The following is a 57,671-nucleotide window of genomic DNA, read 5'->3' as shown; positions in this document are numbered from 1 at the left end:
AGTTCGCTCCCGTTAGGAGTACCAAACTCTGTAATGATAGCTCTAAACGCTGTACTTGAACAGGTTTTACAGTAACGGTACAAACTGAACTCTTCTCGGTATTCGGTGCAGTCACTTTAATCAATGCCTGTCCAGGTTTCAGTCCTTTAACTTTTCCATGAGTAACAGTGGCGACAGCCTCATCACTGGACGACCAAAGCAGATTCTGGTGGTCTGCATTGACAGGTAACACTCTTGCAGTTAGCAGCAGTTCCGTACCAGCTTGGATCTCGGCCTGAATCTTATTCAACTCAATAGATGCAACCGGGACTGGCTGTATTTGTATAGTGATTTCTCCTTTTATTACCGTCCCCCGAATCACTGCGCTCACCTGGGCTGTTCCAGATCCGACCGCCTTCACTTTCCCATTGTCTACGGTAAGGATACCTGTATCGGAACTATTCCATTCAATAACTGGATTCGTATCAGAGACATCTTCAGGCGCTATTGTATGGTTGATCTGTACTTCCTCCCCGACGAACAATGTTGTCTTGGCGGCACTTAACTTCAGTGTAGCCGGCAATATGGGTAGTACGCGTACTATTGTGCTCGCTTTTAAAGTTTGTCCCTTTACTGACACCGTTACCTTGGTCTCGCCGGCCTGATGACCATAGACGATACCATCTGCTACAGTCGCTATCTGGGGATCCGTTGTTGACCATATGTAATCTAAATCTTTAATTTCCACAGGTGTATACTTCACGGATAACTTTATCGATTTTCCCACCCCAAGAGAAACCAGTTTCTGTTCTAGTTTTATACTGCTTAGTCTGGCCGGGGAAATATCGTCTCGGCCACAGGCTGCGGCAAGTATTAAAATATGTAATACAAATAGATGCAGGCTCACACTGTGCCAATTGCTTTTTGTTTTTAGCGATTTGATATTCATAAATTATGAGAATGCATTTAGTTTTCAAAGATTTTGGCTCGAAACCGTCCATTTGCGGTAGTAAGACTCGACAAGAATGGTCCATAACCTGCATTTGTGACATGAAAAGATCCTTCAACCCAACCCTTATCTATTTTTGTAACACTGATCTGACCACCGCTGGGAACAATATTCTTAATGATCTTATCCAGATACCGGCTCATATAAGTCGTTTCTGCTGTCTGAAAATGGAAATGATTACCTCCATTTGCGATGTCATAAGTGTATTCACCCACCCCACCGTTCCAACTCAAAAGGAAATATCCTCCGCCCTCATTTTCAGGATTCGACAGCAGATACTTATTGCCCGACTTTGCAGCTGAAGAGGCTGGAAAGCGCACAGGAGAACTGCCAGCGATACTTAGTTCGATCCAGCCATTACCCGAAATATGAAGATTGGAAAGCAACAGGTAGGTCCCTGCTCGAGGTGCCTTTAACTTGAGTTTTACCGTAGCGGTAGCACTGCCATTAACACTGGCCGGTGCCTGGTAGGTCACTGTACTTATATCCTCTTTGACAATTTTACCCGGGCCTATCAGCTCCCATGAATCGATAAATTTGCTGGGTAACGATGCTGGCATCCCCACAGGATACCCCGGTTCGGACGCCTGCACCTGACCTGTCAGGGGTGTCAAGAGATCATCCCAGGTCGTCTGTGTATAAATAAGCGCCCGCACGGACTGGCTATTTCCTGGTTCGACAGTCGCTTCGTAAGGCTCTAGTGTCAATCGATTCATCAACGACCAATCGCTAAAATGTAGCGTTTCATAACTCACTGTCTTTTGAGTCATATCCATTTTACTGGCCCCGACGTATTTCCAGACACCGTCTTCCTGTTGATAAGCAAATCCAAGGGTCTGCGGTAGACCTATTTCGGCGGCGATCTTATTCCAGTCAAAAGTAAGTGTGACAGCCTTTTTAAAAATCACATTATGGGGCATCAGTCGATAAGACAGGCCAATTCCCGCAATGTTGGTCTGCACAATTGGCTGGATTGAAATTTCCCTATCTTCGGTCAAAGCGCCTGCTGGAACATCAATTTTCAATTGCCCATCAGCAGATGTCAATACGCCTCCAGCGGCACCGATAACTTTACTTGAAATCTCGCCTTCGGAAGCTCCAACGGGCCTAACTAAGGGAGTAATTTCGATTTCAGTATCGTTTTCTGGCTCAACCGGATCCCTTTTGCAGGAAGAAATCAACCCTATACCAAAGAGGTGGAGACAGATAATAATATAAAAACAGAAATTGTATTTTCTTTTCATTTCTTAATAATTTTAATGATCAACAAAAGCAAAAGTACAGCGACCATCGTGCTATTTTTCTAGAGGCAATTGCTTATATTCATGGGTAATACTACCTAGACCACTGGGCTATATTTTCACAAATTCGACTCTTCTATTTTTTGCTTTATTCTGTTCACTGGATTCATCAGCTACCGGTACCGTGTCCCCTTTACCATCTGTTTCTATCTGAGCCATGTTTATCTGATAATCATTTATTAACATATCACGGACCGCATCAGCGCGCTTTTTGGACAACAGCAAATTGGTGTTTGTATTTCCAACAGCATCAGTATGACCTATAATGCGGATCTTCATCGTCGGGTCCCCACGAAGTACGTTGGCGACTTCTTTGATGATTTCCTCTCTATCTGACTTTATTTCGGCCGAGTTTGTCGCAAAAAGTATACTGCTTGTTTCAAGCTTTCCACCGCTCAGCAGCTTGGAGCGACCATCTTCGCTCCCCTCTGCAAACCTGAAGTTTGACACGTAAAATCCCAACTGATCATTGGTATAATTAGAACTCCCCATATCGAGCTTGAGCTGATTAAAATTGCTATTGACCGGGACAGCATTGGGTAGATCAAATACTTTTTCCTTGTCGAGCCAGATACGGATACGTTCTTTTTGGATACTAATTGCCACATGGACAACATCGCCGACTTTCTTATCAAAATTAGCCACCCGATACTTATCTGTTTCTAGCTTTTTGGCAACATTCTCATAGGATGTCAATTGGACCGCAGCCTCCGAACGATAAGGTGCAATACTTACTTTGAGACAATTTTTTAATCGGTAATCGTAGGACATAATATCCCCTTTGTTTCCCCGATCATAAAAAGCAAAATTGAAAGCTGGTACCATATACCCCCCAGCAAGCGGCCAATCCATGATCAGGTCAAACTCAATTGTGGCATTCTCGCCGATATTGACAACAGGGCTGACGAAACTCCCGGGATAAAGCCGAAGCCACCGACCTTTGGTATTATTCAAGGCTACCACTTCACCCCTACTCCGTGTGTACCATTTTAGCGGGAACTGCCCTATGGCATCTTGCGAAAAATCATCCGCCAGCAAAACTTTGCTTCCGGATACAAAGTCGTATACCGTTGTACTGTTTAATCCAGTTTTTTGAACAGTTGAACTTGCCTCTTGGTCTGAAATACTTGGATTTGTAGTTGTGCCCTTTGAAGACTGCGGCTGCTCATCTTTCTTAACTTTGCCATCAATTACATTTTCGATGGCAGAACCGGCTATTTTTTCAGCTTTCTGTTTGAGCTTATTAAAAAGTCCTTGGGCCATCACATTGCTTCCAGTCAATATGATAGCTAGCATAAATAAACCTTTCATTGCTATCCCAATTGTTGATTTTCATTAGTATGTTCGACCAAAACCTTGCTGATTTTCCATCCTGACTGTGTAGCGCGTAGATAGATGTAATCCGTGCGTATAAAGTTTTCAAACTGCATCGTCATCTTGGCGATACAAGCGGAAGCATTTTCATCCAGGACAGTATAATCGGTCTTGCAGTCGTAACTGTAACCTGACATCGATTTTAAAAATTTCACAAAATGCCTTTTGGAATACTTTTCATTTGTAGCGTGGAGGTAATATTCAAAGTCATCCATAAAGAGGTGCTCCACCCATTCGGGCTCTCCCTGACTGACTGTTTTTACATAGGCTTCCATAACTTCGCCGGCGTTCCATGACCGCATGGGATTGTGTTTAAACGTTGCATATCCTGCCTTGCTTAGTGCACACACAAGGAGCAACAAAATTGTTATCTTATTCATAATAATTATTATTTAATAAATGATCTATTTTTGTGGTTCGTTAGATTTCACATAACGTTGTACTTCGCCTCCTGCCAGCGGGACTTCGAGTACTTTTTTTCCGTTACTTTCTTTGATTGTCCAATCTTTTAGCAGCATTTTTTTATTAGGATACAACTCTGCTGAGGTATATTTTTTGGTTTCTCCAAAACCTGGTGGGTTGCTCGATCCGCAAGTGTTAAAGGATCGATAGTTTCCGCTTGCATAAAACATCTCCAGGCTTTTATTTACCGGATCGATTTTTACCGTTCCCTCTTTATAACCTAATACCTGGGTGCGGCAATAGGTAGATGTACTGGTATAATAAAAATATTCCTTCGCCCGGCCATCTTTATAAAACATGTATCCAACGGCAATTTCATTGGCAGGTCCTTTATAGACGCCATCATATCCCCAAAAATTGCTGATTGAACTGACTCCAGCAATCCAGTAACCGACCAGATCGTCCGGCACCGCTGTTCTGGGATGATCACCAAACTCGCCTTCGATCAGCTCAGGAGGGGCTCCTGTCTCTTTGCAACTATACAATGTACAGCATAGTACAACAATTACTGCCATAAATCCAATGGAAAATAAGCAGGCTGATTTCTTTGATTTTTTCATTAATGTTTTCATTTTGATTATCTTATTGATTTGAATTTTGATACCAGCGCGCTATGCCGGTGTCTGATACTTATCTCTCTAAAAAAAGCTTACATCGATACAGGTCTTCCAAACAGCAATGTCTCTCTTTTCAGATAAGATGATTCAAAGTTAGTTCCTCCAGAAACTCAGATAAATAAGGAAAAAGCACTATATTTATAGGCAGTACTACCCATGTTATACCGTAATACCTTATCTATATTTGAATATGTTTTTAAGATTTCTTTTTTACATATTACTATGCTTATATATGATCAATGGCGTCAATGCTAAAGAGCTCGTTGTGACCAATACGGAAGCGCTGTATAAAACGAGCCTGAGAAAGAAAAGTGCGTCGTCTTTTCATTTGGATATTGATATAAAAAATCAATCTGGAGCTGATGACTGGTATATTCATATTCCCCCGCCAATTGAAGCCGTTAGTCTTTATATAAAAGATAACGAGGGCCATCTCTCTGAAATATCAATGGATGAAAGCACTTTGCATGCAGAAAAAAATGTGCGGATAAATGGCTTTATGCATCCTATGGATCTTCGCAATGATGAAAAAAAGAACTACCTCCTTCGCATCAAAAGCAGCTACCAATTTGCAATACCGATCTATATCGGAACAATGGAAGCTATTTATGAGGAAGATCATTTCAGAAATATCGTTAACGGGTTTATGTTCGGTATATTGGCGGCCCTGATGATTTATAATCTTTATCTTTTTATCGCAATCAAAGACAGCAGTCATTTATATTATTTAGGCTATGTTGTCTGCAGTATTATTTTCTTAATGACCTGGAATGAATATTTTACATACGAGATGCCGTCCTGGAGACTCCGTCTGCTCAGTACCTCTTCTATCTTTATCTTATGGTTTAGTATTTTGTTTGCCAATCAATATCTGCAGCTAGCTCAATGCGCGCCGGGACTGTACAACCTGCGAAAATGGATTTATCCACTTATCGTGCTTCCATTTATAGTTGATCTCATCGGAGTGCACGCAATCGCATTTTATTTACTTTGTTGCGTACTAGCCATTGTTGCTGCTTATTGGTTTGTAGCAGGGATCTATAGCTTTCGGCGCAAAACAAAATCGGCCGTGTATTATTTAATTGGAGTGATCCTACTTCTCTGGAGTTACATTTTTTACGAGGGCTTTCATACATCCATGAATATTCAGATGGGAATTTGCCTACAGGCCATAGTACTTACTTTTTATCAGGCGACTCGTTTTAATTCCCTAAAAAAGGAATCGATACAATTGAAAAAAGCACTGATGGATCAGACAGTAAATTTTTCGAAACGTATCATAATAGCACAGGAACACGAGAAAAAAACAATAGCAAAGGAACTCAACACATCCATTGGTCAACAGCTGGTCCTTCTTAAAAATGAAATTTTTGTGTTAAAAAAGCGGAGTACGGATAAAGACAGTACGGTATTCAATGGAATAACCCAAGACATTGGAAAAGCGATCGAAGAGGTAGGGCTCGTGTCATCTTCACTCCATCCATACCAGCTGGAGACTCTTGGATTCAAGAGGTCTATCTTGTTTATTGTAGAAGAAGTAAATGCCAGTTCTGAGGTTAATATTCGAGTAGCCATTGACGATTTGGATCAGCAGTTGAATCGTGAAACACAAATCAACCTTTACAGGATCATACAGGAACTATTAAACAACCTCATCAAACATGCTCATGCTAGTCAATGTACAATCTGTATAAAACGAACTAAAGGAAATCTCGTATTTTATTATCATGACAACGGAAGAGGATTTGATGACCAGGTGGTCTCAATGGGATTAGGTCTTGTGAGCGTTCACGAAAGATGCATGCTTTTGCGAGGGAAAGCCAATCTGAGGAGCCGCCCAACTTATGGAACAAAACTACTCATCAAAATTCCATTGTATTCATTGGATAAACAGTTGTCTTAAAAAGATGAAAAAATTATCAACTTTATAATAGATCGTATGAAAACTACAATATTAATTGCCGACGATCATCCCATTTTCCTAAAGGGATTGAAGGAAGTCATTGAAAGCGAGCCAGCATATGAAGTCATCTATGCAGCGAAAAATGGCATGGAAGCATTGGCGATAGCACGTACACAACTTCCGATGGTGACGATACTGGACATTGATATGCCAGAAATGAACGGTTTGGCAGCTGCCGAAGAGCTTATTAAATTTGTACCTGATGCCAATGTTATTCTCTTAACCATGCATAAGGCTAAGGATACCTTTCTTAGAGCGCTTGAGATCGGTGTAGCTGGTTATGTACTTAAGGAAAATGCCGTCGTCGATATCATCCAGGCTATTGAGGCCGTGATAAGTGGCAACTCCTATATAAGCCCAGAAATGAGCTCATTTCTGCTTAACCAACGTCGAACAAATCGAAACCCTACGACTGAGGATCTTCTACGCACGTTAACGCCATCGGAACTTAAAATCCTCAGGTTAGTTGGTAGTTACAAAAGTACGAAAGCCATAGCCGAAGAGCTTTTTATAAGTGAAAAAACGGTATCCAATCATCGGATGAATATCTTAAGAAAGCTCAATTTAACCGGTAAAAATAGTTTATTGCGGTTTGCTATTGAACAACGATAATGAAGATTAAAGCTGCATTACATATTTTTACGCTCTTCCTGTTTCTCTTATTAAAGAAACAGGGCATGGCAGCCGCTCCTTTTATTATTTCGCTTGGTTCCCAGGAAAACTACGTGATCCATCATCCCATGTACTTGGTGGATCCGACACAGCAGCTGTGTCCGGAACAGGTCTTGGAATCAAGTTTCCATCGCAGCGAATTACCAATACTCTCGTTAGGGGCTACCGCGGCAGCTGTATGGGTAAATATCAAGCTGACTAACCATAGTAAACGGACAGCATGGCATCTTCAGATCGACTGCCCTCCCGTTCTCCAATCTGTAAAAGTATTCCGTAAGGAACATGGAAGGCTCGTCGAAGTATTTTCAGTTGATGCTGACAGACCTCGGGTAAAAGAACAAATTAGGGTAAATAACCTACTGATCCCCTTAAATATACCAGAAGACACAGAAAGTGAATACTTTATCCGCGCGACAAGCAATAATATATTGCGTTTATCGATGGAGGTTATTACCTTACAGTATGCATTCGAAAAGAACTATCTAAATGACCTGCTGAATGGTATTACTTTCGGCATATTAATGGCCTTTGCCATTTATAACCTTTTTGTCTATTTGCTTACTCGAGAAAATACCTATATCTTTTATCTCTTTTACATTTTCTTTTGGAGCTTGAATGTTTTTTTTTACCACGGATATCTACCAGATTTTTTCTCCTCAATGAGTTGGCTGAATAGTGCTGGAACAATTATCGGGTTAGCTAGCTTATTCAGTGTATTTTTTACCAATTCATTTTTAAAAACAAAAATATACTCTCCTTTCTTTTATAGCGCTGGCAGATTGATGTGTTTATTGTCTTTAATGGTTATTCTCACCGATATCATCTATAAAGGTGCTTATGCCTTTTTAATGATTCAATATCTGATGTATCCTTTCTTTATTTACTGGTTCGGCGCCGGATTTGCTTGCCTACGAAAAGGATATAAACCTTCCATCTATTTTATTATTGGTTTTGGTAGTCTGATGATGGGCAATGCAATTTACAATCTTAAGGATATCGATATCCTTCCAGAAAATATATTTACAAGTACCAGTATGCACTGGGGAACGTTACTGGAATCTTTAATTCTATCTTTCGCGCTGGCAGATAGGCTTAACTTCTATCAGCGAGAGAAAGAGCAGACCCAGCTGAAATCCATCGCTAAAAAAAAATCTTTTCTGCGCGAGTTGTTGCAAAAACAGGAAAACGAGAAGAAAAGGGTCGCCATGGAACTACACGACAACATCGGCCAGCAATTGATCTTAATTAAAAATAAAGCATGGCGATTGCAACAGTTGAGCGATAAAACTTCACAGGAAGCAATAGGCAGGACAATCAATCATATCGCAGATATTATAACACGAGTAAGAAGTTTGTTGCATCGCCTGAGACCTTATCAAATGGATCTGTTAGGGCTTACGGAAAGTATTAATGGTATGTTAACGGAAGTATTTTCAAGTCATCAATTTGCAAGCCAACAGATCGATAATATCAATAAATTTTTCGATTCTCATGAATCCATACATATTTTTAGAATTATCCAAATGCTTGCTGATGCAATTATCGTTGCTATTCCTGAAAGGCAGATAAATTACTGTATTATCCAATCCAACGGTGGAATAAGGATTAATTTTAGCATAGAAAAAACTAAAAATCACATTGCCATCGTACAGGATATTTACAATAGATTGAATTTACTTGAAGGCCATATCGAACTAAAAACGCAAGAAACAGACACGCTAATATCCGTTTGGATACCTTGTAGAAATTTGGGATAGATTATACGTTTTTCAGTATTTTCAAAAAACCTTATATATATGGTAAAAAAGAATCAATATCTTTAAGATCAAATAATAACATCTGCACGGGTTGCCTCTGCACGCTGCCTGAGCGTTTCGGTAATACGCTTGTACATTTACTTGATCTTCTTCTCATAGCTGGTAGAGCGACCACCAAAAAAATCGAAATAGCTCGCTCCTATATCGCTAAAGACAATGGTACCGATGACTACATTGGCTGCTATCGGATCATTATATCGTGAAATCTCCCTCCCTTCGATGGAATTGGTCGTGGTTACTATCATGGCATGCTACTTTTCAATCGGGCAAGGTTAATACCCAAGCCTAATATACATTATTTATGCTGAATTAATATATTTACAGATATTAACTTTCAAGATTATTACAAACTGTAAGGCTAAGGTATGGATTTGGAAGAGTGGTAAGATACGGGAAACCGTAGCTGATTTATTCAACTGTTTTAAGAAGACAATAAAAAAAAAAAGCCTCCCTCATTAACCGTCAAGGGAGGCAATTTTGGCTAGATGTCCGCTTGGGCTAGATGTTAACCGGCTTGGGGCGTTCATCTATTGTAAAGATCGTTAGATTATTTGAAATATTAGTTGTTCATTTTATTCAAAAACTTGCTAAAATTCGAACTTTTATACTTTTTTATGAGGAAATAAGATTTGTACTGCAAATGCTGGAGATAGGTGCTGAGTCTACCAACGCAGAAAGGTTTCAAAACTGCATAAGCGGCTAATATCCTGAAAAAATGGATAGTTTTACCCGCACCCGACTATTTTTAGAGACTTCTAAAATCGTCAAAATATCTCTTGAAAACCTTGGGACATTTAGGGGCAATTAAGTAAATTACTTGGATAATAAACTATACTGATTGAAAGTCACAGACAGGCAGGGCTTCATCAAATTTCTAGATTTGTTGCACCAGGATTTGCTCCAAAAGCCTGAAACTTGTGAAAACAAGACATTATACCATACCGAGAAATGAAGTATAAAGAACTTACAATAAAATCGCTAGGACTCACTCGTGATCTATTATTACAAAAATTATTTAATGAGCATATTCATTTAAATGAATATGCCCATCAGCTATTTGAAACAGATCCATTTAACAACCCGCACAAAAAAGGAGATACAATAAAGATTGTAGAAGTAGCATTGGAGGATATAGGTTTAAGAACCGGAGGCACTTTTGCTGAAATAGAGTTTGCGATGAGTAAACTAAATCTTACCCATTGTCCTTTAGAATTTGCTCCTTATATTCGGTTAACCTATACTGATCAAAAAAGCTTTATAATAAAATCTATAAACAGACACCCTCCTGGTGCTATAAAAATTTTTTCTAAACCTGTTTTGGAAAATGAGGATTTTCCAAGAGGGTTTTATATAAGAAATATTGACGGACTACTGTGGTTACGTGGATATAGATGTTCTATGGATTATCAATGGGATTCAAAAGACAGAATGATTTTCCAAATAAAAAACAGTTTGTAACATAAACTGCCGGCACCTTTGAGCCGAAAGTAGCGCCTAAAAGACAATTAATCATCAATGAACAGCTGGAGGAGAAAGATAAAAAGCTTGTAATGGAGGATCTAAAACAGGTCTATAAAGCCATAAACAAAAAATGGGATATGAAAACCTGCTGTCTTTCGAGGAAAAATGCATCGCATATAGGGAATTCTAAATCTTACTCAACCATTTAGCCATGCTTTAGCAGAGGATATCGGTAAAAACTCAATGTAAACGGGTCAAAAATACTTAATCTCCTGTCTCTCCAGGTATTACTAAAACTGAAAGTTTTCATGAATATAGAAAGGATAAACGGAATTCGATCAAAGAATAAAATGAAAGATCTCAGCATAAATGAGCTTGATTTTTCTTTCATAGATATTTCAACGTCGAATTCTTTCTTTGAAAAAATCCTTTCAAAAGCCATTGAATTATAAATAAGATTTCGTTTTCATTTTTAATGTATTCTCACCGATATTATAAGCATAGATCGAGGCAGGAATGAATGTGAAATTTATATCCCCAATTTGTTTCACACCTAACTTATCTATCGATGTAACCATGGAAGATTTAAAGCTATTGCTATTACAAAACTGGATTAAGCTAGATAATTCCTGAGGTTTCTCAAAATAACGATTACTCCATTTAATTTCTACTCCCCAACGTGGTTTAAACTTTTGCTGGTCGACCAGGACTAAATCTACTTCACCGTCTTTCCATCGCGAATATGTTAAATCTAAGTTTTCCCGGTGCATCCATTGAGACAAAATAGCGGTTTCTACCATATTTCCCATTTCATCATCTGTAGCCTTCACCGGAGAAAAAAGGGCTGTCCTTAAAGATGGATTAGTAAGATATACTTTGAAACTGGTCACTCTCTTTAATCTTTTCGCATTAATATCAACTTTATTTAAAACCTTGATCAAAAAGGCAGCCTCCAAATACTCCAGATACTTTTTTAACGTATCTTTTTGTATCCCACTGTCTCTTGACATCACTTCGTATGAGAATTCATTTCCAGTATTATAGGCTATATAAGTAAAAAAACGATTGAGCTCCTGAACGTCCTTAATTCCGTATAAGCTGGGCAGATCTCTCAATAAGACCTTATCAACAATATCGCTTTTCACATAACGTCCCATATCACTTTGAATTTTTTCAGATAACACAACCTCTGGATAACCACCATAATTAAGATACTTTTGAAATTCTGTATTTAATTCATCAATACTTAATGGCAACCAATACGGAATAGGATTACGGTCATATTCTATTTGACCTTGCGCAATCAAATGATTTTTATCTTTCAAATGAATAAACTCCTGAAAAGTAAGTGGTGGTAACATGAAATCCGTAAATCTTCCTGCACCACTTTCGGTGCTATGCCATTTCAATGCTGCCGCAGCAGAACCTGAAACGATAAATTTAGTATCTGGATACGTGTCTACTAAAACCTTTAAATGTCTCTCCCAATCTTTTAAATATTGGATTTCGTCAAAAAAAATATAAGTACCGCTTAGATCTTTCAATTGAAGAGACTCCAAACATAAATCTAATATGTCCTGTAAACTCAATTGAACGTATATCGGATTATCTATCCCAACAAAAAATATACGTTGAGGATTAACACCGTCATTAATCAACTGGTCTATGGTATGAAACATCATCACTGTTTTTCCAACCCTTCTTGGCCCCATTAATACAACAGCACGCCTAATATCCGTTTCCTTAACAAAGGGATAAAATAAATCAAAATACAGCCGTTTGGACATTTCTTTATAAACCAAAGGAATCTCCTTAGTCACCCACCAAGGGTTCTCAAACTGAAGGCGCTCAATTATTTTATGAACAGGAATAACACTAGATTTGCTCATTATATATCTTATTTAAACAAATATAATAAAAATAAGCAGTTTTAAATCTATCTATTTTAACAAATAACAATTAAATAAATAAAATTTGAATATTAATTACCTTAAGTCGGAGACAAACCGTAGCTGATTTATTCAGCAGTTTTAATAAGACAAAAGTGAATATTAAAAAAAAAGAAGCCCCCCTCGTTAACCGTCAACGGAGGCCATGTTGGCTAGATGCTCGCTTTACAATCCCGCTAGGAACCGAATGATAAACTACATTGCTGGAGAATTTCATTGACTGGCATATACTGGAACAACTTATCCCCCTTGGACTGATTCCTTTCGAGTGAGGGTAATGATACTACATGTTGCGGAATTAAGGAACGACTGTTTCTATCCATTCCTCTTCCATGTATTCTACAACTTCATTATAATTGCCCTCTTTCGGGGAGACCATTGTAAAATTTTGGTGCCAGGTCCCTTCCAAATCCATATGCTGATAAATATAAAATACATCGCTATTTGAAAGCTTGACGAAGTAACTTGTCAATTCATCTTCTTTAATTTCTGTAACGTGCAATGAATCTTTTTCAAGTTCTTTATAAATTAGTTTATTCCAATTTCTCCATCCATCAAATTCAGGAGCATCAGTATATATAAAATTCGTCGAATCGAACAGCAGGTATAAACCGTCCAAATCAAACACAACCTTAAGCCCATAATTTCCTTCTTCAAAATTGTAAAAGATATTTTTCAGATTTCTTGTCATATTATTTATTTTCTAATTCGACACGGTAATGTTGGCTAAATGCTCACTTTGTCGTCTAATTTAAACCAGCGTTGGGCATTCATCTATTGTAAAGATCGTTTGAATATTTGAGACAACAGTTGTTCATTTTATTGAACAACCTGCTAAAATTCGAGCTTCTATTCTTTTTTCCAAAAAAAGGAATAACATTTGTACTGCGAATACTGGAAATAGTTGGTCAATCCACCAAAGCAGGATGTATTCAAAACTACATGAAGATTAATTATCCTTGGCACCATTTTCATAATGATAATGATCTTGACTTGCGGAGGTAAATTGTTGGATAAAACGGGGTTCCATTTGAGCTTGTTTTTTCACATTGAAAAAATCATTAAATAATGCCCAGTCGTACACCCCTTCATCAATTGGATATGCTGTTAAAACTCTTAATAACTTATGTCTATTTATCCATATTTCTGCCTTTTCAATTGAAGTAAAAACTCCACTTGAAAACCGCCCTCCTTCTCCATGAAAAACCCAAATTGTATCTGACATATTGTTTATTTTTTTTAATTACCCTGGGAATCTAGTATGCAGGACAGTCCGATTTGGACTCTTTTCTATCTGTTCTAAATCATCTATTTTTCTACAATTATTGAAAATAACCATTTCGATGTGATCACATTCGTTTATGCCATTGACAGATTGTAAGTTTCTACCGTAGTCGATACGAAGTGTTCTTAGATTTTTGAGCTTCTCGATACCTTCCAAACTTTGCACATTAGTATGATAGATCAATATTTCTTCCACATATGGAAAAGCATCCACGATCGATTCAATCGATTTGTTTGTCGGGTTGAAAAACCATAATGTAATATGCTTTACAGAATTACTGTAATTTTCGAATTTAATACTTTTATTAAAATCCAAAATATGGATTTCTTCAAGCCTAGTAAATTTACTTAAATCGATGATTCCCTTTGTCGATTTACCATTGCAATAGAGTTGTCTTACCTCAAGCACATTCTTAGGCAACTCAATATCCAATAAGGATTCTGAAAAGCTAATTTTTTGAATCTTAAAATGCTGTAATTGTTCAAACAAAACAGTTTCAAGAACTTTACGCTTATAACGATCTATTGTTAAAGTTTTTAATTTTCTCTTATCGAAGGGCAAGCTTACATCATACAATTCAGCAAGATACTCATTATAGCCTGGAGGATCATTACGTCGCAGGTACTTTTCGAATTCGTTCTGGTTTGCAGGTTTATAACGCTCCACGATAGCCATCACATCTTCTAACCTACTGATTGATAAATACTCTTCTCCTTTAAATTGACAAAGTAATAACTGGTGCATCTTATAATGTTGTATTGGCTCTAAACTTACCAAATTTCCATTAAAATACATGTCATGGCTTGTACATTTCCTGCATCTTATTCTCACAGCTGGTAGAGCGACCTCCAAAGAAATCTACATAGCTCGCTCCTATATATTACTAATAATATTAGTAATATTGATTACAAAGACGGCGATCCCTCTTGATTTACTTTAAAAACATTGGATAATTGGATATAAATAATCTTATTGTAATCATGCAGATGGTCGTTTAGTTTCTTTTTTAATTTTACCCTTACCCCAAGTCATACTTGAAAAAATTCCATCTTTCATTACCAATGCATGCAACAATGCAATAGAAAGGTGCCCCACAACAATGAAAAAAAGAGACCAGGCTAAACCTCTATGAATGTCATGCAGCCAAGCATATAAAACAGGATTCTGATCTATAAGGGATGGAAGAATAATATTTTGGGATAGCTTGGCTTGGAAACCGCCCGCGGAGAGCTGTCCCCAACCCGTTATAGGTAAAGCAAACATGAAGGCATACATAACCCAATGCATAAAGTGAGCCATCTTTTTTTCGATCTTTGGCATATCACTTGGCAACGCCGGAATCGGATTCATGATTCTATTCACAAAACGCAATATACAAAGAAACAGGATTGCTACACCGATTGGAATATGAAGATCGATCAACCAGGGACGACTACTAAGAGAAGTCATCATTCCTAAGCCAATAAACATTGTCGATAAAATCAATGTTGCCATCAACCAATGTAGAATTCTTCCTGTAAGATTAAAGTTTAAAGGAAGTGAACGATTAATATGACGACGTCTTAGCTTGAAAATCTTTACAGATTTGAACCATTCACGAATTCTTGAGCCAGACTTTAGATTCTTCTGCTGTGACATATTATTTATCTTTAGAAGTTTCCTTTTTTCCAATGGCGTCAGTAGCCTTTCCATAGCCGATCTCCCGGACACGTGCATTATACGAATGGGCATAAATACCTGCTCTAGCTGTCAGAACAGGATCTTTGGATACCTCTATTCCTGCCGGTACTTTTGTGGGATCAAAGTTAATATCGCGGCATCCACCCTCAGTTTGGTCAAAAACTCTCTTAATTTCCAATACACCTGCGACGATCTGACGACGATTTGCCGGCCAGGCCTTCGAAGGGTTTTCAATTTCGTCACCAGGTTCAGCAAAGGTCATGACCAAATCCCAATAGAGCGCCCCTTTATCTAGGCGTTGTTTTAGATCGTCAAAAAGGAAGTCGTGACTCGCGTGCTCACGTTCCTCCTTAGACCAGGCACTGAAAGGCGCATGCGGCCGCATCGACCAGCGAACGGCATGTTTATTCCCTTTAGAATCAATTAAATAGAATGCATTGATAACATTGTACTCTGCTACTGCAAAGCTATTTACCCATGGCGCTTTATCAGCCCAATCGATAAAGTTTTGGGCTTCTGGATAGTCTTTAAGAAAAGCGGATACTAATGCCGGGTTTGGCTTACCCGTAGTGCTGTCGATTTTGTACGCATCGGATCTTCTAATTACGCCTAAAGCATCATGTGTAACGAAAAATGGATGATTGTTCAGTTTCATTCTCCATTGCTGGTTATTTTCTGACGATATCATCATTGCCATGCTAACTGTTCGTGTTGAATTGTCAGCAGTGAAAGGATCTACAGTTCCGATTGAAAAGCGACCTAATACAGCAGATGAATCCTGTGAAAATACGGTTGCTTTCGAAAAGGGAGCTAATTTGCCTGTCGAACGAAAAGTGCCTTCGAAACAAATTCCTTTCGAATGTGCCCGTCTATAACCTGCAGGAAATGAGTCCGGGATATCTTTAAGGAAGCTTGCTGTCGTTGTTCTATTTCCAAGCCATCCTGCAGACCAAGCAAAGATCAAAACCAGACCGGCTGCTAGCACTCCGATACATACCAAAGGGATGATTGCTTTTTTCGATTTAATTTTCTGTTTATCCATTTATTATTAAAACTAGATTTATTCAACAATGTTTTAGCTAAATCTTGCTGAGTTTAAAAATTTGTAATTCACCAAAGTTATTAGTAAAGACAGTAATTTGGGTTACATATTACCTTTAGGTAATTAGTTACTTTTAGGTAATCAGGTGTATTATTTGAAAGTAATTTTTATATTTATGTCTATAAAGTAATGTAAGTAAGTGAAGAAGTCAAAACTGGAACTCGGAGAAAAGTGTTTGCGCCAGATTCGAGGGATTAAAGATACAAATCAGCTGTTGAGTGGTAAATGGAAAAGTTTGATCATCAGTCATCTGTACTATGAAAAAACTATGCGGTTTATGGATTTAATTAGACAACTTGAAGAAATAGCTCCTAAGGTACTTTCAAAAGAACTTAAAGAACTGGAATTAAATAAACTTATAAAACGTACAGTAAAAGATACAATGCCTATCACGGTCGAGTATGAGCTTTCTGAATCTGGAAAAAGTCTTCATTCGGTAATTAAAGTGATGAGTGAGTGGGGAATAAATTATAGGGAACGATTGTACAGTACTGAATAAACTTACTTTTTATTAATAATTGGGGGCATATCCTAAAACAGTTCTTAACTATATATGCTCGTTTTTTCACCTAATTTAAACCGGCTTTGGGCATTCATCTATTGTAATGATCGTAAGATTAATTGAGATAATTTTGCTCATTTTTTTATTCCTGATAGCCCAACTCATCAAGGATAATAACAAGTTCATCGCTTGTCAACCAGCTCTTATTGTTACATAGCATCACCCAATTGCCATTGCGAAAATCTACATCCATTATAAAAAACCGATCAATCATAATTTGCAAGGTTCCACCGCCATGCAAAACAGAAACCTCCACCACTTGCTTTTGACCACACACGTCACATTTGAACTTTATATCGTTTTTCATCGAATATCGTCCTTTATCCACTTTAATTCCCCACGTTGTATCAGGACTATATATTTTTGCACTTGATCATCGGTCAATATGCCATTGTCTTCAAGGTGGTAATTGAACTCTTAGTGAAGGTGTAATATTGGATACTTCCTACATAAGCATTATTGAGATAAATATGCCAAAGGCTGTATTTCTTGGCCCGAAATTCCACTACCTGGCGTTTTTCATGATGATAAAACAACTCAGGCACATCCGTATCAAAGCGAAGTATAAGGGCGTCAATGCACGCTTCCTTGATGTCATCGGCGAGTACACCGAATGCCAATTGCCACTCTCCCTGAGATTTCCTGAAAACATAAAAAGCAAGACCATTTTTGTTGTAAAGATGATAATCTTTCATGCCCATGCTTTTATCATGCACGGTAATTTGAGCGTACATTACCCGATTTCAGCAAAAGATTTCCAAAGGTTTCATTTTACAATATTACTAATAATATTAGCAACATTGTAGACAGTAAAGATATTTAGGGTTTCTCATTTTTTATATGCAATTGGATGGATTAAGCCTCTCATAGCCGATAATAGCATCGCACAAATTGTCTGGACGTGTTACTTGGGAGTTGCTATGACACAATTGTACATGGCTTGCATAAGTTATTGGTTTGGAAGTCGGAATAGCTGCGGGAAACTGTAAGTTTAGTCAATTCCATTCTCTTTGACTGACTTTCTTGCATACTAGTTTTCTAAAATAAAATATCCACCATTTTTTGGTGTACCACGAAATTCACAAAGCATATTTTCTTGTAGTATCTTAGGATCGAGTTCGACAGTGAAATGACACTTACTGCTCAAATCGTATATTTCTGCCTTTCATCGCATTTTAATTCTTAAATATAGCTAGCAATAACACAAAAAGAGTCATTTTCTACTGGTCGAACAATTGCTTTTCTCCTTAAAAATTTACTATTTTTGAATAGTATTAATGTGGTATTATGAGAAATTTAGAGCACTTAAAAGAAGTTAGCAACAGCATTGTTCTCAAGTTGCGCAAACAAAAGCTTGATAAAGGGCAACCATTTTTAATAAGATCTAGCAAATTACCCAAAAATCAAAGCTACATCGAATACCCAAATCATTTAGTTAAAATTGTGATTGTTTCTTCTGATAAACGATCTTTTGATGTAGTACAGGAATTTAATATTCGTCAATCAAAAGATATCTTGAGAGAACTCAATATTTACTAATGCCTGATCTTTACATAATAACGGGTTCTAACGGTGCCGGGAAATCTACATTAGGTGCAGAATATCTTCCATAGCATATAAAGAGTAATAATATTATTTTTGATGGTGATTTACTCTATACGAAGGAACTATCTCGGATATTCCCAAAAATTGTTCCTTCAGCAAAATACGCTCGAAAAGAGGCTTTGGATTATGTAGTACAACAATTATCCGACGGTAAAATAGAGTATTCGGTGGAAAAAGACGAATTGCCTGAATGGTTCACAACTTATATGCCGGTAATTGCTGCTTTGATCTAACTTCGGACTTATTTCATCGAGTAAATCAACCTTCCCTACCCTATTGCAAGTCATCTATCTATTGAATTCTTCGTTTGATATTGTCTTCGTGTCAAAATTGTCTTTAAGCGAGTGATCTCGACTTCGGACAGCCAGTCGTAGACTATAAGATGGTACGCTTTGTACTTCATATCTTTTTCCATCTATTGTTTCAATGCGTTTCGGTCCCATATTAAAATCTAATATTTCCTCTCCAATTTCGTAATGAGCACTTTGATTAAAAACCATAATACATTGCCCGTCTTTAATCCCCTGTCTAAAATCCCGGCCGCTGGCAACCTTTAAATAATAAGTATTCTGGGGTATATCTTTTACTTTATAGATTCACCAGACTTTATATAAAATGCTCTTATACATAAGCCTGTGTTTCTTTCCATAACTTTTACAGCAAAATCTGCTCCCGCCCCAACTGTTATTTCAAGAGATCCTTGGGCACCATAGTCATATCGCCAAGCCATATTATCACACTCGGGCGAGTCTCCAGTATTTAGATTCATCCTAGTATATAAATTCTCGGGCTTCGCTATTACATAGGAGCTTTTTAACCAACCTTCATATTGACCGACAGAAACTTTAAACCAGTCATACGCTATATCAATGACAAGCACCTGACTTAGTTCCTTCGATATATTATTCCTTTTTTTTCATTGTCTTAAAAATAAACAGCAATTTGTCCAGATCTTTAGTTGATTTTGCATTGCCAAACATGTGAATCATTTCATTCCACCCCTCGCCGCTTTTACTATAGATTATGCTTTGAATTGAATAGTCTCCATTACAGTTATAGATGGTCCAGCTTACATCTTGATCAAATATTTCATTTTTCAGATGCTCCGTTTTGCAACTTTTGCTTTTAGCTGGAAATTGGCTAGGATGATTACCGAAATATAGGCCTCCCGAAAAACCAGTATGATTTGTAGTGTCAGCAGGATTAAAATAGTAAACAGAAAAATCTTCTCCATTGGTTTCACCTATAGCATAATCTGTGGGTAAATAAATAGAATACTTACTTTCCCCTAATTGCCTTTCTTCCAATGATTTTATAAAAGTGATGTCTACCGAGTTATGTACAGCTTTATGATCATTATTTTGTCCGCAGCTGGGCAATGTTAATGTCGTTAGTAGTACAATCATTGTCAATTGTATCTTCATATCTTGGTTACATTTTTAATAATGCTTTTATATAATTTTTGTTCTTTCCACTTCAAACACCATTGAACAGGGGCCTTATTGCTTTAATATCAAATCAATACCTGCCTGTAGTACCTCATCTTGATGCTTCCGGATTCCCTCAATTGTGGGATATACAATATTGTCGGGTACAATACCTATCCCCTGTGTTTCGCTTTTATCAGGATAATACACTCCTATACCCGAAAAAGCAGTTGAATAGCCCAGTGGAAGTGGGAGCCAACTGATATTGCCGTCTGCTCCTGCTGTCTGAGAACCAACAACTATAGATCCGGGTATGGTTCGAAATGCCATCACCTGAAATTCAGATGCGCTCTGCGCTCTCTCGTTAACCAAAATAACGACTTTACCAGTAAAAGCTTTCGGATTTGCCGTTCCTGCCTTGACCGGATCAGTGTATTTAAACAGTCCGGGACGAATGCCTTTACTAGTCGAAAATATGACAAACTCTTTTTCTGATGGAAAGATCATATCACGCAATTCATCATGCATGCTCGCCGAAGGATAATTACGATAGTCCAAAATAAGGCCACGTTGTCCTTGCAGGCTATCTTTTAGCCGTTGGGTATCTGAATCCTTAAACACACCGATATCCACTACCAAAATGCTGTCTTTCATTTTCCGAATCGCGGGCCTTGGTTTTGCATCCGTATATTTTATTGACTCGATAGCACGCGTGGGTATATAAAAAACCGATTCCCTACCCTCACGGCGAACCTTCAAACACAACACGGAATCCGCAGTTTTTAACATCCGACTCGGAAGGTCACGCATTAGAGCACTTTCATTGGAAGCAGCGACGTATTGTTTCAATGAATCAATCATACCGGAAACGGGCTTTCCAGCAATCTCAATAATAATATCGCCGACCTGTAACTCTTGCCCAGTTTTGAACTGATCATCTGAAAGCCCTGTGACCACCAGCTGATTCTGAATAAAATTGCTCGTAAATCCTACGCCACGTGGGCCAAATATATCTTTATGATAATAGTCTGAAAGGTAAGAAAATGCGTGGGTATCATTGATTTTCGAAAAAAGCTTGAGATAGGTTCCATCCAGCGATGCTTTGGTTGTCGCTCCGACAAATAGCGGTATGAAATCCGTCAGTACCTGGTCCCATGGCTGTGCTGAAAGCTTTTGGTTGGGGTTAAAATAATGCACGGCATTCCAATATCGGAATAAGCCTAAAAGCCGAAAACCTACATCGGAAAGTGGAACGGTTTTGTAACTGTATTCATAAAACTGGGGGTTGCCAGCACCTTCAAAGTAGTTTATATATCGATTTGGCGCTACTGGTAGCACATGGGACAGTGCTGTAAGTTTTTCTTTGAGCTTGTTGGAATAGGGTAATTTATCTATCCATGCATCATTGGCTGCAGCGGCAATTTTCTCTTCAGCAATGGTAGACGGCTCCACAGTTGGTTGAAAGGGCCCGAAATGCTGAATCCATTCTTGCAAAAGATGTTCGGTAGTAGATTGATCCTTGCTGGCCAGCAGGCTTGGAATGAATTTGAAAAGCTCTGTGTCCATATCCCATTTCCCCGAAGTAACGGCTGGATGAAAATATTTTAAAATCCCCCAAATCTGAGCTGTATGGGCTAACTTAGCAATATTATCAGTCGTTAATGAAATTTCTTTCAACTGTGAATTGAAATTATAAATAGTATCTGCTTTGTTTATGCTCGGGTATTGCAAAGCCTTGGTATAATCTTTACCATCTATTTTAAGGCTAAGATCTGCGAACCAAGCTGTCCCCTTACCAACGATATAGGTCCCAATAGCAATACTCCTTGTTTCTTTTGGTTTTAGCTTGAGCTTAATACCAAAGGTTTCCCAATCATGCGTTCCATTCAATTTCAAGGATTCCATATTCTCGAAGTCAACTTTGGGTTTTAATTGGAGGAATAATCCTGCGAATCCATCTGGGGCTATATTCTCTGTCTTGATTTTTCCTTCAAAAGCAATCTCCTCCCCTTCTAGGTTTTCAGGGATATTCAGCATCAAAACACCTGAATACCCATTGCTATCGCGTACACTACTAATTTTTAACTGTGTTTTATCGGAGTACTTGCTATGTCTTTCAACAGTGAAAGAATAGCCGCGGGAGTCTGCTAAAAACCAAGCTGCCGGTAGCCCATTTCTGATAATCTGCTGATCAACGTTATAGGATTTGATCTGTTGCGCATAAGTAAAAACTGAAAGAAAAACAGCCAAAACAAAGGCCAGCAGAAAAGGTAATATTACTTTCCTCATAATACAGGTTTATTATTGAATACAATATAGGTAATATACTTATGTTGCAATGTTAAATAGTATTAAATTAGAAGTCAAACATCTTGAATTAATATAGCGCTTCGTTTCGGGGTTAAAAATTTCTATTTTGAGGTACTTTTAAACTCCATAAAACCAATTGTGAACTATCATTCAGTGATGGTGATTTAAAATTAGAATCTAAGACAAAAAGACCAAGATGAGGGTTCATATCGTTAGCGACCTGCATAGAGAATTTGGGTACAATGATTTCAACCTGAGTGTAGCAGATATGCTTATACTGGCAGGAGATACTGATCTAGGGGTAAAAGGTGATCAGCTGCTCAAATCACTTTCTTTGGATATACCGATCATCTATGTACTGGGCAATCATGAGTATTATAAAATCGAAATATCATAATGAGCGATAAGATATGTTTAAGCTTCAAAAGATAATCTGCTTACAGCGTGTTCGGGTTTCGGTTATGACGAACCCTTACTTGAGTAGATAAGGTTTTCTTCGGCTGGATGGATCGCTCGCGATGGACGGCTGCCAATTCGCTACTTCGAGGTGTTAATCTAGCTTAGGTAAAGCAGCTTTTTCAGATTTATAAGAATAAGGTAATTTTGACAACATGCACCATACAATGATCAGAAAAGAAATGCCTACCGACAACCCTACCTGTAAAGCAAAAAGATAATTATTCTTGAAGTATTCATGCTCCAAAATCGAATAAAAAATTCCACCGATGATACTTATTCCCAATGCGGAAGCTGTCTGCTGAAATGTAGAAAATATTCCCGAAGCGGCACCTGCATCTTTTTCCTCACGTGGGCAGAAACTCAATGACCGCTATATTTATTTTGTCGAACAGCTACTTTCAAAAGGCCACTCCTGTTCCATCGCAACCCATCATCATGAAATACAACAGGAAATAAAAAAGCTTATAGATACGCTAAAACCAAATAAAGAACTCTACGAGTTTGAAAGTCTTTTCGGAATTCAAACCGATCAATTGGGCCAATTGAAAGATGAAGGCTATCGAACAAAACTCTATTTCGTTTATGGTCGGGAATGGTACCTTTATCTCTGCAACAGATTAGCTGAATATCCATTAAATTTGTTCAGAGCATTGCAGGATATTGTCGAATCAAAATAACAATTATTAATAGAAAGTTCATCAAAACGATGAATTTTCTATTAACACAAAATTTATTCAATTAATTTAATTATTGCACATCTCAAATTTTTCAAATGAAAAATGAGGATCAATTCGAATCGCTCACTTTCCCACAGGACATAAAAAAAGAAATTTAGACGCTGCAGGCAATATCTTTCCAAACAGCACAAAAAACAAAGTGACCGGAACAAAAAAGCAACAAAAATCCCCATGATCTGGGGATATTCCCGCTAAGGTTGACCACCGCCACCAGCAGCCCCATAAATCTGACCGTTTGCATAACTAGCGTCGGCAGCTGCCAGCTGCACATAGATTGATGCTAGCTCCGCTGGCTGCCCGGGTCTACCCAATGGCGTATCGCCTCCGAAGTTAACGAGCTTCTCTTGGGTCGCTCCACCACTCACCTGTAGCGCTGTCCAAATTGGGCCTGGCGCGACACCGTTGACCCGGATGCCTCGCGGACCCAACTGTTTGGCCAGAGAACGTATATAATTGGTTGTTGCCGCTTTTGTCTGCGCATAGTCGTAGAGATCCGCTGAAGGATCTGCCGCTTGAACAGATGTGGTCCCAATAATAACGGCGCCGGCCTTTAAATGAGGAAGAGCCGCTTTGATTAACCAAAAAGGCGCATAAATATTCGTTTTCATCGTTGCGTCAAATTCTTCGGTTGTAATATCGGCTATCGAAGCTTTTGTTTGCTGCCTTGCGGCATTATTTATGAGAATATCCAGTCCACCAAGATGCTGAACAGCATCTTCAATAAGTTTCCCACAAAACTCCTCTTTTCGAAGATCGCCCGGAATCGCCACGGCCTTGCGACCAGTTTCTTTGATCAGCGCAATGACTTCTTGTGCATCTGCTTCCTCCTCGGGGAGGTAGTTAATTGCTACATCGGCCCCTTCCCGCGCGTATGCAATGGCAGCTGCACGTCCCATACCTGAGTCTCCACCCGTAATTAAGGCTTTTCGCCCGTTTAGCCTTCCTGATCCTTTGTAGGATTTTTCGCCGTGATCTGGCCGCGGATCCATTTTACTACAGAGCCCGGGCCAGGGCTGTGACTGCTTTTTGAAAGGAGGTTTAGGATATTTATTTATGGGATCATCTTCCTTATAAGCTATCTGCGGAGTGGCTGCATTACTCCAATTGCCGGTAAGGCTAAATGCAAAAATTCCGGTCCCTAACGCGCCAATTGCCCGGCGCCGATTGATCTTTTTAAAATTTTCCATAATTTCATCGTTTTTTAAAAAAATAGGCTCAACTTGGTTGAGCCCAGCTATCGAATGCTAATTTTCTTTTTTAATGTCAGAGCTAATCGTGTCCCTCCGTTTTTACAATTTTATTATAGATGCCCAATAGTAAAAATGGCGCCGCCCATTGCCCAACAAACAAGGCGGTTTTATCGTGCTCCATACATTTTAAAGCGGCCGATATGCCCATAGAAAGTATTGCTGCGCCTAAAAATAGCGTGGAAGGAACTTTAGACGTTTGGTTTTCAATTTTTTCGGTGATTTCACCTTCATTTCCTGTCGTTAATGCCATAATATTCGTATTTAGTGATTATTTAAAAATTTCTAACTCTTTTTGTTTTATTCTTATTCGTCTTTGAGTTTAGATTTGTATCGGCAAGTGCTGTCAAATCTTCATCACATTGCTCGTTAAATAAACAGAGGGAAAAGTTTATTCGTTCATCCGACAGTTCCGAAATCGCCAAAACACGCATATATACAGTATAAAAAGTAAAAACACGTTCAGGATGCGATGAAACTGAATTGCATAAAGTGCATACTTTTAGGCAACTAAAACAAATAGCTAATTTAGACGTTGTTAATAGATGAGCTTTTATCCAATGATCGTGCTCTCAACAGTTTTTTCTTTTAAGCCCTTGCTATATGAATGGAATAATCTTTCATGGAAACTTCGCCAATCTAGGTTGCCGCGCCGAATTTCTGTTTGAACCCGAAGTGACCGAAGTGCCCACCCAGGCAATCGCAGTTTTTGGTACGGGAGAAAAAGCCTATGCAGAGATCATAAGGGATAGCACCTCTGGACTTAGAGTTCACATTGGCGAATACCATTGTAATAAAGGAAGCAAGATTTTGGACAGCTCTTGGCAATTGCTTTATAATGCTAAGATAGATACATGGCAGATTATTAAAAATCTAGTCTCTATTTTTTGAAAACAAGATCTTATAAATAAATCGTACGTTCAATAATCTAAACTAGGCGGTTAAATAAAAATTACGGAGCCAAGGACATCCTCTCAAAGACTTTACAATTTATATAATATTATTAAATCCAGTCGATTGCCAAAATGAATAAAGGCTAAAATACGTCTATTATATGCATACTATTCAATGGTGAATAGCTTTTGAGTATGCTATAAGCTATTTAATAAACACTCCGGTAAGCAACATACTTTCGTTAAAATTCAGGGTTACTGTATAAGGTGGTGTTTTGATTTCAATATTATCAGTATATGGTTATCTTGCAATTCAATTGCAAGCATCCACAAAGTTTTACTGAAATCTGATAATGTTTCTCTTTTTTAAAAGCACTAAGAATTTCTTTTAACTTTTCTCTATTACAGTCTGCCTTTTTTATTATTGACCAAAACCATTCCAATGTTTGAATATGATACATATCTATTGTTCTTTATAGTTTGATACTTGCCGAATGCCTGTCTTAATATACTTGAAGCTCTTTGCTATTCTTTGGGCGATACAGATACAACTGAATGTATGTTGTAGTACCAACTCCTTTATCTTTTCGCTTAAAGCCTCCCCACAATGCTGATTTTTCATTGTTAATTTTCTCTAAACACACCAGTTTTCCGTTAGCATAAAAAGTCATTTTGTATTTTTCAATGGGTTTCAGATCAAAAAACTCCAAATCCTCATCTGTTCGGAATTGATATTCTTTGTCCCAGTTGTTTTTTATTTTTTCGGGAGAAAGATACATTTGCTGTGCAACTCTCTTTTCTTTTTCATAAACAGCATTCGCCAAATCGTCTTTCGTACCTTTCATATAAATACCTCTTATCTCATTGTATTTTGCAGCAACTTCCTTTTCTAATGCTTGTAACTGGTCTTTATTCTTTGTAAAAAGGACTTCGGCATTATCTAATGTGTTTATTTTGTAGGGAACTTCGGCGTCAAAAGTAAAACTGTCTTCAAAAAAATTCTTTCCGTCAAATGCTGAAACTTCTTTACCTTCCACTAATTTTTGTGGAGTGATGTAAGTAATTACTTCTTCTTCATCACCCCAACTGCCATCTGTAGCTATGAAGGATTTTTCGATTTTGATTTGAACCCCAGAGTTTCTCATCAATGATGAATGCATTGAATTTGCATTTTGATTAAATCCGGGAGAGAGACGAATGGTGATTTTTTGCGGGCCTTTTTGTGTGATGTCCCAATTCAAAGGGAAGTATGAGCCTGATAAACTTCCTCCTGAATTATCTTTGTATTTGATAACGGGAACATCGTTGATAAGAATTTCGAACGAGCAGTTACTCGTGTATATATTTGCGCCATAATGCGGTTCTTTATCAAAGTGCTTTATTTCGGTTCCTATAGCATAGATATCTTTTGCCGATTTTGTGCTTTTATTCTGTCCATGACAGCTAACAGATAGAAGTATTAGATTTATAAATAAAAATATTCCCTTAAATTTCATCATACTTGTAATTTATTTTATTTGGCTGCAAAATCAGTGAGCCAATTATCGTCATTGAACTGTACTTCTTTGCAATATACTCATCATTATCTTGCTTATCCTATTTGTTTTTCATGGATAGATTTTTGAATAAATTTAAAGTTTTACTGCTTAGGTGATTCCTATAATTACAATTCGCTGGATGCGCTTTATTATTCGTTGCGGTCGGCCTGTTTTTTGCTAGGGAGCAAAGCAATTTAAAAATTGGGAAAAAATAAGTTTTAACGTTTTTTTGATTTCTTGCCGAACTTGCGGTTATACCAAATAATAAAACCTGTTACAGGCCACGAAGCTCCAATAGCTGGTAGAGCGACCGCCAAAGAAATCGACATAGCTCTCCCCTATATCGCTAAAGATATTGGTGCCGACAACAACATTGGCTGCTATTGGATCATTACAGCGTGAAATGTCCCTCCCTTCGATGGAATTGTTCGTGGTTACTATCATGGTACGCTACTTTTCAATCGGGCAAGGTTAATACCCAACCTTAATATACATTATTTATTCTGAATTAATATGTTTACAGCTATTAACTTTCAAGATTATTTCAAACTGTAAGGCTAACGTATGGGTTTGAAAGTAGGACTGGTTACGGGAAACCGTAGCTGATTTATCCGGCAGTTTTAATAAGACAAAAGTGAATATTTAAACAAAAAAAAAGCCCCCCTCATTAACCGCGAAGGGAGGCAATGTTAGCTAAATGCTCACTTTGTTAACCAATTTAATCGGCTTGGGGCATTGCCACTCTCCCTGAGATTTCCTGAAAACATAAAAAGCAAGACCATTGTTATTGTAAAGATGATAATCTTTCATGCCCATGCTTTTATCATGCACGGTAATTTGAGCGTACATTACCCGATTTCGGCAAAAGATTTCTAACGGTTTCATTCTACAATATTACTAATAAAGTTAGCATATATTATATACAGTAAAGATATTTATGATTTTCGATTTTTTATATGCAATTAGATGGATGAGGCCTCTCATAAAATAAAAAATTGCCTAACGTTATTTTCTATAGGTGAGATTGCGGAAAGAATTGGCTAAACTTTTGGTATATTAGTTTCGCCAAAACAGTTGTTAGTGGCAAAGATAGTGACACAGACTATAAATGACACCAGAGAACTTAAAAACAGACTTTGACGAAATATTTAAAGCTGCTCTTTGGCAGCTACCAGTCACTTACTAACCTGAAAACACAAATAAATACTGGTGCTAACACGGGTTTTGCGTCAGGGCGGTTGACGTGCCAGATTGAAGCTTTGTACTCCGAAACCCGCCCGAGCGCAAAGCCCGAAACCATTATCTGCAATTTTAAAGACAGAATATATACAAAAGAAAAAAATGAATAGTCTCCTTCTATTGACAGTTTTACTTTTATTATTCGTTACAAGTTGTAAAACTCCGTCCGACAAGACTGACTTATTACGAAATAAAATTGAGCAAATATTATCCGACAAAAACGCAGTAGTTGGAGTTTCAATAATTGGTAACAACGGAAAAGACACACTTTCGTTGAACGGAGACAAACGATTTCCCATGCAAAGCGTATTTAAGTTCCACATAGCATTAGCTGTATTATCGGAAATTGACAAAGGAAATCTTTCCTTAGGGCAAAAAATTGAGATTAGCAAAGATGAACTTTTACCGGAAGATTTTTGGAGCCCTCTTAGAGATGAAAATCCTAACGGTGGAACCTTTACTATTGAAAGACTAATTCAATATTCTGTCTCTCATAGCGATAATACTGCTTGTGACGTATTAATACGTCTAATCGGAACACCTAAAACGGTTGAAGAATACATTAAGAAAAGTGGCATAAATGATATACAAATCACTTTTAACGAAGAACAGATGCAGGCTAAGTGGGACAATATGTTTCAGAATTGGACGACACCAAAAGCTGCGAGCCAAACGCTTAAATTATCTTATGAGAATAAAAGCCATTTACTTTCAAAAAGTAGTTATGATTTTTTTTGGAACACAAATAAAGAGACAACAACTGGTAAAAACCGTATAAGGGGACAATTGCCAGAAGGAACAATTGTTGCTCACAAGACAGGTTGGTCTGGGACAAACAAAGAAACAGGAATTACTGCTGCAGTTAACAATATTGGTATCGTTTTTTTACCTAATGGAGAATACTTTATCCTGAGTGTATTTGTAAGCGAATCAAAAGAAGATTTTGATACTAACGAAAAAATTATCGCAGACATTGCAAAAGCAACTTATGACTTTTATACAACTGAAAAGGGTGTGTAACTCAGACCGCATGGGAGTGAAGTTGCTGCATTAGACTGGACATTAAGTTAAGAGAATTTAATAACATAACAGACTTATGTCAAGAGAAAGAAAAGTTATACCGGGCTACAACAGGTCAGAATTATTTTATCGGATCAGGGGTCACTGCATATCGCGTGTTGGGCCATACTGGTTAATTGCTGTGAGATGTTCATTTTTTTATATAATAGGTTAACTGCCGAAGTGAGAGTCCTTGGCAGTTAACCTGTATACCACATTTCAATTAAGGTAGTAAAACTTGGTCAATAACATGCACCACGCCATTTGTAGCAAGCATATTTAGACCTGTAATTGTTGACTCACTAGTGTTGCTCTTACCTTTCAGCATAGCCTTTCCAGACAACTTCACTGTAATCTTCTCCCCATTGAGTGTGCTAAGCATTTGTCCATCTGAAAGATCCGAAGAAAATGCCCTGTTTGAAAGAACATGGTAGGTCAAAATCTTTGTCAGCACCGACGGATCAGCCTGATTAATGGAGGCTATTGTGGTAAAACCTGCATTGATAAAAGCTTGATTTGTAGGAGCAAAAACAGTATACGAACCTGACCCACTTAACAATTGAGCAACATTTGTAGTGCCTTGACTAGCCCTTAATACTGCGGCAACAAGAAACGATAAATTACTATTAGATGTAGCGAACTCTACAATATTTTTTGTTGGTGGCATAAGCACATGTGAAATACCATGAATTACACCATTTGTAGCCATCATATCTGCTGAGTTTACTGCCCAACCGTTTAAAAATACACCATTGGCATTTTTAGTGACATAAACATTGGCTCCGTTTGCTGTTTTCACTTCTGCATTAGGACCGGCAGGCACATTAGATGCGACTATTTTCGATGTTAGCGTATGGTATAATAAAACGGACTTCAAAGTTTCCGCAGACATATTGTTGATATCTGCCATCGTGATACCCGAGCTTTCGAACGCTTCATTGTTTGGTGCAAACACAGTAAAAGGACCTGTAGAGGACAAGGTTTCGCTTAAACCGGCTTTCGTGACAGCAGTTGCTAATATGGAATAATCCTTATTCATGGATACCATTGCAGAGATGTTTCCGGAAGTCTCCATCTGCTTATCGTCGTCTTTACTACACGACACTGTCATAATTGAGCATACCATTAAGGCTGCTGCCATACCTGATAGTTGTTTGATTTTTCTGTTGAGTTTCATAATAATATAAATCTTAATCTTTTGATTTTAGAAACAACCAACCGGATAAAATAGTTCATTTTTAAACCATTTTATTTTTATATATCCGAAAAAACAATTTTTACCCCCCTTAAAAGATGCAGATTAGTATAAAATTACTCTAATAAAAATAATAAAAAGGTTGAGAAGAGCTAAATATTATACGGATATATTCCAGAATGCTTTTGCAGTGGATATGGCTATGGGTGGTAGTACCAATACTGTTGTTCATATGCTTGCTATAGCTCACGAAGCAGATGTAGATTTTCAGCTTAGGGAAATTAATTCAATATCAGATCAAGTAGCGCACATCGCAAAAATATCGCCAAGTTTAAGCACCGTTCACATGGAAGACGTCCTCGCGCCGGAGGCGTAAATGCGGTAATGAACGAAATGACCAAGCGCAGCGACCATATCCTTCTGGATAATATGACGGTCGGGGGCGAAATGTTATTCAAAAAGATTGCAAATGCAGCGATCAAAGACTCAACAATCATACATACAATAAACAATCCATACAGTCCTGTTGGAGGATTGGCGATTCTATTTGGAAATCTTGCAGAGCAGGGAGCTGTGGTAAAATCCGCAGGAATCACGGGCGACAAGAAGTTTAGGGGGACTGTGGTTTGCTATGATAGTCAAGGAGATGCCATAGTAGGCAATCTTGCCGGTGAAATCAAAGCTGGCGATGTTTTGGTAATACGTTACGAAGGTCCCAAAGGTGGCCCGGGGATGCAGGGGGCAACTTAAAACCAAATACAATACTAAGATTAACTTTCATAAACAAATCTTCGTATGTAGTTTTCCACGTCGGTAAGATCAAAAGGTTTAGCTAAAAAACCGTCTGCCCCGCACTCCTCTGAAATTCTCCTTCCGTCAATATGGCCTGAAATCATGATCACGGGCAGTTTATCATGTTTAGATGAGCTCCTGAGATTACCCAATACAAGATCTCCGTTGCGTGGCGACATATGAATATCCAAAAACAGTATATCGGCATCTATACTATCCAACACTTCTGCCAGTACTAAGCTGTCCGCTACGGTTATAACAATCGTATATTGATCTTCCAGCGCCATAGAAAATGCATTCAATATTTCTTTGTCATCATCACATATCACAATTTTCTTTTTCATGTTGTTTGTTTTTTAGTACTGCGGGTAAAATGCCCATTGTTAAACATCATTTATAAAAAATGGATCTTACAGACTGTAAGATCCATTCATTTTTGTCTTCCTATTAGAGATACGCAGAAATTGTGCATCGACTCTACCTTTTTAAATTATTATTTTGCCCGTATAATAAGGAGGTTTAAACTTTTGCCCCACAAGGACATTGGACTTTTTTTATCGGATAGGAATTGTTTCGTCATCGTTATATTTTCGGGATTTTTCAATTGCCTCATTTAATGGTGTTGCCCTATTGAAATATTTATCGCTATTAAAGTATTTATAGTGGAACATTCATTGAAGAGCTTTGGTTCTACAGGTGAGAATATTTACCATATTTCGCGTGTATACTCATTCGAAAACGTATAAACACTTATTGCAACGTAAATACGACAAGTCGCTTCGCAAATATGAAATAATCCCAATTAAGATGGTCATTTATCTTAGGTAAAACAATATATGAAAAATTGTCAAAATATTGTTTATATATAAAAGATTTAATTGCATAAGATTCGAAAACATAACACCAGATATTGAAGTATTTGGATCCCAATAGAATAGCTATTTTGATATTTAACCAAGATATTATTTTCAGAGAAATCCTGTATCATACCCCGATCTAGATCATTAGAAAAAAATAAAAAGATAAAACTGCTATATTCCAGTTTATTATACTTACATTTGAGATATAATCAGGCTCCGCCTTTGCTCTTCTGAATCGTTAAGCATTTCTCTTTCCCTCAGTTTTGGCATTTTCAGAAGCTCATTTTGTTATCAAAACAATAGGTGCAGTATCGTTAAACGTGATTCCATCAATCCTCTTTAATATACAAATCATCATTCTTGCGAACAAATAGATTACTATCGTACTGGCCAAAATGCCATTACCATGGATATAACGAAAATACATTAAATAAAATAAAATATAATACAATGCAAGAAGGAACAGTAAAATTCTTTAATCAAAACAAAGGTTTCGGTTTTATTACACCAGCAAATGGTGGTGACGATATTTTCGTACACGTAACGGGTTTGGTAAGTGATGTCCGCGAAAACGACAGCGTAACATTCGATCTAGAGAACGGAAAAAAAGGCATTAATGCAACTAACGTACGTAAGGCATAATTAAGTAGAATAGTCCATTTTGGAAGATGACTGGTTTATTTTCCAAAGAGCATAACAGGAAACTGTTATGCTTTTTTTGTGCGATGAAACTTGACAATTGTACATCATAGAATACGATATACTATACCGATATTTGCTCAAAGAAAAAAGCGAGCAAAAGCCTGGTCTAAATAATCCAGCCTTTATACCCGCTCCAAATTAATCTGCCATTGTGCAAGTGCAAGCAATAAGCTATTATATTAATCGCCTATTTTCTTTTTTTACGGAAGACATTGTCTGTTAAATCTTTAGAGACCGTATCTTTTTCTTTTTGATAGGAAGACTGGGTTTTCTCTTTAGTACTTTTTTCCTTTTTAGCGTCTTTACTCATGATATATTGATTTTATAGTGTGTAAGGATCTCATCCTCTTCAATTTTTATATTTGATCGGGAAAAGTAATGTTGAGCCAAAACGTATTCTCTCAATAAAAGTACGCTAGCTGCTAGTTGTTGAATTAAAAATTTCCGGATGATATATCTTGGAGAATTTAAAGATAAAACATATGAATTTATCATATTGGATCTACAGAGTTGGGTTATATGAAATAGTAGATCACTTTAATAAATATACCAATAATATTTGACAATAAGGCGTTAATTGTTCAAAATAAATTAATTCGCTCTTTCCCCCTTGTAATCCTCCATTTTAAGTCTTGCCATTAAATAACTTATGGTGGATTCTGCACCTTGATTGATATTGACCTCATGCTCTTCCAACCCATCAAAGCACCCCCCTGTAACTGGATTATAAACAATTTGACAAAGATGATTCCGTCCTAAAAACCATTCAAAGGCTATTCGAATCGTTTTCTTATACTGCTCATCTTTTGTGAACTTATAAAATCTATCAAGTGCAATAATGGTGTAAGCTACATCAATGGGCTGCTCGCCTCCCCGGGGCTCAGATATCGGCTGGCCGCGCTGGGCCCAGCCTTTGTTGGAAACCACATGAATCTCATTGTCTACGATAATCCTGTTCAACAAGAAATCAAAAGATTGATAAGCGATATCTTTATATGTACTATTCCCAGTAGCCTCATAGGCGATCAACATGGCTTCTGGGATAACACTGTTGCCATAAGTCAGGTAAGATTCAAACCATTGCCATTCTGCAGTGCTCTCCTGCTCAAACATGGCCGCCAAACGATCCGCCAGGACTTCTATAATAGCCTTATAATTTTTGCTCTTCATAAAACTCAGGCCCTTAATGGTAAAGGCCATCGATCGTGTCGAATAATAAACCATCGCATGTCTTGACGCCCGCTCTAAAAGCTCTAAAGCAAGTTTTACTATTCTTTCAGGCAAAAGATCAGCCAGGCCAATCACTTCGCCAAGGGCCCAGACTGCCCGTCCGTTGGCATCCTCAAGATTTTCCTGTCCATTTTGCACCGTAAAATTACCGTGCCCATCTACGTAATTCAAAAACGTGCCATCTCTTTGCATACAATAAGCAATGAAATCCAGGTATTTCTGAATCAGAGCAATATCTTCATAAGATTCATATGATTTATAATGATGTAACATGACTATTAGCGCTCTTGCATTGTCATCCAGCGCATAACCACTTGCTAGGTCCGGAGATGAGATATCCGCAAATTGAACAAACCCGCGCTTCTCGGACATTCGGAAAATATGATCCAGGTTGACTGGTGGAATTGAGTAGATCATATCCCTATTTTGATCTATAAGAAGCTCAAAAAGGCAAACATGGGCAATAGCAACATTCTGCCAGGAGCTCTTGACCATCTTTTGAAGGTTCACATGATGGATCCTGCTTATTTTAAGTTCATCATTCAGAATCTGATTGACGGCAGCCGCAAGCTGATCAGAGTCTTCAAAGTCGATTATGGTACCCATATCTTCTTTTAAAACCTCCTTTACATGGGGAATTGGTGTTGACACAATAGGGCACCCAGAGCTAAGCGCATAAGAAAATGTGCCGCTAACCGCTTGTAGAGGGTCTTTTGATGTAAAAAGATACACGTCGGTGATCGATAGATAAGCCAGCAACTCTTCCGTCGAAAGAAATTCGTTAACAAATCGGACATGATCTGAAATGTCATATTGATTAACTATCGCCTCAAGTTGGTTTCTATAGGCCTCTCCATTACTCCGCAGAAGATTAGGGTGTGTCATCCCTAGGATAAGGAACTTTACATTTGGGTGTTGTTCAATGATAGCAGGCAGTGCATATAGTGTGGTTTCTATACTCTTGCTAGGACCAAGTAAACCAAATGTACTGAGGATTTTATTGCCCAGAAGACTGTATTTCTCAAGAATGGCGTTTTTATCTACTGCTGGAGCTAAATGTGTACCATGTTCTATTACCGTTATTTTATTAGGAAGAATTTTGTAAATATCCGTCAGGATATTTGCGGATCCCTGTGTCATAACGATTATCTGGGAACAATGATATGCTATTCGATATACATGATCAAGCAGCGTACGATCTGGTGCCGGCAACACTGTGTGGAAAGTCACAACAATTGCAATTTGTGCTTTATTAAGATTCGAAAGGAAAGATATGAACTCAGCTTCTTGACCTAGGAAAAGGCCGAACTCATGTTCGATACAGATTAATTTGATACCCTGATCAAATAAAATGTTTGTAAGAATACTGTCGAAAGAAAGCGGATCGGCTATATCCAATTTGCCCAATGGGCAATCATATTGTGATGTATGATCATCTATTATCGGTATAGGAATTAGCCGGAACGACTCTTCGAATTTACTTGAGATAGCCTTCATCAGATCTGTAGTATAAGTCGCAATACCGCAGGCGCGTGGAGGATAGGTGGATAGGAACGCTATTCCTCTTTTGGTTGCTGAAATCATTGTTGGATTTTTAAGTGGAGTCCTTGCATACGATCTGCTTGTATTCGACAAGGTACTGCACGTAGGGAGGTTTATAAATATACGAAAATAAACTGAAAGAACACAATCTGGTGGACCGTAGCGGCTGCATTCATTTATAGCATGATCGTTATGGGCACCCACGGAACGATATGGCATCATCGATTTGCCACACACGGAGCATTCAAATTTCGGAATGGATTTTGGCGTTTTTTCACACAAAATCTCACGATCAACGTCATACCAGAAGAAATATATGTGATCTCACATCACGTACATCATGCAAAATCAGATCAACCCGGTGATCCTTATAACGCACAAGATGGATTTTTATACTGTTTCCTGGCCAATGCAAACCACCAACCTATTGCGGAAGACCTTACCGAAAATTCCTATAACCGTGTCAAACTCCTCATGCGCCATACAGGTGAACAATGATCTTAATTATTGACAGGTAAGGCATATTAACTCGTAATTATTTATTATGTTTTCTTCGCTATATTTTTTTAAAACTTCTTATTCACTCCTTGGATCGGGTTTTAAGGGCATCTTAGCACAGCGGATCACTTCAATAGATGGGCATCCATATTCGACGACAACCTTTCCTTCCACTAGATAGATACCGGCACCCCGCAATGGATACTTTGCCAGACTCTGCGGGAAATGCACTGTATCGAAGAAATAGCCATCCGCATCAAGGAAGGTTCCAAATTTCATCAGGTCTCCCCGCTTGGTCTTGACGAATTTCTCACAGACAAAATCACCCACGACACGTAAGATTTTACCTTCATGTAGCCCAAGTTCTTTCGACGGTATATCACCACGATAATCACTTTTGGTCAGATCAAATAATGTACCTGTCACACAGAACCCTATGAGTTCCATCTCATCATAATAGTCCTCCAAAATATCCTCCTCCAGTGGCGGAAGGATCGGCTTACGGCTCTCGGTCTCAAAAAGGGCCATACTGGTCACTGCGGGTTTGTGTTTGCTCATCAACAGATGGGCTTCCCACAGCAGCTGTTTTTTGCCTATACCTATAAACCGCAGCGCACCGACCCGAATAAGCAGGATTACCTGTTCGAGCCCGGCCTGTGTTCTTTTAACAAAGTCTTCCAGACTACGATATTGACCGGCATATTCCCTCTGCTCAATGATCCGGTTTGCTAGTTTTCCTTCCAGATTGAGAATACAGTCAAATCCGAGATAGATATCTTTTCCCTTAATGGAGGTATTGAAGACGGACTGGTTGACGCATGGCAGACAAATATTCCCGCCTGCAATACGTGCTTCGTTTACATAAACCTTGCGGTTATAAAAACCACCATAATTGTTGAGCACCGCAACCATAAACTCCAGGGGATAATAGGTCTTCAGAAAAAGACTCTGATAACTCTCTACCGCAAAGGATGCTGAGTGTGCTTTGTTAAAGGAATAGCCAGCAAAACTTTCCATCTGGCGCCAGATCTCGCGGCTCACCTTTTCGTCATATCCTTTTGCCTTACAGTTTGAAAAGAATTTGTCTTCGATCTCAATCAGATGGTCCTTGCTCCGATATTTGCCCGACATCATGCGGCGCAATACATCTGCATCGGCCATATCAAGTCCACCGTAGGCATTGGCAATCTTCATCACGTCTTCCTGATAGACCATCACGCCATAAGTTTCCTCCAGCTGTTCTTTAAAAACAGGGTGCGGATAGACCACTGTGGAGGGATCATGATGGCGACGGATGTATTCGCCCATCATTCCGGAACTTGCAACACCTGGCCGGATAATAGAAGACGCCGCTACTAAAGTGAGGTAATCATCACAGCGCAATTTGGTGAGCAGCTGTCGCATGGCGGGACTTTCAATATAGAAACATCCAATGGTATTGGCCGATTTAAGCTGCGCGGCAATAAGCGGATCCTGAAAAAAACGTTTTGGATTGTCTGTATCGATGACTACCCCGAGATTTTCGCGTACAATGCTGCGGCAATCTTTGATATGCCCGATACCGCGCTGCGACAGGATATCGAATTTTTCAAAACCGATATCTTCGGCCACATACATATCAAACTGCATGGTCGGCAGTCCTTTGGGTGGATTGTCCATCGCTGAATAACTGGTAAGCGGTTCCTCAGAAATAAGCACGCCACTGGCATGGATTGTTCGCTGGTTCGGGAAGTCGGCCATCCGGTTGTAAACGCTCAGGATCGTATTGGTCACCTCGTTTTTATTGAGCAGATGTTCAGGTTCATGAACCAGCCTATCAATTTCCGCCTTGGGCAGACCGTAGACCTTTCCAAGCTCGCGCAGGATGCTCCTTGATCGGAAAGTGCTCATTGCTCCCATCAATGCCGTGTGACCGGTCTGATAGCGGTTGAAGATATAGTCGTACATCTCATCCCGTTCGTTCCAGCTAAAATCAACATCAAAATCCGGCGGACTCTTCCTTTTGGGATTAAGGAAACGCTCAAAGGGAAGATTTAACGAAATGGGATCAACATCCGTGATACCAAGACAATACGCTACTGCAGAATTTGCGCCGGATCCTCTGCCCACATAATAAAAATTACGGCCACGTGCATATCGGCAGATATCGTCGGTAATCAGGAAATAACTGGAGAAACGCAGATTTTCGATAATCTCTAGTTCCCGCTGGATCCGTTCTGTGGCGATCCGGTCATTCTTGCCATAGCGCCTGGTAAAACCATCCATGCAGTACTTATACAGCAGCTGTTTATCGTTATAACGGTTGCCTGTAAAAGTTGCTTTATTCTTAACGCCTGTAAAATCAAAGCCAAAGGAACATTGCCCCAGCATACGGTTGGTATTGGCAAGCAGCTGCGGCAGTTCCGAAAATAGCCGCATCAGTTTTGCCTTGGGAACAAATACCTCATCGTTGGCGGCAACCTGCTGGCTTTCGAGCTGCGAAATCAGCAGATTGTTGTCAATGGCCCTTAACTGCCGGTGCAGGGTGTAGTCGGATTTACGAAAGCTGACAGGTGCAAGGATCACACAACGGTCAAGGATACGCCGTTCCATCAACTGGGCTTTGGTACGTTCGCCCGGTCTTATTCCGATATATTCGAAATCACGCAGTACAAAGCCATCTATTTTATGGAAAGGATAGATCACAAAGACCTGATCAAAACCGGGCGCACGCTCTGGTACCGCACGGTTTTCCATATTGAGCCGGGTGCGGTATTCGTTGATCTCACGGAAACCTTGTTCGTTCTTGGCAATGGCAACAAAGCAAAGCTGATCGCCGTTGCGAAACTCCATTCCAGCCAGCAGGTTGAGTCCGGCCGCTCGCCCCAATTTGATAAAGTCCAGCGATCCCGAACTGTTATTGATATCGGTCAGCACAGCAGTATCATAGCCTCCCGCCAGCATTCCAGAAATGAGATCCTGTAGACTGAGGGTGCCATATCGAAGGCTAAAGTAGCTATGTAGATTTAAAAGCATCTCCCCCTCCTTTCTCCGGCAGCGGTGCGCAGATCCCTTTCATCAAAAATTCAGACCCATATCGCTTTCTGATCTTATCCATGGCCTGCATCAGGTTGACCTCCTCTGCGCTATCATCAAAAAGGTCGGTCTGATAGGAGCCGTAGATCAGTCCAGAAAACTTGATTCCGATAAGGCGAATAAGCATCCGCCGGCTATAAAGCTTTTTAAAAAGGGAAAGCACAACATCTGTGAGTTTCCGGTCCGAGTTAGTATAGGAAACGGACAACTGCTGGGTATGGGTATCGAAATTACTGTATCGGATCTTGAGCGTAACACAGCTGGTCAGTTTCTGGTCTTTTCTCAGATCAAAGGCCAGTGTATCGACCATACCGATCAAAGTCCGGCGCAGTATATCCATATCTATTGTGTCCTGTTGAAAGGTGTTTTCCTTGGACATGGATTTCTGTTCACGGAAAGGTACGACGAGAGAATCGTCAAGTCCATTTGCTTTGCGCCAGATATTGATACCATTCTCACCAAGCACTTTCTGCATGGTAAATACTTCCATCTGCTGTAAAGTACCGATTCTGGAGATACCCATGTTGCGGAGTAGTGTAAAGGACTTCTCTCCGACCATCGGTATTTTTCGGATGGACAATGGCGCCAGAAATCCTTTTTCTGTTCCGCTGTTGACATGCTTTTCGCCACAGGGTTTGGCCTGTCCGGTCGCGATCTTGGAAACTGTTTTGTTGACCGAAAGTCCAAAACTGATGGGAAGTCCCGTTTCTTTGATAATCCGTTGCCGCAGTTCCTGGGTCCATTTCCAGCAACCAAAAAAACGGTCCATTCCCGTAACGTCGAGATAGTGCTCGTCAATACTTGCTTTTTCGACAATGGGGGTATCCTCCTCGATTATCTGGGTTACAATTCCCGAATAATGGCTGTATAGGTCATGATCTCCCCGCACAACGATGGCCTCAGGGCACATCCGTAAGGCCAGTCGCATGGGCATGGCAGAATGCACACCATACTTACGGGCTTCATAAGAACAGCTTGCTATTACCCCACGGTCACTACTTCCCCCAATGAGCACAGGCATGCCCATGAGCTTGCTGTTCTGCAGTCGCTCTACAGATACAAAAAATGTATCAAGATCACAATGTACTATACTCCTTTCCATGTCTTTCAATTGTATAAAAAGCCGTCCGCCGGCTTCTATTAATCTGGTAGTTGCTCAGCTCAAAATTACTAATATTATTAGCAAACAATCAAGGAGGCATAATGGTTTAATTTTTATTACATTCATTGTCAGCGATATAATTTATAGCTGGGGCTTTGCTCAAACAAGTGGGGGTACTCATTATTTATCCCTCCAACAACCTACACCTTCTGCATTGTCTTCTCATAGCTGGTAGAGCGTCCGCCAAAGAAATATCCATAGCTCGCTCCGATATCGCTAAAGATATTGGTGTCCAAAACCCGAAACTATTGGAAACACCTCAAAGCCAGGCTTAAAAAGGAAAATAATGAACTGGTTAGTGCCACTACCCAACTGAAACTTCTTGATGCTGACGTGAAAAGGTATATTTCGGACATGCTGGAATTGTACGGTGGAGAAATTCAAAACACACCTAACGAATTATGTTGGAGCGTATAGCGGAATTGATGAAGAATAAAGCTGATTTTGCATTTGAAACAACGCTCTTCACTCGAAGCTATAAAAATTTAGTAATCGATGCTCAAAAAAAGGGCTATTCAGTCACTATCCTATATTTTTGGCTCGACTCACCTTCACTAGCCATACAACGTGTAAAGAAGAGAGTAGAAAACGGGGGACACAATATTCCATCTGATGTGATAGAAAGACAATAACATTCTAGTTTAGAAACCTGTTTAACATTTATATTCCGATATGTGATCGATGGTTGGTTTTGATAACATGAATCTAATACCCGAAATAATTGCTCATGGTGATAAATTTGGAGAATTCGTTTCAAATAGCAAAATTTGGTCATCACTAAAATCGAAATACCATAATGAACGATAAGGTAAATATTGAAAATATCAGTCTTGCTGAACAAATTCGTTTAGGAGTGCAAAAGGCTTTACGAAAATTGGCAGAAGAAAGTGCTGCAAAGGGTGAGAGTTTGGTGGTAAAAATTGATGGTAAAATTCAAGAAGTACCTGCAAAGGAACTACTTATGAATTTACCAAAATAGTTACTTTACAGGCTCTTATTACATTTCTTAAATGTTGGGTAAATTCTACCCCCGCCCCCAGTTTGTTCTTGATGATTTTTCTTGTCCGGTTATAATTCTGACCTATTTTACAAGTTGCTAATTTAAGACTAGGTCTTGACTACTTCAATAATTTATTCAGCACCGAAAAATTTCTTCCACCACGTCTGCCCCGCTTTCGGCGAACTGTTGTTAGGTACTGTAATTTTTTCCTTTTTCATTATTTCTGTAACGTCCTTAATTAAACCCTCCACCATTGGAGAAAAGCTGCTGTACTTTTTATGTTGAACTTTTATAATATGATATGAATTTTTAGAGATCTCATCTGATGAGTTGTTTGTTCTAATAATTATTCTGCAAAGTTGTTCAATACAATCCCGTACAATATTGCTGTTATCTGTTCTTTTTATTATGTTCTCAAGGATTTTAAGAGCTTTAGTATTTTCACCGGTTTCAACATATAATACTGCCAGTTGTTGATTGTATTCTTCGGTTAGAAAATCTTTATCATTTTTTTTGAGTGTCAATTTAAACGCCTCAATCTCTAAAAACTTGTCGTTTGCATATTTCGCGTATGTCCTATATAAACTTAGTTCTTCATAAGTCCACGCTCTTTCTTGATTGATCCATTCAGGTAGTTTCTTCAAAAATAGTTCCCGTTCATTTGTCGAATAAAGAAAGTACAGCTCGTCTTGAATGGGTAATTTGTAACTTTTGAAATAGAACGTTTTCTCTTCTTTCCAATCGTCAATGTCTATTTGCGAATAAATACAACTTTCTTCCGCTTCTCCAATATACTTTAACAGTTCGGTTTTCTTTGGGTTGTACGCTGTTTCTATATATTGGTAAGTTTCTTTAATTCCTGCAGAAACCAGATATTCGCCATCAAACCCGATTCCGCTGTCAAAATCAATATTTTTAGCTTCAAGAAACAACCAAACGGTTTCAGGTGAATTGAAAAGTGTCAGAATGAAAGCACAGAAATATAAATTATCAACATCACCGTCTTTCCCATATTTTCGCCATTCCTTTTCTTCTGCAAAAAGATATTTTACGATTTCATAGTCCGTCTGTTTAAGGTCATTGTAAATCGCAATATTGAGTCTTAATCGGTCAAAGTGTTTTGAATCTATGGCATCATCGTCAAAGCGATAATTGTCCAAGAGTTTGGGATTCTGTCGAACTAAGTCGAGTTCAGTTTTATAATTTTCTACTACTGTCACGATGCCTTGGTATTATTTTGCATAACTCTCAAATATACGAAATTCAACAAATTAGAAAATAGAGTCTACGGAAATGCTGAGAGAGAGCCAAATTTATCCAACAATCAAAAACTTTTTTTAATATTTAGATGCAAATTGATACTTTTAAAGCGATAAAACTGACTGCAAATGACCGACAATATCGAACAATTTTTTAATGCATATTTGACCAGAGATGTAAATTCTGTTTACACAGAAGATGTTCCAAAGGAAATGATGGCATCCGAGGTAAACGAAGATGGCTGGTACGAATGGAAGCTTATTCCTGGATCATTAAGTAATGATGATTACAAAAAAGTGGCTGCAGAATTTGGCACTTCGTTACCCGTTAGCTTTATTGAATGGCATAAGCGCTATTTCTTTGCGGACTGTGATTGTTCAATAGTCAGACTACCTCACTCCTTGCCTTCTCAACCGCTAGCGGAAATAACAGCTAATCTGGATTGGTACCTACCTAAACAACCCATCCCACTTGGCCTGATTCCGTTTGCTAGTGAAGGTAATGATACTGGACCACTGGTATTTGATATGAGAGGCACTGTCGAAAAAAATGATTATCCGATTAGAGTCTACGACCATGAATATGATGGTGAACTCGACGGACTGAGCGAAATTATCTTTTCGTCATTCAACAAGATGTTGGCATGCTTAACCCATTTTTTAAACGAAACTAATACAAGAAAACATTTTGAAGTAATCGCTGACTTTTATACTATCGACCCAAACGGTGCTGGATCTACGGGTCGATCATATTGGGAAAGCTGGATAGCAATGGGCCGGGCGAACTTTGAGGAATTTGGATATTAAAGTCAGAACCCCGGAAATGAACCAGTATAAATAATATGAAGGAAACTCTTTTGGTATTGGATTTGGACGAAACATTGCTTTACGCTACAAAAGATAAGCTGGAACAGCGGGAAGACTTTGTTGTAGGGCCTTATTATGTAATATGTCCGTCCAAATTTAGACTATTTTTTATCAGAGATGGCTGGAGATTTTAAACTGGCCATTTGGAGCTCTGCGGATGATACTTACGTTCATGACCTCGTTGATAAAATAAAACCAAACGCTGTTAAATTTACATTTTTCACACTTGGACTAACTTCATATTATTGACTGATAAATTATACAATATTTTCTCGAAATAATGTAACAGCTACAATTACCGCATTCCTGAGCTTTGTACCATTAAAAGAGTAAAGGAATGAAAGATAACAGTTCGATAACACTATCGAACTAAAATATATTTATAACAATGAATGAAGTAGATTTAAAAACATTAGCAACGCAGTTAAGACAACCAAATGGAACGGTAGGGATTGAAATTTCCGATATGATGAATGAAACTAACATCAAAATGACACTTCATTCAATAGAGCAATTAAACATTCTTGATAATGAGGTTGTTTTAGAACTTGGACACGGAAATTGTAAACATTTGCCTTTTGTATTGGAACAAAAAAGCGGTGTAATCTATTACGGGCTTGAAATTTCTGAATTGATGAACAAGGAAGCCATACAAATCAACCGTCAATATACAAACAATCAGGTAGCCTTTTTTCATATTTATGACGGCTTGAGGATTCCTTATGACGACAATTATTTTGATAAGATGTTTACGGTAAATACGATCTATTTTTGGGATAATCCTCTACTTTTATTATCCGAAATATATCGTGTAATCAAACCAAATGGAATATTGAATATAACTTTTGCTCAAAAAGACTTTATGAAACAATTGCCATTTACCAAATTTGGATTTACTCTCTACGACGACAAAAAACTTAAACAGCTTATTGACAAAACATCATTCAAAATAATTGGTTCATGTACACAGACCGAAACAGTAAAAAGTAAAACAGGAGACTTGGTAAATAGAGCGTTTACAACTTTTAGTATGCAAAAATAAAAACCCGAAACTGCACGAACAGCTTAATCTGTCTTCTCTCCGGTTGCCGTCACTCCTGATTGAAAGATTAATTCCTTATCCGTTGCATTGACCAATTGCTCTGTATACAATGCTCTATCCCATTTGAATAGATCGTCTAAGGTGGAATTTACCATACCATCTCCTACCACACCATCCAGATAATAATAATAATAGTGATCTTTACCGAGGCCATCAGCAGCAACTTTGTTATCCAAACTATCTGTCACATACCCTACAGTGTAATTTTTTAGTACACGTGGCGCATATCGACTTTGATACACGGAGGTATTCGACATACCCAGGGGATCGAATATTTTATTCTTCAAAAAGGTACCGAAACTTTCTTTTGCTACTCGCTCAATTATAAGCGCCAATAACGCATACCCCGTATTACTGTATTCATATCGCTCACCTGGCTGGAAATGAACTACTGGCTTATGTTTCACAAACTCGGTTACAATAGTTTCATTTGTTACAAAATGACCCTTGTCCCAATTCTCGATAAACAGGTCCATATAGTCGGGAAGACCACTGGTATGTTGAAGTAGGTGCTTAACGGTAATATTACCATAATCGCTTAGTTCGGGAATATACTTGGACGTCAAGTCATCATAGGCGAGCATCCCGCGCTTTTCCAGCTCTAAAAGGCTACAGAAACAACTCTAGCCTTTTAGATATTAGTATAAACGCTTTCCTTAAATTTTAATGAATTTTATTTTTCTCCTTAACCGGTAATTTTTAGAAATTGGATTTGATCACCAACAATATTGAGCCGGTAACTCAATACAATAGGACTTCCAGGAAAATTACCTGAGACTTCCGCTTTCAAAATACTTTCATCCTCACTCTTCTCAAAGCTGATAGGCTTCATAATTGACTTATAGTTTTTGTTTGCATTTGAAATCCATTTTTCGATCTCTTTTCGTCCCTTGTGCATTTTGCCCTCGTCATAAACTACTGCTGTTTCGGAGAAACAATTGGCATATGCAACACTATTATAGCTTTCTTGTGCCCCTACTAAATCGACTAACACTTTTGGTAATTCCATGATTTCTTATTTTAGATACTTTTAACCTATACAATTCCTTCCACAAGAATTTCATTATATATTGCCCCAGCCTTGCGGTGTGCTGCGGCCTCCTGGTAAGGCTTATGTATGCCGGCATATGATTAAATTTAAACGGTGGGTATTGTCCCGCCATCGATTACAAATTCGGTTCCGGTGAGATATCCTGCTCGTGGTGATACTAAAAAGCCTACCAATTCCGCAACCTCTTCGGGTTTTGCCGGCCTGCCAAAAGGTATTCCTCCCAGGCTATTCATGACCTGTTGGATTGCTTCCTCAACACTAATACCGGTACGCTCCGAAATTTCCTGCATCATTCCTGTTGCACCGTCTGTCTGTATCCAGCCCGGCGAAACTGTTAAAACTCGTACTCCTTTCGGCGAGACTTCATTTGAAAGATTTTTACTATAATTTAGCAGTCCTGCTTTTGCTGCCGCATAAGGTAAAGTTGAATCATATAAGGGTAATCTAGCTTGTATGGAAGCGATATGAATAATGACACCATTTCCCTTTTCCAACATGTGAGGCAAAAAGCCTCGGTCTAAACGGACCGGCGCAAGCAGATTGGTATGAAGAGCCTTTTCCCAATCTTCATCGCTCAATACTGAAAAACCTCCGCCCTGTGCATCTGAACCACCAAGATTATTGACGAGTATATCCAGCCTTCCAAATTTTTGAAGAACTTCTGTAACTATTTTTTGGGTTCCGGTAGATTGGCTTAGATCAGCAGAAATAAAATGTAAGTTGTCGTTGGCTTGTTTAGGGGTATTTCTTGCCGCAATAATCACCGTTGCGCCTGCATTTAACAAGCGCTCAGCTATTGCCTTTCCCGCGCCTTTTGTACCACCGGTTACCAAAGCAAGTTTACCCGACAACTCCTTGTTGAAATCAACTATATGTTCCATTATTGAAATATTTTTATACAAATTTCCGACCTATAAACAGTTTACACAAGTACGGAAAAACGAATTGCATAGGGATAAATTTATCCCATATTGTATATTTTCGAACATTGACTTAATTTTGGAATATGTACGAAAAGAAAATTCCTTTAAGTCTCAACTGTGGTTTAGACCTGATTGGTGAAGTTCTCTATGGTAAATGGAAAATACGATTATTATGGTTTATCAATGAAGGGTACAAACGCCCAAGCGAACTCCAGCGCAAAATACCGGATGCTTCACGAAGAGTTCTAAATGTTCAGCTAAAAGAACTTGAAGAGCACGAATTAGTTGCAAAAGTTATTTACCCTGTTGTACCACCTAAAGTGGAATACAGTCTTACAGAATTTGGGAAGACTTTAATCCCTGTAATTTCTGCACTAGGAAATTGGGGGGATGAGCATCAGGAACGTCTAAGGAAAGTAATTTTGAAATAAAACGTTCAATTTCCCTTAGGGAAATCCAAAGATGGCGTGCTAAATATCAAAGAAAGTCGATACTTCATTTAGAATCGACTTATATACATACGCTAGAAAAGGATTGTGTCGACCGGCAAAAAGCCGAGAAAGAAGGTCGGTACCTGACCATCTGCAACCTTTAAGGAACAGTAAACTTGACTATTGAGGCTAACTTGTTATCAAGAATCAAATCAAGCCGGATTATATCGGAGATGTAGGGCAGCCATTTTTAGCACGCTCTCCTTTTATAGATTTCCGATAATCTTTTATGGCCTCTTATCGACAACTCATCAATTACTTCCCAACAATCACTTTTCGATGTTCAGTTCCCCATTCGGCCAGGGTATTGATAATTTTTTTTAGTGTCAAGCCGTATTCTGTTAGTTGATATTGAACCGTTACGGGTTGCGTGTCGAGAACTATCCGTTTAACGAGCTGATTCATTTCTAATTCTTTCAGCTCTTTACTCAGCATTTTATTAGAGATTCCTTTCACATCGTTTAAAATATCAGAAAAACGCCGTTTGTTGTAATAGCAAACTGACGATATTATTGAGATTTTCCATTTGCCATTCAACACATCCATGGCATCGTGAACAGCCATAATCTGTTTTCTGTTTGTGTCGTTATTCGAGCATTCTACTTCCATAATAAGTTACTTTGTTACCCAAAAGTTACTGTTACTTTTGGTTACAAAGTTACCAAAATAAATTTAATCAATTTAGATTTGTATAGTTAAAGAAATCGATTTCAAAAACAAACAGTTTAAAAAGTCTTGACTAGAATAGAATTTTCGATCATTAAAAATTTAAAAAAAAGATGAATTTCTCAGATAAAAATGTAGTAATTACCGGCGGAAGTGCAGGAATTGGATTAGCTACTGCTAAAACATTTATTGAAAAAGGAGCAAATGTATTGATAACAGGCCGAAATACCGATACCCTGCAAGTAGCATCAGGAAGTATTAATAGCCCCAAACTGAAGACCTTGTCTTCTGATACGTCCAAACTGGCAGATATTACGCTATTGGCAGAAACAGTTGCAGCTAGCGGAAACAAAGTGGATGTGCTTGTACTGAATGCTGGAATAGCAAAGCAATATTCAATTGAAGATACAACTGAAGAGGTTTTTGACGACCTTTACAACATCAATGTCAAAGGACTATTCTTTACTTTGCAGAAATTAATCCCTCATTTATCAGATGGAGCTTCCATTGTTCTTATCTCATCTGGAGTCTCTGTGAGCGGGTATGCACAAATGGGTGCTTATGCAGCTACAAAAAGTGCAGTCGATGCGATTGCACGTACCGCAGCTACTGAACTGGCAGACAGAAAAATCAGAGTAAATGTGGTTGCTCCCGGATTGACCGATACACCGATGAATCAGCAAACGCCTGCAGATATAAAAAATGCCATAGCAGCGGCAGTTCCATTGAAACGAATCGGACAAGCTGAAGAAATTGCTAACGCAATTGTTTTCTTGTCTTCAAACGAAGCCTCTTATATTTCAGGTTCATATCTGGCGGTAGATGGCGGCGTTACCATTCGCAGATAAATATGCCTAGTATATGATATACTTAGTGTTATCCACTAGGTATATCATATCTAATCTTGGAATTAACATTTGAAACGCCATCCATTGAAGCTATGATTTACTATTACTTAGCAATCTAACAAGTTCCTTTACCGATTCGTTAGTTGGTGCGGCAAAATCTTTTATTCCATCAATTGTTTCCATGCAAAGAGGCGCAGCCCTTTCAAACATGATATCTTCATAAGCTGAAATTGCCTCTTTAAGATTGGCTTGCCTTCCGCTGGTTAGGCATTCCGACAGATCCAAAGCGTCCAGCATGGCCAGATTTACGCCTTCACCATTCGGAGGCATTAAATGCGCGGCATCCCCAATGAGGGTAAGATTACTTTTAGAAGGCCACCTTTTCGATAAAGGAAAATAGTTAAGTGGGCGCCACGTAAAATGTTCACTGGCTTCAAAAAGCATGAAGAAGACAGGATTCCAATTTACAAAATGTTTTTTTAAATACCCGTTCACTTCTATGGGGTTACCAAAATCTATACCGCTGGATATACCCCAGTTTTCCGGATACATTGAGGCTGCATAAAAAGTAAATCCGCCGTCGCCTCTAGGCTGGACAACTAGAGTCGCCCCATCTCCCATAGCCATCAGATTCCCTTGATTAACTAGTTCGTACATTTCCGGGCATGCAATCTCGGGATGATCTATTTCGCCCTGGATAATTGCTGCTCCGGAATAAAGAGCTTTCAAATCGGTCAGATAGGAACGAACCTTGGAGCGGTAACCGTCCGATCCGATGACCAGATCAGCAGCCGCGGTCATTCCATTCTTAAATTTTAATTCCCATTTATCTTCAATTTCCTGCAAACCTATAAGCTGACTATCCCATACTACGGTACCAGGAAGCAGTCCGTCGATTAGGAGATCTCTAAGCGCTCCTCTATCGATTTCTGGCCGGAAACGTTCATCTCCAAATACGGGTTGTTCGTCTCGCTGACTCTCATCCATCAGCATATTTCCCTGCGGATCAAGCAGACGGTATTTGTCGGCACCCTTCATGAAGTTTGCTTTAAAGGCCTCCATAAGTCCCGTCGCCTCCATCGCTTTAAGACCTGAATCAAAGTGCAGATCTACAATAGCTCCCTGTACCCTTGCGGCTTGACTAAAATCTCTTTCATACACTTTAACCTGTGCACCTTTCATTTGCAGCAGCCTGGCCAATGTCAGACCACCTGGACCACCTCCAACGATGGCTATATTTTTTTCGCTTAACATTTCTATCTTTTTTAATGATACAAAGGAACGGTGGAAAGAAAGGCGATACAATAACGAGATGCTGTAACGTTAGGACTATTCGCGGTTTTTAGCGATAAAAGCAGTCGGTGACATTCCTACCGCTTTGCTGAACAGCCGTGTGAAGTAGGAAAAGTCATCGTAGCCGAGTTCATCCGCAATCTCTTTCACTGACTTCCCGGAATGATAAAGCAGCCGTTTGGCCTCCAGTATAATCCGCTGCTGAATATGGATAGAAACGGGTTTACCAGTCGTCACCTTGACACATTCGTTGAGGTAAGAAGTCGATAGGTTTAAAAGTCCGGCATAATCCCTTGGATTTTTAACCTTCTTATAATTCTTTTCCAATGTTGTTTTAAACGCTCTTGTGATATCTTCAAATCGGGTATGATATACTGTCGATTTTTCCAAAGCTAAATATTGTGAAATAATCAGCGCAATCGAGGTATTACAGCTTTCTTTTAAAATGGAATGATACAAAATCTCCGTTCTTTTTCCAGACAATTTCATACATAAGGCAACGGCGTCTGTCAGGACATCAAGGGTCTCAGGTTTTACAGACAATATGTCTGCCGGTGAAAGATCTTGCAACAAGCTTAAATATGCTGCACGAATGTTTTCTTCGGTAACGATCCAGGTACTGAGCATAGATTTGTCGAATGAGATCACGCGATGCACCTGATGGGGATTGATGTAAACAATGGCTGGGGCTTTAATGCAATAGGTTTGAAAATCAATTTCAATAGTTGTATTTCCTTTTTCTTGAATGATAAACGTATAGCCTCCATCGCGATGGGCTCGTTCAACTTCGGGATCTGGTGATCCATGAAATGATTCACGCATCATCATAATACCCGTTGAAGTTCCTTCAGGCAATGTGTTAACAGGAATATTTTTGTCTTTTTTTCTCATTATAAAACAGACTTAATAATAGTAGTTTCTTGAAAAAGAGAATACACTTTCTCAATAAAAGTAAGCATTCTCATCTTCCGTCTGCCGCAGTTTGTACAATTAATGGGACGAGCGACCTCTTAATTTCCTGTTTTTATTGTAATCTCCCCTGTTGATCGGAGATTCACTTTAACGATATCTCCTTCTATCAAGGATAATGTTTCATAATTAAATCTTAAAGCTGTTGCACGATAAATTATATGTTCGCTAACCATTGATGATTTCTCCACCATTGGGATGTAAAACTTGACCACTTATAAAACTTGAATCTTCGCTAGCGAGAAATAGGAAGCTTGGTGCAATTTCATTCGGCATCCCTGCCCTTCTCATTGGGGAATCGCTTCCAAATTCGGAGTTCTTTTTAGGATCAAATGACGATGCGATCAATGGAGTCCACACCGGACCTGGGGCGACCGCATTGACCCTAATTCCTTTAGCGATAAGATTTGCTGACAAGCTTCGTGTAAAAGAAATAATAGCGCCTTTTGTTGCTGAGTAATCGATCAACTTTGGACTACCTCGATACGCAGTCACAGAAGATGTATTAATGATGCTTGCTCCCTTCTTAAGGTAAGGCATGGCGTATTTCGTAATCCAAAAATAGGAAAAGAAATTATTTTGAAAAGTCTTATATAACTGTTCAGTGGTAATTTTCTCGATTGATTCTGTTTCCCAATGAAGACCTGCATTGTTAACGATAATATCAACTTTCTTATGCGTTTTTATCGTTAGTTCAATCACTTTTTTACAGTGATTTTCTTTTCCCAAATCACCTTTAATCAGCGTACATTTTCTTGAGAAGGATTCAACCTCTTTCTGAGTTTGTTTTGCATCTTTTGTTTCATTAAGATAGGCGACTACAATATCAGCTCCCTCCTTCGCAAATAACAAAGCTACAGCTTTGCCTATGCCACTATCTCCTCCCGTAATTAACGCTACCTTATTTTTTAATTTTCCTTCTACGGGATACTTTATCGGAGAAGTGTCAGGAACTGGTGTCATATTTTTTTCCAATCCAGGTCGCTTTTGCTTTTGCAACGGTCGATTTTTTTTACTTACTGCTTTTTTCATGCTTTTTTTAAATAATTACAGACAATAACTGATTTCTAAAATGTGTAAGGGTCAGTGCAAATGGCAGGGTCTTACAGTGTCAGTGATTCTTTGGTAACTTTTATTGATAAATGGAGGTAATCGGCATTTTGCGAAAGAGTTTTTGCCGATTCATCCATAAAATGAACAAAGCCAATGTCTGAAAGGTTTGGCACGTATTTACATTGCCTCTTTGATAAAGGGATAAAAAAAATGCCTATGCTTTTTTAAGACGGACATTTTCCCACTAGGTGAGTTTCCAATCGAGTTGGCAATGGCAAATATCAATGCCAATAAGATTAGAAGGATCGCATTTGCACGAGTCAAATTCTCAGATATGCCCATCCCTCCCTCAGATCGTCTCAATACCCTTCTCGACAAAAACTGGGACAAATGTTCTTCGAAAAATTCAACGAGTAATGCCGGTTATAATAAATCCCACTATAGATAGCTACGATTTCAAGTATAAATTGGAGTTTAAAACGTAGTTAATCAACTAACGATTCTTGAATCAAAGAGGTTCTATATAAAAATTAATTGTAGGATATGAACAGAAAAAAATTAGCGCAAGATCAGCATCAAGGTATGCCAATCATTGCATTTGCAATTGTATCACAACAAGACCCTAATGATCGTCCAAACGATGTATCAAACGATCCTGATGAAGACTTTTTGGAAAATGAGTCAGACGAAGATCCTGAAATGCCTGATCAGGATGATCTAGGTATTCATGAAGAAACTGGAAATGAGGAGGAAGGCAGACTAGATGATGATGAAATCGCCGAACAGGAAGAAGCAAATGATGCGGAAGGGCTACCTGTTCAACCGCCAACCGCGCCCTCAGATTTAGATGAAACAACCATTTAGAAAAACACTTTTCCGTTAAATAGCATAGCAAACAGACTAACTTGACAGTTAATTTGTTTGCTATGCTGATTTGACCAAATAAATATATGGAATCAATAAGGAATATTACCTTTCCTTAATTTTAAAACAACATATTGAATTTGAGGCAAAAGAATTAAGATAACAATGACAAAAATCACCCCCATTAACATCCAATCGTAATAATACCTCGTAGCACGCGCCAATACCTGATGACTGATCATTTGATTGAAATAGCCTGTGGATACTGCTTTCAACGCATACATATCGTTGCCGGCATTTATATATTGATTTTGGATATCCAGTAAAGTAAGCGGTAATTGCGGATTTGTTTCCGTGAGTGCTTCACGAACCTTTTCGCGAACACCGGATTTTGTAAATAATTGAAGTTCGTTGTTAAATGCCAAACTTGCACTAAAACCTGTGAACCTTGCTAATATGCCAACCAGCGAGGCATTGAATGCAATTTTCGGAGGTGCTGATGAAGCGGTAAATGAAACAATCGGGACAAATAGAACACCTGTTGACACACCATAAATAAACATCGGCAGAACAAAATCGATTGTTTCACCCTGTACCGAAACAAATACGATCATATAAGCATAATAAATCGCCATTATTCCAAAACCAGCAATAATCATCCTTATCAAGTTGCAACCCATCAGGACAAATCGGGAAGTGACGAACATACTCAGGATCGTTCCTAAAATTACAGCCATCCATATCGGAATGATATTCAGTGGGTCATTTCCTAAAATCACTTCCACATAACCATAGGTTAGTCCAGTACTTCCTTTAAAAATGTAGAATGTAATAAGAAGGAATAAACCAAAAACAAAATTCTTTGCCTTAAAAATCTGTAAATTGATCAATGGTCTTTTTAGTTTTGATTCTCTGATAATAAAGAGAGAAAAAATAACTAAAGCACCTAAACTAAGCATCAAAATTAATGGATTATCAAACCATCCCAGCTGCCGTCCATAGACAAGGATGTATCCCAATATCAAGATGAAAGACACATAAAACAAATAGCCTATCCAATCCACTTGATATAAGGGTATCTTTTTGGTAAACCTGGCTCTACCGCTCATTGTCAGTAAAGCCACAAATGTCAGGATAATGAGCATGACAATAAATCCGTAGAATAGCCAGTTAAAATCAAAGAAATGAAGAACTACACTTGTATAGATGGAATAGAAAGGTACAGCCATCTGTATACTGCCGTAAAGAAGGCTGTAAGCTATCACACGGGCACGTACAGACTGTAATCTTGGAAAAATGAGCTGTAACACAATTCCTGACATCAATGCGCAGGTAATCCCTTGCAAAAACTGGCAAATAACAAACAATGTCCAATCTTTGAAATGAAAGCAGATTACGAAACATATGGCATTAACTGTAAGGGCAATCAGCAGATATTTTCTTGGTGCAAAATATTTTACTATCCGAAAATCAAGTGCGAGGAAGGCCACTGTTGAACCATAGGTAACAACCATCCCATATTGTACATCGGTAGACTGTATGCCGTAAAATCCCATCGTTGCGATCGGACTAGCATAGAAAGCAAAGCTGAACAGACAGGTCATCAGAATGGCAAATATGACGGCTCTCGCCACCCATTCAGACACCCACGATTTAAAAATCGGTATTTTATGTGCTTGCATCATTAATCTTTTAAAATGTAGACATTGGCATTCATTCCGGCAGAGAGGTTCGCTAATTTTTCAGGCGTATCGGTAAGTTTAATTTTAACAGGAATACGCTGTATGATTTTGACAAAATTACCTGTAGCATTATCTGGCGGAAGCAATGAATAGCGGGATCCTGTAGTTGGCGAAAGGGACTCGATAGTACCGGTGAATTTTTCATTTGGGAAAGCATCAACCTCAATGAATACCGCTTGCCCGATCTTGAAATTACCAGTCTGTGTTTCCTTAAAATTTGCTATCACCCATTTTTCCTCGGTATTGTTCACCAAAAAGGCCAACGTCTGGCCAGCTTGTATCAGTTGCCCTTCCTGAATGGTCTTTTTACCAATTTGTCCGTCAAAAGGCGCGGTGATAACCGTGTATCGAATGTCCAGTTCCTGTCTTTGAAGAAGTGTTTCTTTAATTTTTATCTCGGCCCGTATAGCATTATTTTGTGCTCTAAAATCATTCAGCCTAGATTTTGCTACTTGTAGAGAAGCTTTAGCTTGATCATAATCTGACTTCGCAATGGATAGAGTAGCACTGATATTGTCGAATTTTTGTTGTGTGGTAGATTCATCCGCCAGTAGATTTTTATAGCGGTCAAATTCTTTTTGCTGCTGGTTCAATCTCACTGTAGCTCCTGCCAATTGTGCTTTTATGACTTCAATAGTTTTAAGTTGCGTTTCTGCGTTTGCAGCCAAAATGGGCAATTTAGCATGTGAACTTAAGAGTTCTGCTGATGCGGCATCTTTTTTCAGTCCATACTCGTCCAATTCAATCACAACAAGTGTGTCGCCTTTTTTTACCAGCTGATTGTCCTTGAAATATATTTTGTTGATATAGCCACCTACTTTTGCGTTTATGGGTGACAAGTAAGCATCTACCTGAGCATCATTAGTCTGTTCGTAGCGATATCCTTTTAAGAAATAGATAGTTCCCCAAATAATAATCCCTGCGAATAATGCAATTCCCAACCATTTGGTTAGGCTGACAATAATTTTATCTGTTTTGTTCTTATTCATCATATTTGTATTAAAGAATTCCTACGATTGCCAATAATCTGATATGGGTTACTTTTACGTTCGTCCGTGCTGTTGTCAGATTAAATTTTGCTTCCAATAAAGCATTTTCTGCATCCAAAAGATCAGTCAATAACGATTCCTGATTTAAATAGCTGCTGCTGATAACACGAACGGTTTCAGTGGTTTTAATAATATTCTTCTCTGCCGCTTCCACGCTCTCCAAAGCCTGTTGTTGCTGCAAATAAGCTTCTTTTACCTGCAGAGAGATTTCGTCCTTCTTCATTTCTGCTTTTTCGTTAACCTGACTGCTGACGGCTTGAGCATGAGCAATTATATGTTTACTTTTGTACAAATTATCTATAGAATACTGTAGTTTAATTCCGGTCTGACCAAATCCCCACAAATCATTGGAATATGGATAAAAGGAAATCTGCGGATAGTTGTAATTATAGTTAGAATACAATGAAACTTTGGGCATTAGCATAGCTTTCACTTGTTTTACGTTCAGTTCGCTCCATTTGATATCGCTATTGACCATTTTATACGCTGGTGAATTATTAAAAGCGATGTCTAAATAATCATTGTAGTCTCCATCTGTGATTGCGTTTAATTCAATTATATGCTGGTATTTGATTACCAGCTCTGCATCATATTCACGTCCCATCAGTATATTGAGACGTTGTTTAGCTATTTCAATCTTTTTTCTAACATCAGAAAGACTAAGTTCCAGTTGAGACAATATCACGGAGGCTCTTAGTACATCACTCTTTAATACGGTACCGTTTTTATGCAGACTTTCTATCAATCTCAATTGTTTTTGTTCTGCTTCAATCTCTGCATGAAGAAAATCATAGAAATGCAAAAACTTGTATAAATCAAAATAAGCAACTGCGGCATTATATTTTACACTATGCTTTTGCAGATCCACTTCATATTGTTTTCGCGTCTCTTCTTCCTTTTTCATGTCGATGTTTCGTTTGTCTTTACCACCATTGTAAAGATTGAGATTCAAGTTGTAGCCTACTCCGTAACCATAGCCTTTTACAGGTACATCCTGTGGAGAAGAGAATAACCCATTGTCGTAAATCAGAAATTTGGAATTGAGTTTGAAATCTCCACCTAGAGAAAGTTCTGGCAACAAGCGATCTTTGGCTTCCAATATTTCTATTTTACTTTGCTGATGATTTAGGTCAGATAGTTTCAGCTGTCGATTATTCATTTCAGCAAATTTCCATATTTCTTCCAAGCTTAAGGGTTCGGATTTTTCTATATGCTGAGCGTAAATAAAGGGTGCCAATAACAGCAACAATATGCCCAAAACCAAAACTGTTTTATATTGTTTCATTAGTTTTGTTTTTATAAATGATTGGTTTCTTTCTATTTTTTAAGCATTGTTTTAGCATCTTTTTCAACTCATCAAAAGCAAAGCTTAAATCTATCATTGGCATAAAAGGACTAGAATAGATGCAAGCCAGACAGTAGATGTTGGCTTTATCAATTTCTTGATCTGAATGAGGGAATTTATCTTCAGATTTTCCGACCTGTCTTTCAAGTGCAAAATCTTTGTCCGGTTTTATGTTTTTATGTTTCATAGTGATTCTACGATTATTAACACAGCAAAATTATTCAAGGCACCAAGCTATCTTTATATATAATTAGCCTAATATTTGCTATATTTGGCCATATGGAAATTCTTAGCCAATTAATCAATATTGTCGATCAAAACCCCAATTCCATTCTCGTGATGCGAC

61 protein-coding genes (1 of these 61 running past the window's edge) are annotated in these 57,671 nt (G+C 38.5%); 22 read left to right on the top strand and 39 right to left on the bottom strand.

From position 1 onward, the window contains the following. From B3C94_RS08305 to B3C94_RS08285, 5 genes are all read right to left on the bottom strand, one after another. Window positions 1-928, bottom strand: the 5' portion of a protein-coding gene (locus B3C94_RS08305) for an Ig-like domain-containing protein (RefSeq protein ID WP_293901850.1). 491 nt of this gene lie to the left of the window's left edge; 928 of the gene's 1,419 nt are visible here — the first part of the coding sequence; the start codon lies at window positions 926-928; its stop codon lies off the left edge, out of view. 17 nt (window positions 929-945) lie between these two features. Further along, window positions 946-2,232 (bottom strand): hypothetical protein, encoded by a 1,287-nt coding sequence (locus B3C94_RS08300; RefSeq protein ID WP_293901848.1) that lies wholly within the window; start codon window positions 2,230-2,232, stop codon window positions 946-948. Window positions 2,233-2,340: 108 nt separating this feature from the next. Then, complete coding sequence (locus B3C94_RS08295) at window positions 2,341-3,585, bottom strand: OmpA family protein (RefSeq protein WP_293901846.1); 1,245 nt, start codon at window positions 3,583-3,585, stop codon at window positions 2,341-2,343. Between the two features lie 17 nt (window positions 3,586-3,602). Further along, window positions 3,603-4,043, bottom strand: coding sequence for a nuclear transport factor 2 family protein (locus B3C94_RS08290; protein ID WP_293901843.1), 441 nt, complete (start codon window positions 4,041-4,043; stop codon window positions 3,603-3,605). Window positions 4,044-4,067: 24 nt separating this feature from the next. Continuing rightward, on the bottom strand, window positions 4,068-4,685 hold the full coding sequence (locus tag B3C94_RS08285) for a hypothetical protein (RefSeq protein WP_293901840.1): 618 nt from the start codon (window positions 4,683-4,685) through the stop codon (window positions 4,068-4,070). A 289-nt stretch (window positions 4,686-4,974) separates the two neighbouring features. Here B3C94_RS08285 and B3C94_RS08280 point away from each other — a divergent pair, with 289 nt between their 5' ends. From B3C94_RS08280 to B3C94_RS08270, 3 genes are read left to right on the top strand one after another with little or no spacing between them, the layout of a single operon-like run. Further along, window positions 4,975-6,645 carry a 7TM diverse intracellular signaling domain-containing protein gene (locus B3C94_RS08280; RefSeq protein WP_293901837.1) on the top strand — a complete coding sequence of 557 codons (1,671 nt, stop codon included), beginning with the start codon at window positions 4,975-4,977 and terminating at the stop codon, window positions 6,643-6,645. A 36-nt stretch (window positions 6,646-6,681) separates the two neighbouring features. Then, window positions 6,682-7,317 carry a response regulator gene (locus tag B3C94_RS08275; protein WP_293901835.1) on the top strand — a complete coding sequence of 212 codons (636 nt, stop codon included), beginning with the start codon at window positions 6,682-6,684 and terminating at the stop codon, window positions 7,315-7,317. After that, entirely contained in the window at window positions 7,317-9,134 is a 1,818-nt protein-coding gene (locus B3C94_RS08270) for a sensor histidine kinase (RefSeq protein ID WP_293901832.1), read from the top strand. Before B3C94_RS08275 ends, B3C94_RS08270 begins: the two co-directional genes overlap by 1 nt. A 137-nt stretch (window positions 9,135-9,271) precedes the next feature. On the opposite strand, the gene B3C94_RS08265 is transcribed toward B3C94_RS08270, so the two are convergent. Continuing rightward, window positions 9,272-9,439 (bottom strand): heavy metal-binding domain-containing protein, encoded by a 168-nt coding sequence (locus tag B3C94_RS08265; protein WP_293901829.1) that lies wholly within the window; start codon window positions 9,437-9,439, stop codon window positions 9,272-9,274. Window positions 9,440-10,142: 703 nt separating this feature from the next. Here B3C94_RS08265 and B3C94_RS08260 point away from each other — a divergent pair. After that, window positions 10,143-10,652: a hypothetical protein gene (locus tag B3C94_RS08260; RefSeq protein WP_293901826.1), complete on the top strand. Its 510-nt coding sequence runs from the start codon at window positions 10,143-10,145 to the stop codon at window positions 10,650-10,652. Window positions 10,653-11,101: 449 nt separating this feature from the next. Here the strand turns inward: B3C94_RS08260 and B3C94_RS08255 are convergent, their stop codons facing one another. The 6 genes from B3C94_RS08255 to B3C94_RS08230 form a co-directional block, all read right to left on the bottom strand. After that, complete coding sequence (locus B3C94_RS08255; protein ID WP_293901823.1) at window positions 11,102-12,544, bottom strand: ATP-binding protein; 1,443 nt, start codon at window positions 12,542-12,544, stop codon at window positions 11,102-11,104. A gap of 358 nt (window positions 12,545-12,902) precedes the next feature. Beyond that, window positions 12,903-13,295, bottom strand: coding sequence for a hypothetical protein (locus B3C94_RS08250; RefSeq protein ID WP_293901820.1), 393 nt, complete (start codon window positions 13,293-13,295; stop codon window positions 12,903-12,905). A gap of 258 nt (window positions 13,296-13,553) precedes the next feature. Then, entirely contained in the window at window positions 13,554-13,829 is a 276-nt protein-coding gene (locus tag B3C94_RS08245; RefSeq protein ID WP_293901817.1) for a DUF7710 domain-containing protein, read from the bottom strand. An 18-nt stretch (window positions 13,830-13,847) separates the two neighbouring features. After that, the gene (locus B3C94_RS08240) at window positions 13,848-14,633 is read right to left on the bottom strand and encodes a hypothetical protein (RefSeq protein WP_293901814.1); all 786 of its coding nucleotides are present in this window, start codon (window positions 14,631-14,633) and stop codon (window positions 13,848-13,850) included. 234 nt (window positions 14,634-14,867) lie between these two features. Next, on the bottom strand, window positions 14,868-15,527 hold the full coding sequence (locus tag B3C94_RS08235) for a cytochrome b (RefSeq protein ID WP_293901811.1): 660 nt from the start codon (window positions 15,525-15,527) through the stop codon (window positions 14,868-14,870). A gap of 1 nt (window position 15,528) precedes the next feature. Beyond that, window positions 15,529-16,611, bottom strand: coding sequence for a catalase family peroxidase (locus B3C94_RS08230; protein ID WP_293901808.1), 1,083 nt, complete (start codon window positions 16,609-16,611; stop codon window positions 15,529-15,531). A 199-nt stretch (window positions 16,612-16,810) separates the two neighbouring features. Here B3C94_RS08230 and B3C94_RS08225 point away from each other — a divergent pair, with 199 nt between their 5' ends. Continuing rightward, on the top strand, window positions 16,811-17,170 hold the full coding sequence (locus B3C94_RS08225) for a winged helix-turn-helix transcriptional regulator (protein WP_293901805.1): 360 nt from the start codon (window positions 16,811-16,813) through the stop codon (window positions 17,168-17,170). Between the two features lie 145 nt (window positions 17,171-17,315). Here B3C94_RS08225 and B3C94_RS08220 read toward each other — a convergent pair whose 3' ends face one another. Together B3C94_RS08220 and B3C94_RS08215 are read right to left on the bottom strand one after the other, a co-directional pair. Further along, the gene (locus B3C94_RS08220; RefSeq protein ID WP_293901802.1) at window positions 17,316-17,540 is read right to left on the bottom strand and encodes a hypothetical protein; all 225 of its coding nucleotides are present in this window, start codon (window positions 17,538-17,540) and stop codon (window positions 17,316-17,318) included. Between the two features lie 73 nt (window positions 17,541-17,613). Continuing rightward, a complete protein-coding gene (locus B3C94_RS08215) occupies window positions 17,614-17,928 on the bottom strand; it encodes a hypothetical protein (protein WP_293901799.1) in 315 nt (104 codons plus the stop codon). Window positions 17,929-18,520: 592 nt separating this feature from the next. Between B3C94_RS08215 and B3C94_RS08210 the strand changes: the two genes are divergently transcribed. Next, entirely contained in the window at window positions 18,521-18,772 is a 252-nt protein-coding gene (locus B3C94_RS08210) for a hypothetical protein (RefSeq protein ID WP_088161872.1), read from the top strand. Between the two features lie 968 nt (window positions 18,773-19,740). Here B3C94_RS08210 and B3C94_RS08205 read toward each other — a convergent pair. Together B3C94_RS08205 and B3C94_RS08200 are read right to left on the bottom strand one after the other, a co-directional pair. After that, window positions 19,741-20,262, bottom strand: a complete 522-nt coding sequence (locus tag B3C94_RS08205) for a hypothetical protein (RefSeq protein ID WP_293901792.1) — start codon at window positions 20,260-20,262, stop codon at window positions 19,741-19,743. 75 nt (window positions 20,263-20,337) lie between these two features. Then, entirely contained in the window at window positions 20,338-22,554 is a 2,217-nt protein-coding gene (locus B3C94_RS08200) for a S41 family peptidase (protein ID WP_293901789.1), read from the bottom strand. Between the two features lie 217 nt (window positions 22,555-22,771). Between B3C94_RS08200 and B3C94_RS08195 the strand changes: the two genes are divergently transcribed. Beyond that, window positions 22,772-22,972 carry a metallophosphoesterase gene (locus B3C94_RS08195; RefSeq protein WP_293901786.1) on the top strand — a complete coding sequence of 67 codons (201 nt, stop codon included), beginning with the start codon at window positions 22,772-22,774 and terminating at the stop codon, window positions 22,970-22,972. 153 nt (window positions 22,973-23,125) lie between these two features. On the opposite strand, the gene B3C94_RS08190 is transcribed toward B3C94_RS08195, so the two are convergent. From B3C94_RS08190 to B3C94_RS08180, 3 genes are all read right to left on the bottom strand, one after another. Beyond that, window positions 23,126-23,398, bottom strand: a complete 273-nt coding sequence (locus B3C94_RS08190) for a hypothetical protein (RefSeq protein WP_293901784.1) — start codon at window positions 23,396-23,398, stop codon at window positions 23,126-23,128. Between the two features lie 564 nt (window positions 23,399-23,962). Next, on the bottom strand, window positions 23,963-24,958 hold the full coding sequence (locus tag B3C94_RS08185; RefSeq protein ID WP_293901781.1) for an SDR family oxidoreductase: 996 nt from the start codon (window positions 24,956-24,958) through the stop codon (window positions 23,963-23,965). 82 nt (window positions 24,959-25,040) lie between these two features. Beyond that, a complete protein-coding gene (locus B3C94_RS08180; RefSeq protein ID WP_293901778.1) occupies window positions 25,041-25,271 on the bottom strand; it encodes a hypothetical protein in 231 nt (76 codons plus the stop codon). 350 nt (window positions 25,272-25,621) lie between these two features. On the opposite strand from B3C94_RS08180, the gene B3C94_RS08175 reads away from it, so the two are divergent. Continuing rightward, window positions 25,622-25,909, top strand: coding sequence for a hypothetical protein (locus B3C94_RS08175; RefSeq protein WP_293901775.1), 288 nt, complete (start codon window positions 25,622-25,624; stop codon window positions 25,907-25,909). A gap of 505 nt (window positions 25,910-26,414) precedes the next feature. Here the strand turns inward: B3C94_RS08175 and B3C94_RS08170 are convergent. Further along, window positions 26,415-27,410: a hypothetical protein gene (locus B3C94_RS08170; RefSeq protein ID WP_293901772.1), complete on the bottom strand. Its 996-nt coding sequence runs from the start codon at window positions 27,408-27,410 to the stop codon at window positions 26,415-26,417. Between the two features lie 291 nt (window positions 27,411-27,701). Next, entirely contained in the window at window positions 27,702-27,893 is a 192-nt protein-coding gene (locus tag B3C94_RS08165) for a heavy metal-binding domain-containing protein (protein WP_293901769.1), read from the bottom strand. An 897-nt stretch (window positions 27,894-28,790) separates the two neighbouring features. Between B3C94_RS08165 and blaRATA the strand changes: the two genes are divergently transcribed. Further along, window positions 28,791-29,708, top strand: a complete 918-nt coding sequence (blaRATA, locus tag B3C94_RS08160) for an RATA family class A beta-lactamase (protein WP_293901766.1) — start codon at window positions 28,791-28,793, stop codon at window positions 29,706-29,708. A gap of 262 nt (window positions 29,709-29,970) precedes the next feature. On the opposite strand, the gene B3C94_RS08155 is transcribed toward blaRATA, so the two are convergent. Then, complete coding sequence (locus tag B3C94_RS08155; RefSeq protein WP_293901763.1) at window positions 29,971-30,888, bottom strand: fasciclin domain-containing protein; 918 nt, start codon at window positions 30,886-30,888, stop codon at window positions 29,971-29,973. 196 nt (window positions 30,889-31,084) lie between these two features. Between B3C94_RS08155 and B3C94_RS08150 the strand changes: the two genes are divergently transcribed. After that, entirely contained in the window at window positions 31,085-31,318 is a 234-nt protein-coding gene (locus B3C94_RS08150; RefSeq protein ID WP_293901760.1) for a dihydroxy-acid dehydratase, read from the top strand. An 8-nt stretch (window positions 31,319-31,326) separates the two neighbouring features. Beyond that, window positions 31,327-31,692, top strand: a complete 366-nt coding sequence (locus B3C94_RS08145; RefSeq protein WP_293901757.1) for a dihydroxy-acid dehydratase — start codon at window positions 31,327-31,329, stop codon at window positions 31,690-31,692. A gap of 20 nt (window positions 31,693-31,712) precedes the next feature. Here the strand turns inward: B3C94_RS08145 and B3C94_RS08140 are convergent, their stop codons facing one another. Continuing rightward, entirely contained in the window at window positions 31,713-32,078 is a 366-nt protein-coding gene (locus tag B3C94_RS08140) for a response regulator (protein ID WP_293901754.1), read from the bottom strand. 966 nt (window positions 32,079-33,044) lie between these two features. On the opposite strand from B3C94_RS08140, the gene B3C94_RS08135 reads away from it, so the two are divergent. After that, entirely contained in the window at window positions 33,045-33,236 is a 192-nt protein-coding gene (locus tag B3C94_RS08135; RefSeq protein ID WP_293901751.1) for a cold-shock protein, read from the top strand. Window positions 33,237-33,483: 247 nt separating this feature from the next. Here B3C94_RS08135 and B3C94_RS08130 read toward each other — a convergent pair whose 3' ends face one another. Further along, window positions 33,484-33,606, bottom strand: a complete 123-nt coding sequence (locus B3C94_RS08130) for a hypothetical protein (RefSeq protein ID WP_293901748.1) — start codon at window positions 33,604-33,606, stop codon at window positions 33,484-33,486. 281 nt (window positions 33,607-33,887) lie between these two features. Then, the gene (locus tag B3C94_RS08125) at window positions 33,888-36,110 is read right to left on the bottom strand and encodes a glycosyltransferase (protein ID WP_293901745.1); all 2,223 of its coding nucleotides are present in this window, start codon (window positions 36,108-36,110) and stop codon (window positions 33,888-33,890) included. Between the two features lie 105 nt (window positions 36,111-36,215). Here B3C94_RS08125 and B3C94_RS08120 point away from each other — a divergent pair, with 105 nt between their 5' ends. Beyond that, window positions 36,216-36,566, top strand: coding sequence for a fatty acid desaturase (locus tag B3C94_RS08120; protein WP_293901861.1), 351 nt, complete (start codon window positions 36,216-36,218; stop codon window positions 36,564-36,566). 78 nt (window positions 36,567-36,644) lie between these two features. Here the strand turns inward: B3C94_RS08120 and B3C94_RS08115 are convergent, their stop codons facing one another. Together B3C94_RS08115 and dinB are read right to left on the bottom strand one after the other, a co-directional pair. Further along, window positions 36,645-39,581, bottom strand: coding sequence for a DNA polymerase III subunit alpha (locus B3C94_RS08115; protein ID WP_293901742.1), 2,937 nt, complete (start codon window positions 39,579-39,581; stop codon window positions 36,645-36,647). Continuing rightward, window positions 39,562-40,743 (bottom strand): DNA polymerase IV, encoded by a 1,182-nt coding sequence (gene dinB, locus B3C94_RS08110; protein ID WP_293901739.1) that lies wholly within the window; start codon window positions 40,741-40,743, stop codon window positions 39,562-39,564. Before dinB ends, B3C94_RS08115 begins: the two co-directional genes overlap by 20 nt. 461 nt (window positions 40,744-41,204) lie before the next feature. On the opposite strand from dinB, the gene B3C94_RS08105 reads away from it, so the two are divergent. Both B3C94_RS08105 and B3C94_RS08100 read left to right on the top strand, forming a co-directional pair. Beyond that, window positions 41,205-41,435: a zeta toxin family protein gene (locus B3C94_RS08105; RefSeq protein WP_293901736.1), complete on the top strand. Its 231-nt coding sequence runs from the start codon at window positions 41,205-41,207 to the stop codon at window positions 41,433-41,435. A gap of 164 nt (window positions 41,436-41,599) precedes the next feature. Next, window positions 41,600-41,782, top strand: a complete 183-nt coding sequence (locus B3C94_RS08100) for a hypothetical protein (protein ID WP_293901733.1) — start codon at window positions 41,600-41,602, stop codon at window positions 41,780-41,782. Between the two features lie 152 nt (window positions 41,783-41,934). Here B3C94_RS08100 and B3C94_RS08095 read toward each other — a convergent pair whose 3' ends face one another. Next, complete coding sequence (locus B3C94_RS08095; protein ID WP_293901730.1) at window positions 41,935-43,023, bottom strand: hypothetical protein; 1,089 nt, start codon at window positions 43,021-43,023, stop codon at window positions 41,935-41,937. A 168-nt stretch (window positions 43,024-43,191) separates the two neighbouring features. Between B3C94_RS08095 and B3C94_RS08090 the strand changes: the two genes are divergently transcribed. The 4 genes from B3C94_RS08090 (at window position 43,192) to B3C94_RS08080 (ending at window position 44,971) form a co-directional block, all read left to right on the top strand. Beyond that, window positions 43,192-43,869, top strand: a complete 678-nt coding sequence (locus tag B3C94_RS08090; protein WP_293901727.1) for a hypothetical protein — start codon at window positions 43,192-43,194, stop codon at window positions 43,867-43,869. 35 nt (window positions 43,870-43,904) lie between these two features. Then, complete coding sequence (locus B3C94_RS08085) at window positions 43,905-44,063, top strand: hypothetical protein (RefSeq protein ID WP_293901724.1); 159 nt, start codon at window positions 43,905-43,907, stop codon at window positions 44,061-44,063. Beyond that, window positions 44,047-44,178, top strand: a complete 132-nt coding sequence (locus tag B3C94_RS23525) for a hypothetical protein (RefSeq protein WP_414712646.1) — start codon at window positions 44,047-44,049, stop codon at window positions 44,176-44,178. Before B3C94_RS08085 ends, B3C94_RS23525 begins: the two co-directional genes overlap by 17 nt. Before the next feature lie 139 nt (window positions 44,179-44,317). Beyond that, a complete protein-coding gene (locus B3C94_RS08080) occupies window positions 44,318-44,971 on the top strand; it encodes a class I SAM-dependent methyltransferase (RefSeq protein ID WP_293901721.1) in 654 nt (217 codons plus the stop codon). Window positions 44,972-44,994: 23 nt separating this feature from the next. Here B3C94_RS08080 and B3C94_RS08075 read toward each other — a convergent pair whose 3' ends face one another. From B3C94_RS08075 to B3C94_RS08065, 3 genes are all read right to left on the bottom strand, one after another. After that, window positions 44,995-45,630: a serine hydrolase domain-containing protein gene (locus B3C94_RS08075; protein ID WP_293901859.1), complete on the bottom strand. Its 636-nt coding sequence runs from the start codon at window positions 45,628-45,630 to the stop codon at window positions 44,995-44,997. Window positions 45,631-45,716: 86 nt separating this feature from the next. Then, window positions 45,717-46,040: a nuclear transport factor 2 family protein gene (locus B3C94_RS08070; RefSeq protein ID WP_293901718.1), complete on the bottom strand. Its 324-nt coding sequence runs from the start codon at window positions 46,038-46,040 to the stop codon at window positions 45,717-45,719. 128 nt (window positions 46,041-46,168) lie between these two features. Beyond that, on the bottom strand, window positions 46,169-46,963 hold the full coding sequence (locus B3C94_RS08065; RefSeq protein WP_293901716.1) for an SDR family oxidoreductase: 795 nt from the start codon (window positions 46,961-46,963) through the stop codon (window positions 46,169-46,171). A 125-nt stretch (window positions 46,964-47,088) separates the two neighbouring features. Between B3C94_RS08065 and B3C94_RS08060 the strand changes: the two genes are divergently transcribed. Continuing rightward, a complete protein-coding gene (locus B3C94_RS08060) occupies window positions 47,089-47,436 on the top strand; it encodes a winged helix-turn-helix transcriptional regulator (protein ID WP_075993094.1) in 348 nt (115 codons plus the stop codon). Between the two features lie 315 nt (window positions 47,437-47,751). Here the strand turns inward: B3C94_RS08060 and B3C94_RS08055 are convergent, their stop codons facing one another. Then, window positions 47,752-48,105: a winged helix-turn-helix transcriptional regulator gene (locus B3C94_RS08055; RefSeq protein ID WP_293901711.1), complete on the bottom strand. Its 354-nt coding sequence runs from the start codon at window positions 48,103-48,105 to the stop codon at window positions 47,752-47,754. Between the two features lie 170 nt (window positions 48,106-48,275). Here B3C94_RS08055 and B3C94_RS08050 point away from each other — a divergent pair, with 170 nt between their 5' ends. Then, window positions 48,276-49,010 (top strand): SDR family NAD(P)-dependent oxidoreductase, encoded by a 735-nt coding sequence (locus B3C94_RS08050; protein WP_293901708.1) that lies wholly within the window; start codon window positions 48,276-48,278, stop codon window positions 49,008-49,010. Between the two features lie 90 nt (window positions 49,011-49,100). Here B3C94_RS08050 and B3C94_RS08045 read toward each other — a convergent pair whose 3' ends face one another. The 3 genes from B3C94_RS08045 to B3C94_RS08035 form a co-directional block, all read right to left on the bottom strand. Then, the gene (locus B3C94_RS08045; RefSeq protein WP_293901705.1) at window positions 49,101-50,264 is read right to left on the bottom strand and encodes an FAD-dependent oxidoreductase; all 1,164 of its coding nucleotides are present in this window, start codon (window positions 50,262-50,264) and stop codon (window positions 49,101-49,103) included. Window positions 50,265-50,339: 75 nt separating this feature from the next. Continuing rightward, on the bottom strand, window positions 50,340-51,194 hold the full coding sequence (locus B3C94_RS08040; protein WP_293901702.1) for an AraC family transcriptional regulator: 855 nt from the start codon (window positions 51,192-51,194) through the stop codon (window positions 50,340-50,342). Window positions 51,195-51,440: 246 nt separating this feature from the next. Continuing rightward, on the bottom strand, window positions 51,441-52,304 hold the full coding sequence (locus tag B3C94_RS08035) for an SDR family oxidoreductase (RefSeq protein WP_293901699.1): 864 nt from the start codon (window positions 52,302-52,304) through the stop codon (window positions 51,441-51,443). A 564-nt stretch (window positions 52,305-52,868) separates the two neighbouring features. Here B3C94_RS08035 and B3C94_RS08030 point away from each other — a divergent pair. Beyond that, a complete protein-coding gene (locus tag B3C94_RS08030) occupies window positions 52,869-53,189 on the top strand; it encodes a hypothetical protein (protein ID WP_293901696.1) in 321 nt (106 codons plus the stop codon). Between the two features lie 92 nt (window positions 53,190-53,281). Here the strand turns inward: B3C94_RS08030 and B3C94_RS08025 are convergent, their stop codons facing one another. The 4 genes from B3C94_RS08025 to B3C94_RS08010 are packed head-to-tail and all read right to left on the bottom strand — an operon-like array spanning window position 53,282 to window position 57,512. Then, the gene (locus tag B3C94_RS08025) at window positions 53,282-54,871 is read right to left on the bottom strand and encodes an MFS transporter (RefSeq protein ID WP_293901693.1); all 1,590 of its coding nucleotides are present in this window, start codon (window positions 54,869-54,871) and stop codon (window positions 53,282-53,284) included. A 2-nt stretch (window positions 54,872-54,873) separates the two neighbouring features. Further along, window positions 54,874-55,920 (bottom strand): HlyD family secretion protein, encoded by a 1,047-nt coding sequence (locus tag B3C94_RS08020; protein WP_293901690.1) that lies wholly within the window; start codon window positions 55,918-55,920, stop codon window positions 54,874-54,876. Between the two features lie 10 nt (window positions 55,921-55,930). Continuing rightward, window positions 55,931-57,265 carry a TolC family protein gene (locus B3C94_RS08015; RefSeq protein ID WP_293901687.1) on the bottom strand — a complete coding sequence of 445 codons (1,335 nt, stop codon included), beginning with the start codon at window positions 57,263-57,265 and terminating at the stop codon, window positions 55,931-55,933. Continuing rightward, window positions 57,252-57,512: a hypothetical protein gene (locus B3C94_RS08010; protein ID WP_293901684.1), complete on the bottom strand. Its 261-nt coding sequence runs from the start codon at window positions 57,510-57,512 to the stop codon at window positions 57,252-57,254. Before B3C94_RS08010 ends, B3C94_RS08015 begins: the two co-directional genes overlap by 14 nt. Window positions 57,513-57,671 lie beyond the last annotated feature (159 nt).

The sequence above is a fragment of the Sphingobacterium sp. UBA5670 genome (assembly GCF_002420705.1).
Classification (GTDB): Bacteria; Bacteroidota; Bacteroidia; order Sphingobacteriales; family Sphingobacteriaceae; genus Sphingobacterium.
Note: the sequence above shows the minus strand (reverse complement) of the source record. Positions and strands in the feature narration are given on the sequence as shown.

Excerpts from the sequence above, each read along its gene's own strand:
- B3C94_RS08300 (WP_293901848.1), bottom strand. The coding sequence starts at position 2,232 with ATGAAAAGAAAATACAATTTCTGTTTTTATATTATTATCTGTCTCCAC.
- B3C94_RS08295 (WP_293901846.1), bottom strand. The coding sequence starts at position 3,585 with ATGCTAGCTATCATATTGACTGGAAGCAATGTGATGGCCCAAGGACTT.
- B3C94_RS08290 (WP_293901843.1), bottom strand. The coding sequence starts at position 4,043 with ATGAATAAGATAACAATTTTGTTGCTCCTTGTGTGTGCACTAAGCAAG.
- B3C94_RS08285 (WP_293901840.1), bottom strand. The coding sequence starts at position 4,685 with ATGAAAAAATCAAAGAAATCAGCCTGCTTATTTTCCATTGGATTTATG.
- B3C94_RS08280 (WP_293901837.1), top strand. The coding sequence starts at position 4,975 with ATGATCAATGGCGTCAATGCTAAAGAGCTCGTTGTGACCAATACGGAA.
- B3C94_RS08275 (WP_293901835.1), top strand. The coding sequence starts at position 6,682 with ATGAAAACTACAATATTAATTGCCGACGATCATCCCATTTTCCTAAAG.
- B3C94_RS08270 (WP_293901832.1), top strand. The coding sequence starts at position 7,317 with ATGAAGATTAAAGCTGCATTACATATTTTTACGCTCTTCCTGTTTCTC.
- B3C94_RS08265 (WP_293901829.1), bottom strand. The coding sequence starts at position 9,439 with ATGATAGTAACCACGACCAATTCCATCGAAGGGAGGGAGATTTCACGA.
- B3C94_RS08260 (WP_293901826.1), top strand. The coding sequence starts at position 10,143 with ATGAAGTATAAAGAACTTACAATAAAATCGCTAGGACTCACTCGTGAT.
- B3C94_RS08255 (WP_293901823.1), bottom strand. The coding sequence starts at position 12,544 with ATGAGCAAATCTAGTGTTATTCCTGTTCATAAAATAATTGAGCGCCTT.
- B3C94_RS08250 (WP_293901820.1), bottom strand. The coding sequence starts at position 13,295 with ATGACAAGAAATCTGAAAAATATCTTTTACAATTTTGAAGAAGGAAAT.
- B3C94_RS08245 (WP_293901817.1), bottom strand. The coding sequence starts at position 13,829 with ATGTCAGATACAATTTGGGTTTTTCATGGAGAAGGAGGGCGGTTTTCA.
- B3C94_RS08240 (WP_293901814.1), bottom strand. The coding sequence starts at position 14,633 with ATGCACCAGTTATTACTTTGTCAATTTAAAGGAGAAGAGTATTTATCA.
- B3C94_RS08235 (WP_293901811.1), bottom strand. The coding sequence starts at position 15,527 with ATGTCACAGCAGAAGAATCTAAAGTCTGGCTCAAGAATTCGTGAATGG.
- B3C94_RS08230 (WP_293901808.1), bottom strand. The coding sequence starts at position 16,611 with ATGGATAAACAGAAAATTAAATCGAAAAAAGCAATCATCCCTTTGGTA.
- B3C94_RS08220 (WP_293901802.1), bottom strand. The coding sequence starts at position 17,540 with ATGAAAAACGATATAAAGTTCAAATGTGACGTGTGTGGTCAAAAGCAA.
- B3C94_RS08215 (WP_293901799.1), bottom strand. The coding sequence starts at position 17,928 with ATGAAAGATTATCATCTTTACAACAAAAATGGTCTTGCTTTTTATGTT.
- B3C94_RS08210 (WP_088161872.1), top strand. The coding sequence starts at position 18,521 with ATGAGAAATTTAGAGCACTTAAAAGAAGTTAGCAACAGCATTGTTCTC.
- B3C94_RS08205 (WP_293901792.1), bottom strand. The coding sequence starts at position 20,262 with ATGAAGATACAATTGACAATGATTGTACTACTAACGACATTAACATTG.
- B3C94_RS08200 (WP_293901789.1), bottom strand. The coding sequence starts at position 22,554 with ATGAGGAAAGTAATATTACCTTTTCTGCTGGCCTTTGTTTTGGCTGTT.
- B3C94_RS08195 (WP_293901786.1), top strand. The coding sequence starts at position 22,772 with ATGAGGGTTCATATCGTTAGCGACCTGCATAGAGAATTTGGGTACAAT.
- B3C94_RS08185 (WP_293901781.1), bottom strand. The coding sequence starts at position 24,958 with ATGGAAAATTTTAAAAAGATCAATCGGCGCCGGGCAATTGGCGCGTTA.
- B3C94_RS08180 (WP_293901778.1), bottom strand. The coding sequence starts at position 25,271 with ATGGCATTAACGACAGGAAATGAAGGTGAAATCACCGAAAAAATTGAA.
- B3C94_RS08175 (WP_293901775.1), top strand. The coding sequence starts at position 25,622 with ATGAATGGAATAATCTTTCATGGAAACTTCGCCAATCTAGGTTGCCGC.
- B3C94_RS08170 (WP_293901772.1), bottom strand. The coding sequence starts at position 27,410 with ATGATGAAATTTAAGGGAATATTTTTATTTATAAATCTAATACTTCTA.
- B3C94_RS08165 (WP_293901769.1), bottom strand. The coding sequence starts at position 27,893 with ATGATAGTAACCACGAACAATTCCATCGAAGGGAGGGACATTTCACGC.
- blaRATA (WP_293901766.1), top strand. The coding sequence starts at position 28,791 with ATGAATAGTCTCCTTCTATTGACAGTTTTACTTTTATTATTCGTTACA.
- B3C94_RS08155 (WP_293901763.1), bottom strand. The coding sequence starts at position 30,888 with ATGGCAGCAGCCTTAATGGTATGCTCAATTATGACAGTGTCGTGTAGT.
- B3C94_RS08145 (WP_293901757.1), top strand. The coding sequence starts at position 31,327 with ATGAACGAAATGACCAAGCGCAGCGACCATATCCTTCTGGATAATATG.
- B3C94_RS08140 (WP_293901754.1), bottom strand. The coding sequence starts at position 32,078 with ATGAAAAAGAAAATTGTGATATGTGATGATGACAAAGAAATATTGAAT.
- B3C94_RS08135 (WP_293901751.1), top strand. The coding sequence starts at position 33,045 with ATGCAAGAAGGAACAGTAAAATTCTTTAATCAAAACAAAGGTTTCGGT.
- B3C94_RS08130 (WP_293901748.1), bottom strand. The coding sequence starts at position 33,606 with ATGAGTAAAGACGCTAAAAAGGAAAAAAGTACTAAAGAGAAAACCCAG.
- B3C94_RS08125 (WP_293901745.1), bottom strand. The coding sequence starts at position 36,110 with ATGATTTCAGCAACCAAAAGAGGAATAGCGTTCCTATCCACCTATCCT.
- B3C94_RS08115 (WP_293901742.1), bottom strand. The coding sequence starts at position 39,581 with ATGCTTTTAAATCTACATAGCTACTTTAGCCTTCGATATGGCACCCTC.
- dinB (WP_293901739.1), bottom strand. The coding sequence starts at position 40,743 with ATGGAAAGGAGTATAGTACATTGTGATCTTGATACATTTTTTGTATCT.
- B3C94_RS08105 (WP_293901736.1), top strand. The coding sequence starts at position 41,205 with ATGTTGGAGCGTATAGCGGAATTGATGAAGAATAAAGCTGATTTTGCA.
- B3C94_RS08100 (WP_293901733.1), top strand. The coding sequence starts at position 41,600 with ATGAACGATAAGGTAAATATTGAAAATATCAGTCTTGCTGAACAAATT.
- B3C94_RS08090 (WP_293901727.1), top strand. The coding sequence starts at position 43,192 with ATGACCGACAATATCGAACAATTTTTTAATGCATATTTGACCAGAGAT.
- B3C94_RS08085 (WP_293901724.1), top strand. The coding sequence starts at position 43,905 with ATGAAGGAAACTCTTTTGGTATTGGATTTGGACGAAACATTGCTTTAC.
- B3C94_RS23525 (WP_414712646.1), top strand. The coding sequence starts at position 44,047 with ATGGCTGGAGATTTTAAACTGGCCATTTGGAGCTCTGCGGATGATACT.
- B3C94_RS08080 (WP_293901721.1), top strand. The coding sequence starts at position 44,318 with ATGAATGAAGTAGATTTAAAAACATTAGCAACGCAGTTAAGACAACCA.
- B3C94_RS08070 (WP_293901718.1), bottom strand. The coding sequence starts at position 46,040 with ATGGAATTACCAAAAGTGTTAGTCGATTTAGTAGGGGCACAAGAAAGC.
- B3C94_RS08065 (WP_293901716.1), bottom strand. The coding sequence starts at position 46,963 with ATGGAACATATAGTTGATTTCAACAAGGAGTTGTCGGGTAAACTTGCT.
- B3C94_RS08060 (WP_075993094.1), top strand. The coding sequence starts at position 47,089 with ATGTACGAAAAGAAAATTCCTTTAAGTCTCAACTGTGGTTTAGACCTG.
- B3C94_RS08055 (WP_293901711.1), bottom strand. The coding sequence starts at position 48,105 with ATGGAAGTAGAATGCTCGAATAACGACACAAACAGAAAACAGATTATG.
- B3C94_RS08050 (WP_293901708.1), top strand. The coding sequence starts at position 48,276 with ATGAATTTCTCAGATAAAAATGTAGTAATTACCGGCGGAAGTGCAGGA.
- B3C94_RS08045 (WP_293901705.1), bottom strand. The coding sequence starts at position 50,264 with ATGTTAAGCGAAAAAAATATAGCCATCGTTGGAGGTGGTCCAGGTGGT.
- B3C94_RS08040 (WP_293901702.1), bottom strand. The coding sequence starts at position 51,194 with ATGAGAAAAAAAGACAAAAATATTCCTGTTAACACATTGCCTGAAGGA.
- B3C94_RS08035 (WP_293901699.1), bottom strand. The coding sequence starts at position 52,304 with ATGAAAAAAGCAGTAAGTAAAAAAAATCGACCGTTGCAAAAGCAAAAG.
- B3C94_RS08030 (WP_293901696.1), top strand. The coding sequence starts at position 52,869 with ATGAACAGAAAAAAATTAGCGCAAGATCAGCATCAAGGTATGCCAATC.
- B3C94_RS08025 (WP_293901693.1), bottom strand. The coding sequence starts at position 54,871 with ATGCAAGCACATAAAATACCGATTTTTAAATCGTGGGTGTCTGAATGG.
- B3C94_RS08020 (WP_293901690.1), bottom strand. The coding sequence starts at position 55,920 with ATGAATAAGAACAAAACAGATAAAATTATTGTCAGCCTAACCAAATGG.
- B3C94_RS08015 (WP_293901687.1), bottom strand. The coding sequence starts at position 57,265 with ATGAAACAATATAAAACAGTTTTGGTTTTGGGCATATTGTTGCTGTTA.
- B3C94_RS08010 (WP_293901684.1), bottom strand. The coding sequence starts at position 57,512 with ATGAAACATAAAAACATAAAACCGGACAAAGATTTTGCACTTGAAAGA.